This is a genomic window from Methylobacterium sp. J-092 (assembly GCF_022829325.1).
Taxonomy (GTDB): domain Bacteria; phylum Pseudomonadota; class Alphaproteobacteria; order Rhizobiales; family Beijerinckiaceae; genus Methylobacterium.
In genome coordinates this window covers 1-57,522 of record NZ_JAKSXU010000055.1, presented here as the reverse complement: position 1 = coordinate 57,522, position 57,522 = coordinate 1, and the positions used below count along the sequence as shown (strand labels likewise).

Here is a 57,522-nt window from a genome sequence, read left to right as displayed (position 1 = left end):
CGGAGCTTCCGAACGATCCTTGAGGTCAGTCGAGATAGGCGCCGTAGGCGTCGACGTGGTCGGCGAGGCCGATGCCGTGGTCGCGAACCAGCCGCTCGGCGAGCTCGACGTCGCGCGCTTCCAGCGCGTCGATGATCGCGACGTGCTCGCGAATCGACTTCTCCGCCCGGTCGCCCTGGCGCAGGGCGGTGTTGCGGATGCCGCGCACGTGCATCAGCAGGTTGCTCGACAGCTCCGAGATCATCGCGCATTGCCCGAGCGAGATGATCTTCTGATGGAAGCGAATGTTGGCGTCGGAGTACTCGTCGATGTGCTCGGCCGGGCGGCCGTCGTAGAATTCGGGGAAGGCCTCGCGCAGCGAGCGCAGCTCGGCGTCCGAGGCGCGGGTGCAGGCGAGCCGGGCGGCCATGCTCTCGAGCGCCGCCCAGGCATGGATCATCCCGACGATCTCTTTCTTGGTCTTCTTGATCACGAACACGCCGCGCCGGGCCTCGGAGCGGACGAAGCCCTCCTGCTCCAGCACCGTCAGCGCCTCGCGCACCGGCGTCCGGCTGACGCCCAGATCCTGCGACAGCTTGCGCTCGTCGAGACGGACCTCGTCGGGGCGCCCGTAGATGTCCATGTTGGTGATGAACGTCTTCAACGCCTCGTAGGCCAAGGTCCGCAGGCTCGAACTGACCACGATCGGCTTGATGCTGAGCGACTCGGAGTTCGACATGCCGTACCCGTCGGTCCGCGTTCTTCGGTTTGTGTTCGACGCGCGACCGACCGCCGAAGTAACCCAAACCTCGGCGCCAGCCTAGATGGCACCCGTGCGCTCCACACAGGCACCGCTCGGCGCGTCGTGGGCGGGACCAAGGCGGCTCGGCGTCAGGATCGTCAAAGCACCGCCCGACCGCGTGCACGTCCGATCCTTCTCGGTAATCCCGGCGAAATTTCTGTATTTTTATTCCACTCTCGTTGACAGGTTCCGCGAGGATGACGCACGATATTTCTGGCATACCGTAGACCAGAGATCGGCCGGCTGAGGCGCTGACTTTTTCTTGTTGCGGTGCCAAAAGTTTTTCCGAGATGAGCCGTGCAATTGAAGCTGCATCGGAAGCCGGAACGCGGCATCAGGATCATGCCGACATTGCGGTTCGCGCGTGAACGACGGTGTTCGCGCGACGACATCGAGGATTGAAGGGCGTCGGCGTTCCATGGCGCGCCGTCTGACGGCCGGCTCGGACGCCGGCCGCCACACGACGACGCTGCGGTCAACGCAGACGACACGCCACGTGCCGGACAACCGGCCTTACGCGAGACCTCTGGGAGGATGACATGATGCACGAAGAACGGCCGGCGATCGGACGGGTGTCTGACGGATATCGATGGATGCAGCTCGCGCTGGGCGTGATCTGCATGGTGATGATCGCGAACCTCCAGTACGGCTGGACGTTCTTCGTGCCCGACATCCAGAAGAAGTTCGGCTTCGACCGCGCCGCCATCCAGTGGGCGTTCACGCTGTTCGTGCTGTTCGAGACCTGGCTGGTGCCGGTCGAGGGCTGGTTCGTCGACAAGTACGGCCCGCGCGTGGTCGTGCTGTTCGGCGGCCTGCTCTGCGGGATCGGCTGGGTGATCAACTCCTACGCCACCTCGCTCAACATGTTCTATCTCGGCCAGGTCATCGCCGGCATCGGCGCGGGCGCGGTCTACGGCACCTGCGTCGGCAGCGCGCTCAAGTGGTTCCCGGACAAGCGGGGCCTGGCCGCGGGCATCACCGCCGCGGGCTTCGGCGCCGGCTCGGCCTTCACCGTCGCCCCGATCCAGTGGATGATCGCCGAGAACGGTTTCCAGGCCGCCTTCCTGTGGTTCGGCCTCGGCCAGGGCCTCGTCGTCTGCCTGCTGGCGTTCTTCCTGGTCTCGCCGAAGAAGGGCCAGGTGCCGGAGGCCGCCGTGAACGCCAACGTGATCCAGACCCGGCGCAACTACGCGCCCGGCGAGGTCGCGAGGCAGCCGATCTTCTGGCTGATGTACTTCATGTTCGTCATCGTCGGCGCCGGCGGCCTGATGATCACCGCCAACCTGAAGCCGATCGCCGCCGACATCGGCGTCGACAAGATCCCGGTGACGATCCTCGGCGTGACCATGGTGGCGATCACCTTCGCCGCGACCATCGACCGGGTGCTCAACGGGCTGACGCGGCCGTTCTTCGGCTGGGTCTCGGACAAGATCGGCCGCGAGAACACGATGTTCATCGCCTTCGCAATGGAAGGGTTCGGCATCTACATGCTCTACCTCTGGGGCCACGATCCGCTGTGGTTCGTGCTGCTCTCGGGCTTCGTGTTCTTCGCCTGGGGCGAGATCTACTCGCTCTTCCCCTCGACCTGCACCGACACCTTCGGCTCGAAGTTCGCGGCAACCAATGCCGGCCTGCTCTATACCGCCAAGGGCACGGCGGCCCTGCTGGTGCCGGCGGCGAACTACCTGCAGCAGAGCTCCGGCAGCTGGGACGGCGTGTTCCTGATGGCCGCCGGCGCCAACATCCTGGCCTCGATCCTCGCGATCGCGGTGCTGAAGCCCTGGCGCAAGCGCGTGGTCGCCAACGCGATGCTCGCCGCGCCCGAGGCCACCACCACCCGCGGGGTCGTGGCCGCCTGAGGGCACCACCCCACCGACAGGTCCGAACGCGACGAGGCCCGGCACCGTCTTTACGGTGCCGGGCCTTCGCGCATATCGGGGGGAGGGGAACCGGAGGATTGCGGATGGACGCCGACGAGACCAGGACGCGGGCGTCGGTGGTGGAGGCCGCGCGCGGCCTCGATGCGCAGGGCCTCAACCGCGGAACCTCGGGCAACGTCTCGCTGCGCTGGCGCGACGGCCTGCTGATCACGCCGTCGGGCATCCCGAGCGGGCGGATGGCCCCGGAGGACGTGGTCTTCCTCCGCATGGACGGCAGCTTCAACCATCCCCTGAGCCCGTCCTCGGAATGGCGCTTCCATCGCGACATCCTGCAGGACAAGCCGGCGGTGAACGCGGTGGTGCACGCGCATCCCGACCACGGCACCGCCTTCGCCATGTGCCGCCAGACGATCCCGGCGGTGCATTACATGATCGCGGCCGTGGGCGGCCCGACGATCCGCTGCTCGGGCTACGCCACCTTCGGCACCGAGGAGCTCTCGCGCCTGGCGCTCGAAGCGCTGGAGGACCGCAACGGCTGCCTGCTCGCCAACCACGGCATGATCGCCACCGGCCCCGACCTCGCCAAGGCGTTGTGGCTCGCGGTCGAGATCGAGACCCTTTGTCGGCAATACGCGATCGCGCTGCAGGTCGGCACGCCGGTGGTGCTGCCCGACGACGAGATCGCGCGCAACATCGAGAAGTTCAGGAGCTACGGGCCTCGGCCGACGGCCTGACGCGATCGACGCGTCGGCCGATCGCCAGCGCGCTCGGGTCCTCGTTCCGAGGCTCAGCCGCCCAGGATCGTGCCGACGCTCACGCCGCCGCCTTGCGCGAACTCCACCGCCGAGACCTTCTTGCCGCCCTCGGGCTTCACCTTGAAGATCTCGATCTGGCCGCCCTGCGCGGTGACGCGGATCGAGTCGTCGCCGATCGCGATCACCTCGCCGACCTTGCCCTTCACGCCGCCGAGCGTCCGCACCGGGTGCAGGCGGGCATCGAAGATCTGCAGCTTGGCGCCGTTCACCGTGGTCCAGGCGCCGGGCGCGGGGTTGGCGGCGCGGATCAGGTCGTAGATCTGGTTGGCGTGGGCGCCCCAGTTGATCGCCGCCTCGCGGGCGCGGAACCAGCCCTCGTAGCTGGCGGCGTCCTCGTCCTGGTCGATCTCGATGTGCCGGCCGGCGACGACGAGGTCGGCCGCCTCCAGCATCGCCGCGACGCCCATCGGGAAAAGGCTGTTGAAGTAGACGTCGCCGAGGGTGTCGTCGGCGCCGATGTCGCAGGTCTTCTGCAGGAGGATCGGGCCCTCGTCGAGGCCGTCGGTCGGGCGGAAGATCGTCAGCCCGGTCTTCGTGTCGCCCTTCGCGATCGGCCAGTTTATCGAGGACGGCCCGCGATACCGCGGCAGCAGCGAGGGATGGTACTGGATCGTGCCGTGCTTCGGGATGGTGACGAAGTCCTGCGGCGCGAACTGCAGCACGTAGGCCATGACGCCGATCTCCGCGTCGAGCCCGCGCATCGCGGCCTCCGCCTCGGCGCTCTTCAGGCTCGGGAACTGGAACACCTGCAGCCCCTGCTCGAGCGCCGCGGTCTTGAGCACGTCGGGCTTGGCGCCCTCCTTCTCGGGCGCGCAGAACACGCCGGCCACCGTGTCGCCGCGCTTCAGGAAGGCCTCCAGCACCGCCTTGCCGAAATCCTGCTGACCGATGAAGGCGATGCGCATGGGATCCTCGTCGTTTCGGTGGGATGGTCCGCCTCGACCCGTTCGTCCAGGAGGATGCCGAATGCACGGGCGACCTCGGCCGCCCCGGGATGCTCGCCGTCAACCCGGGCTCTGCGACGCAGCCTCGGGGATGACGGGCGGAGGCGGGTTGGCCCGCTTCCGCCGCGATGGTCGGATGCGATCCGCGGGCCTACTCCGCCGCGATCTTCTCGATCCGGCCGACGGCGCCGGAATGGGCGATCTCGTCGACCTCGGCATCGGTGTACTTGAGGACGCTGCGCAGGATCTCGTCAGTGTGCTCGCCCAGCAGCGGCGAGCGCGTCACCTCGCTCGGGCTCGCCGACAGCTTGATCGGGTTTCCGACGGTCAGGTAGGTGCCGCGCGTCGGGTGCTCGACCTCGACGATCGTGCCGGTCTTGCGCAGCGACTCGTCGGCGGCGATCTCCTTCATCGACAGGATCGGGCCGCAGGGGATGTCGTACTCGTTGAGGATGTCCATCGCCTCGAACTTGTCGTGCTTCATCGTCCAGGCTTCGATGCGCGTGAAGATCTCGTTCAGGTGCGGCAGCCGCGCCTTGGGCGTGGCGTAGCCCGGATCGGTCTTCCAGCCCGGCTCTCCGATGATGTCGCAGATCGGCGCCCAGACCGCGGCCTGGGTGATGAAGTACAGGTACGCGTTGGGATCGTGCTCCCAGCCCTTGCACTTGAGGATGCGGCCGGGCTGGCCGCCGCCGGAATCGTTGCCGGCGCGCGGGGTCGAGTCGCCGAACGGGATGCCCTCGCCGAACTGGCTGTACTCGGTGAGCGGGCCGTGATCGAGGCGCTGCTGGTCGCGCAGCTTGACCCGGCAGAGGTTGAGCACGCTGTCCTGCATCGCGCAGTCGACCTTCTGCCCGAGCCCGGTGACCGTTCGGTGGAACAGGGCGGTGACGATGCCCAGCGCGAGATGCAGGCCGGTGCCGGAATCGCCGATCTGGGCGCCGGTCACCATCGGGATGCCGTCGCGGAAGCCGGTGGTGGAGGCCGAGCCGCCGGCGCATTGCGCGACGTTCTCGTAGACCTTGCATTCCTCGTAGCGGCCGGGCCCGAAGCCCTTGACCGAGGCGAGGATCATGCGCGGGTTGGCCTCGTGGATCTTCTCCCAGGTCAGGCCCATGCGGGCGAGCGCGCCGGGGGCGAAGTTCTCGACGAGCACGTCGCACTCCTTCACCAGGCGCCAGAGCACCTCCTTGCCCTTCGGCGTCTTCGAATCGAGCGTGATCGAGCGCTTGTTGTGGTTCAGCATGGTGAAATACAGGCTGTCCACGTCGGGCAGGTCCTGGAGCTGGGCGCGGGTCGCGTCGCCGGCGCCGGGACGCTCGACCTTGATCACGTCGGCGCCGAACCACGCGAGCAGCTGCGTGCAGGTCGGGCCGGACTGGACGTGGGTGAAGTCCAGGATTTTGACGCCTTCCAGGGCCTTGCTCATGGTCTGTCTCTGATCTTCTCGAGTCCGGTGGATCGGGATGCCGGCGATGCCGCCCGGCTTCGAAGGTGTCGCGCCGCGATCCCGTCAGGCCTCATGCCTGGCGGGTGCGCTCGCGCATCGTCAAGTCAATAAAAGTCCGGTGCCGGCCAAGCCCGGCTTGCCGCAGGGTCACGCATGCGCCGACCCGGTGCGGGGCGTCCGAGCGCGCAGGTCCGGCCGCGGCTGCCCGAAGGCCCTCATCACGCCCGAGGGGCATTGCGACGCTCCATCCCTGTTGCCTTGCTCGACGTCGGCCTTGTCGACCGTTGCCGGCAAGATGACCGAAGATGGAATGGCATGCAATATGCCAAACGAAGGCGTCGGTTGCCCCGATTTCCGCTATGCTGGGCCCACCGATCGGGCGAGCCGACCAAATTTACGATCCGCCTCGACTTGTGCAACCGCAAGATGTCGATCCTGAATCCGATCGAATTCCGCATTCACGCGGGCCGATTGTTGTTGTCGGCGCAGGCGGCGCAGGGCATCTTGCGTCGTCCGACGGATCGACACGATGAATGTTCCCGCCGCCTTGGCGATCCAATCGCTCCCGTTCGCCTGGCTGGCGCTGTCGACGCGCCGGGGCAACGGGGATGCGTTCGCGATCCTCTACCTCGTCGGCCTCGGTCTCGTGTTGTCGATGATCGTATGGCTCGGCGATCAGGCGGGCTTCGATCAGGCGATCTCGGCCGCCGGCGAGCTCGATTGATCTGGCGGCCCTCGTCGCAGCATTCATCGCGCGGGCCGACGACGTTCGCGGCCGCCCACCTGTCTTTCCGGCAAGGCACTTGGCACGGGCAGGATACGGGTTCATCCTCCCGGTCAAACGACGCTCGATCAACGAGCGAAGACCAACGGAGGTACGCCCATGCTTTCGAGTTCCCGCCTCATCAAGTCGTCCTGGATCGCCGTCGAGGTCACGCAGGAGCGCGCCGAGCGCGTGCTGGTGGTCGAGACCTACATCGCCGTGAGCCCGCTCGAGCGGAACTACGAGGCGGCACAGTACGAGAAGGTCGTGGACTGCGTCCGGCACGTGCTCGCGGCGCATCCCGAGATCGACCGGGCCTCGATCCTGAGCATGCATCGCGGCTCCGGCTGCGCCAGCCTGTTCCGGGCCCCGGCCGAGGCGGCCTGAGCCGGACCTGCGTCGTGATGCGATGAGCGCTTCGGCGGCACCGGCCGGCTACGCCCTGCCGGACGACGGCCTCGTCGGGCGCGGGCCGTGGAACCCCGGCATCGAATCGACGCTGCCGCGGCGCTTCCTGCCGCTGACGACCCTGTACCGCCCCGAGAACGTCGCGACGCCCCTCGCCGAGGCGATGGAGCTTTCCGCCTTCTCGGGCCTGCCGATGCCGGAGATCGTCGCCTTCCGGCCGGATCGCCTCGTCGTGCACGAGCTGCTGATCCGGGTGATGGCCGACCTCTCGGTCCCCGTCGGCGAGACCTACGGCGATCTCGGCGTCAACTTCCGCGCGATCGTCGCCCACATCCTCGCGACCGCGATCGCGCCGCATGCGGACCGGATCGCCGAGACCCTTCGCGCCGTGGCGGACGAGGCGCGCGCCCGGATCGCCGCGGAACTCGACGCGGCTTTCGCGCCGCCCGCGCCGCCGCCCCCTCCGCCGAGAACCTGGCGGCACGTGCTCGGCCTCGCGGCGCCGCCGGCCCCCGTCGCCGACGACGCGCGATCCCCGGAGGAGCGCGCGCTCGCCCATTGCGCCGCATGGTGCGTCCGCGCCGCGGCCAGCGAAAACGCGCTCGAGCTTGCGGCGAGCGCCGCCCTGCACAAGGTCGCGTCGGGGATCGTCCGGCATCGCGGCAAGCTCGTCGGCGACCGCGCCCTGCTTGCGAACCTCGCGACGACGCTCGTCGCCAACGACGAGGGCAGCCGCCGGATCGGCTGCCTGATCGAGCCGTGGTTCGCCGAGGCCGTGGCGCGGGAGGGCTACGTTCCGGTCCGTGCCCAGGCCGCGCCGATCGTGATGAACGTCAAGGGCGCCTCCGCCTCGGGCAAGAGCACGATGCGTCCGCTCCAGCGGGCGCTGGCCCGGCGGCTCGGCGAATCCTGGTCGGATTTCGCGGTGATCACCCCCGACATCTGGCGCAAGTTCCTGCTCGACTACGATTCGATCGGCGATGCGATCGGCTATGCCGGCACGCTCACGGGCCACGAGGTCGAGATCGTCGACCGCAAGCTCGATCGTTACATGGCGCGCAAGGCCCGCGAGGGGCGGATGTCGCATCTGCTGATCGACCGGTTCCGGTTCGACAGCTTCAACGCCGATTCGCGCACGCAGGACGGCAGCCAATTGCTGACCCGCTTCGGCCACCGCGTCTTCATGCTGTTCATGATCACGCCACCGGACGCCACCGTCGAGCGCGCCTGGATCCGCGGGCGGATCTTCGGCCGCTACAAGGCGGTGGACGATCTTCTCGCCCACAACGTCGAGGCGTTCACCGGGATGCCGGAGCTGTTCTTCACCTGGGCGGCCAAGGCCGACAAGCAGGTGCATTACGAGTTCCTCGACAACAGCGTGCCGCAGGGCGAGCGCCCGCGCACGGTCGCCTTCGGCGAGAACGGCGACCTCACCGTGCTCGATGCCGGCTGCCTCATCGACATCGCGCGCTACACCAAGATCAACATCGACGCGCTCTCGCCGGCGGAGGTCTATCCCGACGCCGCAGCCCTGGCGCCGGAACGGAACACCGGCTTCCTGCGCCAATGCGCCCGGCGGCTGCGCTCGGTCCGCTTCGCCGAGGCCGGCTCGGGCCGGGTCTATGCCCGTTTCGAGGCGGGGCGCCTCGCCTGCCTCGACCGCGCCGCGTTCGACCGCGCCTGCCACGATCCGGAGACCCGCGCGGCGCTCGCGGCCTTCGGCGCCGAACGCCCCGAAGCGGTGCCGGTCTCCGACGTGCCCCCCGAGATCCTGTCACAGGACCGGACCGAGACGCTCGGCGCCTGGGTCGATCCGAGCCGGATGACGGTCCCGGCCTGACACGATCCTTCGCGGCGTCGCAACCGTGGGGTGTTACCGATCGGTCACAACGGCCGCTCGGTTTTCATCGTGAGTTGTGGCGCGGTGCCGCTGGTCTCCTCCATGGAAACGGTGCCGAAACGGGCTGTTCCCCTAGGGGCGTGATGCTGGCCGCCGCCCGACACCCCGTTCCAGCCTGGAACGTTTCGAAGTTACCCTGGAATGTTTCCATAAGATAGAAATTGTGTTGCCGCGAGAACTTACCGATAACCCGATCACGCCGCCGTGATGCGCAAGTCCACGCGGCGGGTCTCTGCTGTTTCGTGTCGCGTCTAGGGTCGGCAAGATGATTCATTACTGTCCGTCCGTCCTGCGGTCCGCGTCCGCACGTCGGTGCCGCAGCGCTCTGATCGTCGCTCTTCTGTCGACGACATGCGCGATTTCGGTCGCGTCCTCCGCCTCGGCCCAGCCCGCGCAGACGACCGACATCGAGCTCGGCGAGCTGAGCGTCACCGGCGAGGGCGCCGGCCGCAGCCTCGGCGGATCGCTCTACGGTCCCGGCGGCGCGTCCGGTGCCGTGCCCGGCTACGTCGCCAGCCGCAGCACCGTCGCCACCAAGACCGACACGCCGATCGTGGAGACGGCGCAGTCGATCTCGGTGATCGGGCGCAAGCAGATCGAGGATCAGAACGCGCTCACCATCAACCAGGCCCTGCGTTACACGCCCGGCGTCACCACCGAGCAGCGCGGCGGCGCCGGCTCGACCCGGCTCGAGCAGTTCCTGATCCGCGGCTTCAACGCGCCGGTCTTCCTCGACGGCATGGCGCTGATCGCCAGCCGCGACGCCAACGCGACGATCGATCCTTACCGCCTCGAGCGGGTCGACGTGATCAAGGGGCCCGCCTCGGTGCTCTACGGGCAGTCGGGGCCGGGCGGCATCGTCAACCTCGTCTCGAAGGTCCCGCAATTCGTCCGCCACGGCGAGGTCTTCGTCCAGGGCGGCGGCTTCAACGAGGTGCGCGGCGGCATCGACGTCGGCGGCCCGATCCAGTCCGAGGTGCCCTGGCTCGCCGACCAGTTCGCCTACCGCCTCGTCGGCGCGGGCTGGAACGGGGACGGCCCGGTGGACACGACGCGGGTCGAGCGCGCCCTGATCAACCCGAGCGTCACCTGGCGGCCCTCCACCGACACCCAGCTGACGATCATCGGCAACTACCAGCGCGATCCGTTCTCCGGCTTCTACGGCGGCTTCCCGGCGGTGGGCACCGTGTTTCCGCGCAACTTCGGCAGCGGCGTGATCGGGCGACTGCCGGTGAACTTCTACGACGGCGACCGCAACATCGAGCGCTCGGACCGGACCCAAGCATCGATCGAGTACCTCTTCGACCACCGCTTCAACGAGAACCTGCGCTTCCACTCGGCCGGGCGCTACCTGCGGACGCAGGGCGATTACCGCAGCGTCTACAGCGCGTTCAGCCCCCGCAACGGCCCGTTCGCCACCGGCCCGCTGCTGCCGCGCGCCGTCATCGGCAACATCGTCGCGGCCGAAGCCTACACGATGGATTCGAACGTCGTGGCCAACTTCGACACCGGCCCGATCGCCCACACGGCGCTCCTCGGCGTCGACCACCGCACCTTCAGCACGCGCGCCAGCGGGACGCCGTTCCCGAACGCGCCGGACCTGAACGCGCTCGCGCCGAACTACGAAATGAACATCCCGTTCCCGGCCATCAACACGACCTCGCGCGTCGACGCGCAGCAGACCGGCGTCTACTTCCAGGATCAGATGAAGGTCGACGGCCTGATCCTGACATTGGGCGGGCGCTACGACGTTGCCCGCCAGACCGGCCCGACCCGGTCGTTCACCGCGACGGGAAGCACGCTGACGCTGCAGGACGCGGCCTCCGACGCCTTCACGGGCCGGGCGAGCCTGCTCTACCTGTTCCAGTCCGGCGTCGCGCCGTACGTGTCCTACAGCCAGGCCTTCGAGCCGATCGTCGCCGGCCGGGTGTTCGACACCGCCTTCGGCACCGTCGGGCGCGTGCCCGACCCGCAACTCAGCGACCAGTACGAGGCCGGCATCAAGTACCAGCCGCCGGGCACCGACATCCTCCTCACCGCCGCATTCTTCGACATCCGCCAGTCGAACCGGACGACGGCCGACACCACGCTCGGCCGCCCCACCGGCTTCGTGCTGCAGACCGGCGAGGTCGGCGTGCAGGGCGTCGAGTTCGAGGCGCGGGCGAACCTCACCGAAGGCGTGACCCTGATCGGCGGCTTCTCGCTCCTCGACATCCGCAACGTCCGCGACGACGGCCGGACCGCCAACGACCTCGCGCCCGGGCAGACGGTGCCGCTGCAGGGGCGCCGCCCGGTGCTGGTGCCGGATTCGACCGCCTCGCTTCTGGCGACCTACCGCTTCCTCGACGGGCCGATGCTCGGCCTCGAGGTCGGCGGCGGCGTCCGCTATCTCGGCCCGTCCTGGGGCGACGCGGCCAACACCTTCAAGGTGCCGGAAAGCGTGCTGGTCGACGCCGTGGTCTCCTACGACCTGAAGAACCTCGACCCGACGTTGGCCGGCTTCTCGATGCAGCTGAACGCCAACAACCTGCTCGACGACACCTACGTCAGCGGCTGCAACGGCTACACCAGCTGCTATTACGGACTGCCGCGCACGGTCTACGCCACGCTCCGCTACCGCTGGTAGGACGCGAAACCATGCGCAACGGCTTCCGGCAATCGATGGCGTGGCTGCACGCCTGGTCCGGCCTCGTCGTCGGCTGGGTGCTGTTCTCCGTCTTCGTCACCGGCACGGCGAGCTACTACCGCTCGGAGATCTCGCAATGGATGCGGCCGGAACTGAGGGCCGGGGCTCCGCTGAGCCCGGCCGCCCTCGGGCACGCCGCCGACCTCGCCCGCGCCCATCTCGAGGCGCAGGCGAAGGGCGCGCGCAGCTGGTTCATCACCCTGCCGAGCCCGGACCGGCCGACCCTCGACCTGTTCTGGCGCCGCAAGCCCGGCACCCCGCCGGGCCAGGCGATGCTCGATCCCGCGACCGGCGCCGCGGTCGCCGTCCGCGACACCCGCGGTGGCGACTTCCTCTACCGCTTCCACTTCGAGCTCAGCATGGCGCCGCTCTGGGGCCGCTGGATCGTCGGAAGCTGCGCGATGATCATGCTCGTCGCGCTGGTCTCCGGGATCGTCACCCACCGGCGGATCTTCGTCGACCTGTTCACCTTCCGCCGTCACGCCAAGTCGGCGCAGCGCGGCTGGCTCGACGCGCACAACGTGACCGGGGTGCTGGCGCTGCCGTTCCACCTGATGATCACCTATACGGGGATCGTGACGCTGGCGCTGATGTACATGCCCTGGGGCGTCACCACCGCCTATCGCGGCGACGCGCAGGCCTTCTTCGCCGAATCCGGCCAGATCACCGCCGCCCGCCCGCCCGCCGGACGCCCCGCGCCGCTCGCCCCGTTCGGCCCGATGGTCGAGCGCGCGCTCGCGATGAACGCCGAGCCGCTGGAGCGGATCACCGTGCAGAACCCGGGCGACGCCAACGCGACGGTCGTGGCGGTGTTCGAGGAGCCGCATGGCCTGAGGCACCGCCATCCGCAGGTGGCGTTCGACGGCACCAGCGGCGCGGTGATCGAGACCTTGGGCGCGATGAAGCCCGCCGCCGGCACCTTCACCGCGATGGTCGGCCTGCACGAGGCGCATTTCGCCGGGCCGGCCCTGCGCGTGCTGTTCTTCCTCAGCGGCGCGATGGGCGCGGCCATGGTGGCGACCGGGCTGATCCTCTGGACGGTGGCGCGGGTGCCCAAGCCCGGCACCGCGACGCGGGCGCATCTTGGGATGCGGCTGGTGCAGGCGCTCAACGTCGGCACCATCGCCGGGCTGCCGATCGCCATCGCCGGCTACTTCCTGGCCAACCGCCTGCTCCCGCTCGGGATGGCGGAGCGCAGGGAGGCCGAGGTGACGGTCTTCTTCGGCGCCTGGATCCTGGCCACGCTGATGCCGCTGGCCCTGCCGCCGCGAACCGGATGGACCGCGATGCTCGCGACCGCGGCCGCGCTGCTCGCCGCCGTGCCGGTCGTCGGCGGGCTCGCCACCGGGCGCCACCTGCTCGCGAGCCTGCGGGCCGGCGACGCGGCGTTCTACGGGTTCGATCTCGCGCTGCTCGGGCTCGGCGCCGCCTTCGCCTTCGCGGCCTGCAAGGCGGCGGGGCTGCGCCGGCGACCGCTCGCCGAGCGACCGCGGCCCGGCGCCGTGGCGGCGCAGCACTGATCGACGGATTACTTGCGGTTGCGCGCCCCGCCGGCCTCGCCGGCCAGGCGGCGGCGCGGCGCTACTGCAGCGTCAGCGGCATCGGGTCGACGCCGATCGACGGGATGCCGCGCCGGTCGAGCGAGGCGCGCAGCGCATCCGTGAGCGTCGCGCCGCCGGTGAAGGCGCCGAGCACCGGGCCCTCGTCCGAGCGCGCATCGCGCGGGGTGCTGCCGAGAAGCTGCGTCACCCGGCGCGCGATGGCGGGCGCCGGATCGATCCAGGTGACGGGCCAGGGCGCGAGCCGCTCGAAGCGGGCGCGCAGCAGCGGGTAATGGGTGCAGGCGAGGCAGACGACGTCGGTGCGCCGGCCGTCCTCGGCCGTGACGAAGCACGGTGCGATCTCGGCGGCGATCGCCGCGTCGTCCACCGGCGTGCCGGCGAGTTCCGCCTCGGCGTAGTTGGCGAGGTTCGCCGAGCCGACCGAGGTCACCGAGCAGGCCTCGGCATAGGTCATGATCAGGTCGCGCGTGTAGGAGCGCGCGACGGTGCCGGGGGTCGCCAGCAGCGTGACGAGGCGTGAGCGGCTGGTCTCGGCCGCCGGCTTGATCGGCGGCACCACGCCGACGAACGGCGTCGGGAAGCGCTGGCGCAGGGCCGGCAGCACCAGCGTCGAGGCGGTGTTGCAGGCGATGACGACGAGGTCGGGCCGGTGCGTCGCGATCAGGCGCGCCATCACGTCGAGCACGCGCTGGACCAGGACCGATTCCGAGAGCCGGCCGTAGGGGAAGGCCGCGTCGTCCGCGGCGTAGACGTAGCGCGCGTCGGGCCGGGCCCGGCGCACCTGCTCCAGCACCGTCAGGCCGCCGAGGCCCGAGTCGAACACCAGGATGGTGGGCTCGGGCGCCGCGCGCAAAGCCGCCGCCGACAGGCTCGCTCCGGCCATCAGATCGATCCGCATCAGAACGCGTACCCCAGCATCAGAGCCCCGCAGTCTTGGACGAGAGGGTTAAGGCCATCTCACTGCGGCTGCAAAAAGGCTCGGGGATCGATCAACCGCGTCGAGCGGCCCCGCTCTACACAGACTTGCGGCGCGTCGGCCGGCATCGGTGAGCCTATTGCGAACTGAATCGTCGCGCTGCCGTTGTCGGCTGCGCCTTCGGCCATATCTCCATCAACCGCGACCGGCGGATCAACGGACGACGGGAGGACCAGCATGGCTGCGACGGCGACACTTCGCGAGACGGACGCGCCCGCTCAGGCCTTCCCGCCGCCGCCCGTCTCCGCCCGGCCGGTGGACCGGGACGCCTGGATCGCCGCCTTCCGCTTCGTCCGTGCCGAGACCGAGCGCCGTGCCGCACCGCTGTCGCCGGAGGATCAGCAGGTCCAGTCGATGGCCGATGCCAGCCCGACCAAGTGGCATCGCGCGCACACGACATGGTTCTTCGAGCAGTTCCTGCTGCGCGAGCACCTGCCGGGCTACCGCATCCACGACGAGCGCCTGCACTACCTGTTCAACTCGTACTATGTCGCCGCCGGCCCACGTCAGCCGCGGGTGATGCGCGGGCTGATCACCCGGCCGACCACCGAGGAGATCGCCGGCTACCGCGCACACATCGACCGCGCGGTCGAGACGTTGCTGGCGCAGGCCGCGCCGGGCGCGCTCGAGGCGATCCTGCCGATCCTCGAGATCGGGCTGTTCCACGAGCAGCAGCACCAGGAGCTGCTGATCACCGACATCCTGCACGCCTTCGCGCAGAACCCGCTGCATCCGGTCTACGACGCCGAATGGCGTTTTCCGAAGGCGGCCAATCGTTCCGGCACGATCGACCTGGCCCACGGCATCCATCAGGTCGGCCATGCCGGCGACGGGTTCTCGTTCGACAACGAGCATCCCCGGCACGACAGCTTGGTCCTGCCCGTGTCGATCGACCGAGCGCTCGTCACGACCGGCGACTGGCTGCGCTTCATGGAGGATGGCGGCTATACCCGCCCCGACCTGTGGTTGTCCGACGGCTGGCTCGCGGCGCAGGCCGAGGGCTGGGAGGCGCCGGGCTACTGGCAGCCGGGCGAGCCGGGCTGGACCTGCATGACGCTCGGCGGCCGGCGCCCGATCGATCCGGCGCAGCCCGTCACCCACATCAGCTACTACGAGGCGGATGCCTATGCCCGCTGGGCCGGGCGCGACCTGCCGACCGAGTTCGAATGGGAGGTCGCCGCCCGCGACGGCGGGCTCGACGACGCGTTCGGCCTCGTCTGGCAATGGACCCGCAGCGCCTACACCGCCTACCCGGGATATCGCCCGCTGCCGGGTGCACTCGGCGAGTACAACGGCAAGTTCATGTCGAACCAGTTCGTGCTGCGCGGCTCGTCGGTGGCGACGCCGGAGGGGCATGCGCGGCTGCCCTACCGCAACTTCTTCTATCCGCATCAGCGCTGGCAATTCACGGGCCTGCGCCTCGCGCAGTCCCGCGCCTGACGTCGCATCCCGGAGTACCGCGCGTGACCATCAAGCCCGTCTTCGCAGACGCGACGCCGCTCGCCCACTTGCCCGACGACCGGGCGTTCCTCGAAGACGTGCTGGCCGGGTTCGCGAAGCCGCAGAAGACCCTGCCGGCGAAGTACTTCTACGACGCCGTCGGGTCCGACCTGTTCGAGCAGATCACGCGGCTGCCGGAATACTACCCGACCCGGACCGAGCTCGGCATCCTCGACATGCGAGGCGCCGAGATCGCCGCCGCCCTGCCGCGCGGCGCCGCGCTGGTGGAGTTCGGCAGCGGCTCGACCGTGAAGGTCCGTCGCCTGCTCCGGCACATGCCGGACCTCGCGGCCTACGTCCCGGTCGACGTGTCGGAGACGTTCCTGCGCAGCGAGGCGGCCGCGCTCCAGGGTGATCATCCCGCCCTGCGCATCGCGCCGATCGCCGCCGACTTCACCCAGCCCTTCGCCCTGCCGCACGACCTCGGCGACGCGCCGCGCGCCGGGTTCTTCCCGGGCTCGACCATCGGCAATTTCGAGCCCGCGGAGGCCGCCCGCCTGCTGCGCCAGTTCGGCGACGTGCTGGGGGAGGGCGCGACGCTCGTCGTCGGCGTCGACCTCGTCAAGGACGCCGCGGTGCTCGAGGCGGCCTACGACGACGCGGCCGGCGTGACCGCTGCGTTCAACCTCAATCTGCTGACCCGGATCGATCGCGACCTGTCCGGCACCTTCGCCGCCGCCGCGTTCGCGCACCGGGCGGTGTTCAACCGCGCGGCCTCGCGGATCGAGATGCATCTCGTGAGCCGCGCCGACCAGACGGTGACGGTGGCCGGACACGCCTTCGCCTTCGCCGAGGGCGAGACGATCCACACCGAAAACAGCTACAAGTACACGCTCGACGGTTTTCGCGCCTTGGCGGCGGAGGCCGGGTGGTCGCCGGTCACGGTGTGGACCGACCCCGAGAGGTTGTTCTCGGTGCATGCGCTGCGCTTGGGATAGGGGGCGGCTCGACGGTTCCCGCGAGAGCGTCGCACGTCACGACCCCCTCTCCCGCATGGGAGGGGGCCTGCACCCCGATCCGCACGCGAGATCCGCGTCCGATCCCCCTCAGCCCAGCATCCGCAGGACGGCCCGCGCGGCGCGTTCGCCGTCGAGGGTTGCGCCGCCGACCGTCATGGCGCCGCCGCCCGCATAGGCTTCGCCGGCGAGGAAGATGCGGTCGCCGATCGCCGCCTGCAGGGCGGTCCGGGCGTCGGCATGGCCGGGATGGGCGATCGCGTAGCTGCCGCGCGCATGCGGATCGGTCCACCAGCCGGCAAGCTTGCCTGCCGTCACGGCGCCGCGCGCCTGCGTGCCGAGGATCGCCACCAGCCGGTCCGTGACCTCTGCGACGGCCGCCGCTTCGCCGAGCTCGCACAGGGCACGGGATCCGTCGCCGCCGATGTTGGCCACCGCGAGCGGTCGGTCGAACGGCGAGACCTCGAAGTAGATCGTCCGGTCCTGGTCGCCGCGGTGTGCCACGGACACTGCGTCCCCCACCACCTTCAGGTCGATCCGGGCGGGATCGAGCCGGAGGCCGACCTTGCTGTAGGCGCCCATGCCGAGGCCGCCGAGCGCATCCCGCGTCGGGGCCGGCAGGTCCGGCGTGAAGCGGATCGTGCCCGCGGCCAGCACGCCGACCGGAACGGTGAGGATCACCGCCGCGGCGTCGAGCGTGCCGCCGGGCGTCGTCACCCGCACGCCCTCGCCGGTCCAATCGATGGCGGTCGCGGCCGTGCCGAGGGAGACCGGCATCGTCGCGAAGCGGCGCCGGACCAAGCTGCCGTAGCCGTCGAGCCACAGGTCGGTGCCGGACCACAGCCGGTCGTAGTCGAGCACCGAGACGCGCTCGGGCTCCTCGCCGAGCGACAGCCGGGCAAGGCCCGCCGCCGCCAGCGCCATGTCCGGCCCGGCCGCGGCCGCGGCTTCGGCAAGCGACCGGTCGGGGCCGTCCACCGGCTTCAGGGCGGCGTCGAGGCCGGAGAAGGCGGCGCGGCGTCGGTTGCGCTCGGTCACGGTCGCCGGGCGCCCGTCGACGAACAGGATCCGCGCCCAGCCTTCCTGCCCGGCGATCCGCACGTTCTCGCGTTCGGCGACGGCGCGCCAGGGATTGCGCTCGGCCCAGTGAACGTACTCGGCACCGGCATCGAAGGGACAGTCCGGCCCGAGCCCGAGCTCGGTATGGGCGCGACCGCCGATGCGGTCGCGCGCCTCGATCACGGTGAAGGGACGCCCGGCCTGGCGCAGGATGTCGGCGGCCGCGAGCCCGGCCGCGCCGGCGCCGACCACGATCACCGGACCGTCGCGACCGGCCGCCCTCACGGCCGGAGCCGCGAGGAGGGCGCCGATCAGCGCGGCGCGACGGGTGAGGGACATGACGGCTCCGTTCGCGCGAGTGCGTGCGGCGACCGGAGCGGCGCGATCAGGCGCGCTTCTCCATCATCGCCTTGACCTGCATCAACTGGTCCCAGACCTGGCCCGGCGAGGTTCCCATGAACTCGAAGACGGCATTGATGCCCCAGTAGATCCCGAGGCAGATCAGCGGCACCAGCACCCAGGCCAGGATCTCCTCGCCGCGGCGGCGGCGGCTCCGGCGGCGGCGGCGCTCCTCGCGTCGGGTGACGGGCTTCGGTCGGGCGGGCGCCGCCGTGGGCTGATCGACGGGCAGGAGGGGGCCCTCATGCAGTTCGCTCATCGTCACGCCCGCTCGATCCTTCGCGGCGGCGGTCGGCCGCCGCGTCCATGGTGCAATCGTCCGCGAACCTGAAAGCCGCATTCGCCGTCATGCGCAAGGCCCCGGAGCGCGAGGCGCGCTCCGGGGCCAGGTCGATCGGGCTCACGTCGCTTCGGCGTCAAGCCCGGACGAGGGGGACTTTCGGCACCGTGCGGACGCCGCCGCCACCCGAATTACCGCCCTTGTCGTCCTTGGGCGTCTTCTTGCGGGCCGCGGCCCGGGGCTTGGCGCGCTTGTGCTTCTTGACCACGTTGGTCACGTCCGCCTCGGGCTTCGGCACCACGGGGCCGGCCGGGAACTCGAAGCCCAGCGTCTCCTTGCCGCCGGCCTTCGCCTCCGCATCCTCGGGCTTGCGCACGATGACGCGGACCGCGCCGCCGTTCTTCAGCTTGCCGAACAGCACCTCGTCGGCGAGCTGCGTCTTGATGCTCGACTGGATCAGCCGCGCCATCGGGCGGGCGCCCATCGCATCGTCGTAGCCGTGCTCGACCAGCCACGCGCGCGCCTCGTCCGACAGCTCGATCGTGACGTTGCGATCGGCGAGCTGCGCCTCGAGCTGGAGCACGAACTTGTCGACGACCTTGGCCACGACCTCCTTCGGCAGGTGGCCGAACGAGATGATCGCATCGAGCCGGTTGCGGAATTCCGGCGCGAACAACTTGTTGATCGCCTCGACGTCGTCGCCCGTGCGCTTGGCCTGGGTGAAGCCGTAGGCCGACTTCGCGAGGTCGGACGCGCCCGCGTTCGTGGTCATGATGATGATCACGTTGCGGAAATCGACCTGCTTGCCGTTGTGATCGGTGAGCTTGCCGTGGTCCATCACCTGCAACAGGATGTTGAACAGGTCCGGATGCGCCTTCTCGATCTCGTCGAGCAGCAGCACGCAGTGCGGGTGCTGGTCGATCCCGTCGGTGAGCAAGCCGCCCTGGTCGAAGCCGACATAGCCGGGCGGTGCGCCGATCAGGCGCGAGACCGTGTGGCGCTCCATGTATTCCGACATGTCGAACCGCAGCATCTCGACGCCGAGCGACGACGCCAGCTGCTTGGCGGCCTCGGTCTTGCCGACGCCGGTCGGTCCCGCGAACAGGTAGGAGCCGATCGGCTTGTCCGGGTCGCGCAGGCCGGCGCGCGCCAGCTTGATCGCCGAGGTCAGCGCATCGATGGCGTTGGGCTGGCCGTAGACGACGCGCTTCAGGTTCTCGGTGAGATGCTGGAGCACCACCGCGTCGTCCTTCGACACGGTCTTCGGGGGGATGCGCGCCATCGTGGCGATCGTCGCCTCGATCTCCTTGATGCCGATCACGCGCTTGCGGCGCGCCTCCGGCACCAGCATCTGCGACGCGCCGGTCTCGTCGATCACGTCGATCGCCTTGTCGGGCAGCTTGCGGTCGTTGATGTAGCGCGCCGACAGCTCGACCGCGGCCTTCACGGCCTCGGTGGTGAACTTGAGCTTGTGGAACTCCTCGTAATAGGGCCGCAGGCCCTTTACGATCTCAATCGCGTCCGGGATCGACGGCTCGGCGACGTCGATCTTCTGGAAGCGACGCACCAGGGCGCGGTCCTTCTCGAAGTACTGGCGGTACTCCTTGTAGGTGGTTGAGCCGATGCAGCGCAGGGTCCCGGCGGCGAGCGCGGGCTTGAGCAGGTTCGAGGCGTCCATCGCGCCGCCGGAGGTGGCGCCGGCGCCGATCACGGTGTGGATCTCGTCGATGAAGAGCACCGCGTTCGGGTGCGCCTCGATCTCCTTCATCACCTGCTTCAGGCGCTCCTCGAAGTCGCCGCGGTAGCGCGTGCCGGCGAGCAGCGTGCCCATGTCGAGCGAGAACACGGTGGCGTCGGCCAGGACCTCCGGCACCTCCTTCTGCACGATCTTGCGGGCGAGCCCTTCCGCGATCGCGGTCTTGCCGACGCCGGGATCGCCGACCAGCAGCGGGTTGTTCTTCTGCCGGCGGCACAGCACCTGGATCGTGCGCTGGACCTCGCTCTCGCGGCCGATCAGCGGGTCGACCTTGCCGTCGCGGGCCTTCTTGTTGAGGTTGACGCAGTAGGCGTCGAGGGCGTCGCCCTTCTTCTTCGTGCGGTTCTCGCCGTCGTCGCTCGGGCGCTCGTTCGAGCCCTCGTCGTCGGCCCCGCGCACCGGCTTCGCCTCGGAGGCGCTGGCGCGCTTGGCGATGCCGTGACTGATGTAGTTGACCGCGTCGTAACGGGTCATGTCCTGCTCCTGCAGGAAGTAGGCGGCGTGGCTCTCGCGCTCGGCGAAGATCGCCACCAGCACGTTGGCGCCGGTGACCTCCTCGCGGCCCGAGGACTGCACGTGGATCACCGCGCGCTGGATCACGCGCTGGAAGCCGGCCGTGGGCTTGGCGTCCTGGCGTCCGTCGCCGGTGAGGTTGGAAAGCTCGGTGTCGACGTACTCGACGAGGCTGCGCTTCAGCGTGTCGATCTCGACGTTGCAGGCCCGCATGACGGCGGCGGCGTCCTGGTCGTCGACCAACGCCAGGAGCAGATGCTCCAGCGTGGCGTATTCGTGCCGGCGCTCGCCGGCCAGCGCCAGGGCGCGGTGGAGAGCTTGTTCAAGGCTGCGTGAGAAGCTGGGCAATGCTCGAGCCTTTGTGCTGCGTGAGCCTACTTTTTTTCCATAACGCACTGCAGAGGATGTTGGTGTTTGCGCGCAAAGTCCATGACCTGCGTCACCTTGGTCTCCGCGACCTCGTAGGTGAACACCCCGCATTCTCCGACGCCGTTATGATGCACGTGCATCATGATCTGGTAGGCGTCTTCGTGGGTCTTGTTGAAGAAACGCTCGACCACCAGCACGACGAAATCCTGCGGCGTGTAGTCGTCGTTGAGCAATAGCACCCGATACAGGCTCGGCCGCTTGGTCTTCGGCTTGGTACGGGTGATGATCGCCGTATTCGAGCGATCGTCGCCGCCCGGGTCCCCGGGGTCCGAGGCGGTCGTCGTGAATCGCACCGCCTCGAGCGAAGGCCGGCCTGTCGAGTCGTGGGGATGAGCGGTGCCCCGCATCGGGACGTCTGTCATCGTGATGGAACCGGCTCCTTCGTGCCGGCCGGGGCTTGTCGCGTCGCTGCGACGGGCCCGGCCGCGTCTGAGCCAATCTAGGCGGCGGGATTCGGTTTCGCCAGTCGTCTGCGCGCAACTGTCCGGGAGCGGGCCGCCGCACCCGCAAACGGATCAGGCGGCGGTCCGCGCCGCCACCGCCGTGGCGGACCGGCCGGCCAGCGTCGTGAACGGCTTCGCCATGTCCTGAGCCAGCGTGGCGTAGAGGTCGCGGAAGGTCGCCGCGCGCGCCATCCAGAGCTCGCCGGAGGTCTTCACGAACGCGCTCTGGATCTCGATCGCCTTGGCCGGGCTGCCAGCCTTCACGACCTTCTCCGTGGTCGCGGTGACCTCGGCGCTGACCTGCTTGAGGAAGTCCATCCACTCGATGCCGATGGCCTGGCTGGTGCGGGCGGCGGCGCCGACGCTCTGGCTCAGCGCCGCGGCGCCGGCCTTCGCGCCGTCGAGGCCGTTGCGGACCGCGTCGGCGGCCGGAGCGTAAGATGGGGTCATGAAGGATCTCCTGCGGCGCCACGGCCTCGACCGCGCGCCCCCAAACAATCGGGTTGCCACCATCGTCCCGCCCGAACAGCTACGGCCCGCCACATTTGTGCACTGCAGCATCCGCCGTCAATCCGTGTTGCGATGCAAAAGTGATGCGTCGAATGTCGTCGGCTCCATTAACCGCGCCGTAACTGCATCGCCGTAGCGTGTTTGACAGACGTGATCGGGCCACGCCGCAGGGCATGTCCGAGCTGAATGGTGCGATGCAAACCGGCCGTGGCCGGTCTGTCGAGGGCAATGAGTCGTGATGCGTAGCGTTTCCCGTCGCTCCCGGACCGTGCCCACGATCTCGGCCGCGCTCGCCGCCGCCGCGGTCCTGACCGCGCTGGCGTCTCCCGCCGAGGCGCGCCGCCACGGGCGCCACGTCCGCCCCGGCGGCGGCTACAATCCGCCCTACGCGGCGATGGTGGTCGACGTGAAGTCCGGCCGCACGCTGCACGCGGTGAACGAGGACGCGATCCGGCACCCGGCCTCGATCACCAAGGTGATGACCCTCTACATGCTGTTCGAGCAGATGGAGAAGGGGCGCTTCGCCCTCGATTCCGAGCTGACGATCTCGGCTCATGCCGCAGCCCAGGCACCGTCGAAGCTCGGCCTGCGGCCCGGCCAGACCATCGCCGTCGAGGACGCGATCAAGGCGATCGTCACCAAGTCGGCCAACGACGTGGCCTGCGCCATCGGCGAGAACATCGCCGGCTCCGAGGAGCGGTTCGCTGAGCTGATGACCGCCAAGGCGCACGCGCTCGGCATGAGCCGCACGCACTACGCCAACGCCTCGGGCCTTCCCGATTCCGAGCAGGTGACGACGGCCCGCGACCTCACCGTGCTGGCGCGCGCGATCCAGGACCGCTTCCCGCGCTACTACCGCTACTTCCAGACCCGGTCCTTCGCCTTCCGCGGCCGGACGATCGGCAATCACAACCACCTGCTCGGCAACGTCGAGGGCGTCGACGGCATCAAGACCGGCTACACCCGCGATTCCGGCTTCAACCTGATGACGGCGGCCAAGTCCGACGACCGCCAGATCGTCGCGATCGTGCTCGGCGGCAAGTCGGGCGCCAGCCGCGACCGGATCATGGCCGACCTCGTCCGCGCCAGCCTGCCGCGTGCCTATGCCGGCGCCCGCCAGGCGCCGCCGACCGTCGAGGTCGCCGAGCGCGCCCGGCCGGCGGTCGTCGCCGACGCGGTCTCGCGGACCCGGACGCAGCTGGCTTCGGCCGAGGACGACGAGGTCGAGACCACGAACTCGACCGATGCCGGCCAGCCCCTCGACATCGCGCCGCGGCGCTCGACCGCGACCCCCGGCAGCGCCGGCGCCTTCAAGGCCGGCGCGCAACCCCTGCCGAAGGCGGCGCAGGCCTACGCCGCGCCCGCGACGGCACAGGCCGCGTTCCCGGGCGGCGCACGCAAATCCGATCAGCGCATCGCGTCGGCCGACGGCCCGATCGCCCGCGCCGAGGCGCCGAAGCCCATCGCCGGCCCGAAGATCGTGCCGACGGCCTGGGTGATCCAGCTCGGCGCCATGGACGACGAGGGCAAGGCCAAGGCGATGCTGGCCGACGCCAAGGCGAAGGGCGGCGGCAGCCTCTCGAAGGCCGCGCCCTACACGGTGAAGGTCGAGCACAGCGGCGCCACCCTCTACCGCGCACGCTTCTCCGGCTTCCAGGAGCAGGACGCGGCGCAGGATGCCTGCTCCGCCCTGAAGCGCAGCGGCTTCAGCTGCTTCGCCACCCGCAGCTGATCCCCCTCACGTCGCGCCGCGGTCCGTTCGACCGTGGCGTTCAGCGACCGGCGGCCTTCGCCGTCCCGGTCGCCATCAACGCCGACGGCGGACGCCGCCCTCGGCGAACGTCGTCCTGCACCCCTGGCAACGCGCGTGGAGTCTCAGCGATGTCGGTTCGTCAGCCTGTCGCGGGCCGCGTTGACGCGGGCCGCCCCTTCGGCGCTTCCCCCCTGGTCGGGGTGGGCGCGCTTCATCAAGGTCCGGTGAGCCGTGCGGACGGCCTCTGGGGTCGCCCCGCGCTCAAGCCCCAGGATCTGATAGGCCTCGTCCTGCGTCATCGTCCCTGGCTGCGCCGGACGGCGCGGCCCCGCGTCGCGATCGCGCTCAGCGTCTACACGCCAGCCGGCGTGCCGGCGGTCGAGATACGCCTCTAGCGGCACCACCGCCGCGGGATCCTGCGTCCGGCAGACCGCCAGCACCGCGCGGAGGTCGGCGAGCCCGAGGCTCTCGAGACGCCGGCCGCCGAGCGGGCCGCCGCGCAGGATGCCGTCGCCGACGCTGCCGTCGTCGCGCAGGACGAAATCCACCCGCGCCGTCCGGTGCCGTCTCGGCGACGGCTTCATCGACGCCAGCAGCCGCTTGAGCCGGGAACCCAGCGTCTCCGGCCCTTCGAGCAGCCAGACGCCGCCGAGCCCGACGACCAGGGCCGGGCCGAGCTGGCCGCGCAGCAGCAGGATGGCGGCGAGCCCGATCGCGATCCAGGCGCCGGCACGCCGGATCGACCGCGGGGTGAGCCTGGGCCCGAGCCGGCCGCCGTTCCGGCCGAGCCACCACAGGCCGAAACACGTCGCGAAGCCGAGGACGAGCAGCATCCGCCTAGCGCCGCATGTCGAAGCTGGAACTCGCGCGCCCGCTGATGCGGATGCCCGTGCCCGGAAGGATCTCGTGGAACCCGGAATCGCGCCGCGGCGCCGGGATCCCGCGCGATCCGCAGCCCGGCTGCGGCGGCAGGCGCACGCCTTCCGGCGCGTCCTCGGGACAGAGCCGCGGGCGCGCCGGCTTCTCGGCGGCTGGCGCGGGGAGGGGGGCGGCGATCGAGAGGCCGGCGGCGAGGCCGATCAGCACGGCGAGGGTGGGGATCATGGCCGGTTCTCCGCGACGTCCGCCGTCGTGATGCGCACGCGGCGGGTGCGCCCGTCCCGCTCGACCGCGAGGTCGATGGGCTGGCCGAGACCCGCCGCCTCGAGCGCCGCGGTGAGGTCGGCCAGGCGGTGGACCGGGCGGTCGCCGACGCCGCCGACGACGTCGCCGATCGCCCCCGTCTGCGGGTCGACCCCGCGCAGGCCCGCGCCGGCGGCCGGCGATCCGCGCAGGACGCGGAGCACCACGACGCCGTCGATGCCGAGCCGGGCGGCGGTCGCCTCCTGGCCGGCGATGATGCCGATGCCGGGGTTGCGCACGCGCCCGTTGCGGATGAGATCGGGCACCACGCGGTTGACCACGTCCACCGGCACCGCGAAGCCGATGCCGGCGCTCGCCCCGGACGGCGAGAAGATCGCGGTGTTGACGCCGATCAGCCGGCCGGCGGAATCGAGCAGCGGCCCGCCGGAATTGCCGGGGTTGATCGCCGCATCGGTCTGGATCACGCCGGACAATTCGCGGCCCTCGCTCGTCGGCAGGCGCCGCTGGAGCGCGCTGATCACGCCGGTGGTGAGGGTGTGGTCGAGCCCGAACGGGTTGCCGATGGCGAAGGTGGACTGCCCGACCTTCAGGTCGGCCGAGGTGCCGATGGCGAGCGGCGGCGGCGCCTTCGCCACCCGGCCGAGCCGCAGCACCGCAAGGTCGTAGGCCGGCGCGGCGCCGACCACGGTCGCGGAGACCACCTCGCCCGAGGACAGGCGCACCGAGATCGACCCGCCCGACTGGATCGCCGCCTGGACGACGTGGTTGTTGGTGACGACGTGGCCGCCGGCATCCCAGACGAAGCCGGTCCCGGTCTGGGTGTTGCCCGACCGGCCGCCCTCCTGGCCCTGCTCGGATTCGTCGTCGAGGCTCATCAGGTCAGCGCCGCGCGCCGCGCCTTGCGCGAAGACGTGCACCACCGAAGGGCTCGCCCGCTCGAACAGCGCGACGGTGGTCGCCTCCGCCGGTGCGAGGTCGCCGCGGGCGGTCACCGCGCGCGGGACCTCCCGCGAGAACAGGAACGCGGTGACGTAGGGCTGTGCGACGAACAGCGCCAGCAGCACCAGGATGGCGGCCAGCACGAGGCGCGCGAAACGATCCGGCACGATGACGCGATCTCCGACCGACGGGCACGACGACGCGGCCGACCCGCGATCCGTCGACCCTTAACGTGGCATTCAGCCTGCCCGCTTCAACGTTCTCGCACGGGAATGGTCAAGGTGCGGCGCCGCACCGTCGCGCTGCGGCGGAGACGCTAACGGAATGGTCATTCCTCAAGACCACAGTTTCGACAAGACGAAACGAAGTCCTGAGGTGTTCGCGCCCGATCTGCCACCGGTGGTCGGCAATCCGACGCGGGCGATTTGCGACGCAATCATGACCGGTTCCTGACGAGGGTGCCGCAATGATCGTGAAGCTGCCTTAGAGATGCTTCGATGTCTGGGCAAATACGCTGCGTTCCTGATCGGCCAGCCCTGGTGCCGGCCGTGGACGCCTGAACGGACGATACCGTTTCGGAAGGAAAAGAGTGAGATGGAAACCGAGGCCCTCGAACGACCCGCCGATCTGACGATCTGGCGCACCCTGCCGGCAAGCTCGCCGCTGGCGCAGCCCAAGCGCTACGGCACCCTGCGCGAGGCGATCGCCGCCGCCGCCGGCGCGCTGACCGACCCGGCCAAGCAGCCCTGGATCATCACGGACGAGGGCGAGATCCTGTCCCCGAACTGGATCCGCACCTACCTGAACTGAGACGTCGCGCCGGCCCCCCGGACGGGCGGCGCTTCCGCGACGCGACCGCGCCCGGCCCGATGCGGCGGCGCGGTCGCGCTGCCGACCGCCGGCCGCCCACAATGCGCGACGGTGCATAAGTCCAACGCGCCGGAGTTTTGTCGTCGGCACTTTCACAAATGTGAATGGCGATCGGCCGAGCAAACCCTAGGGTGTAATCGGCTCGATGAGTTCCCCCCTCTCGTCTGGCTGGCACCGCTGGCCGGACGTTCTCCCGATCGTTCTCGCGCCGGCGGTGCCTAATTGCGATCGCGCAGCCTACTCGGCCGCATCGCGATCGTCGTCGTACCGCTCCGGATTGATCGCGTGCAGCGCACGCTTGGCCGCCTCCAGCGGGTGCTCGGACTCGATCCGCACCGAGGCGAGATCCGGGCTCTTGTAGACGGTGACGATGGTGTCCATCACCTCGGTCAGCGTGGTGCGCTTGTCCTCCGGGGCGGCGATGAGCAGCTGCAGCCCCCACGCCGCGTAGAGATCGACCAGCGCCTGGCTGTTGCGCACGTCGAGCTTCGAGAACGCCTCGTCTAGCAGGCACAGGCCGAAGCCCGGATTCTCGTCGCCCGGCCGGTCGCCCGGATAGTAGGCGCTGGCAAGCGAGGCCGCGATCGCCACGTAGAACGGTGCCTGCGCCTCGCCGCCCGATCCACGCAGCGCCCGGCTCGACATCGTGGTGCGGTTTCCCGCCCCGTCCCGCATCCCGATCTCGTAGACGAAGTAGTTGCGGTAGTCGGCCAGGCGTGCCGCGTCCTCGGCGCCGGAGATCAGGGCGGTGACCTCGGCAAGCGCAGCGGCCATCGGGCCCTCGCCGTCGTCCGGCAGCAGCGCCTGGGCCGCGTCGGGCGAGCGCGCCACCTCGGTCGCCAGCGCGTGGACGGCGGCGTAGCGGCGGTCGACCACGGCCTCGAAGGCGTAGGTCTGGCCGGTGAAGCGCTGGGTCGAGAGCCGCTCGTTGAGCGCGTCGAGCCGCGCGCGCACCCGCTCGAACTTGTCGGCGAGCCGCGTCAGCAGGTCCTCCGTCATCAGGCGGCGCATCTCGTCCGTCGCCCGCTCGGCCTGGGCGCGGTAGCGGCGCAGCTCGTGCCCCTCGACCTCGTCGTGCTCGCGCCGGACCCAGGCATAGCCCAAGGTCGCCGGCTGGTCGCCGCGGTTGCCGTCGCCGCGGCCGAGCGGGTTGTCGATCCGCCACTGGGCGCAATACTCGGCGAGGTCGCGCTCGGCCGCGCGGCCGTGCGAGCGCGCGCTCTCGGCCGCCTCCTGCGCGAGGCTGCGCTCGGCCGATGCCGCAGCCGAGATCGCCTTCGCCTCCAGCCCGGCCAATTCCGCGCGGATCGCGTGGACGGGGGCGGCCGAGAACACCTGCCCGCGCACCATGCGGATGCGCAGGCAATCCCCGCTGGCGAGCCTATGCAGGGCGCTGCGGCGGGCGGCGAAGGCGGCGCGCGCCGCCTCGCGCCCGGCCCCGAGCCGCGCCTTGAGCCCGGCCTCCTCGGCGAGCAGGCCGTCGAGCTTCGGTTCCAGCACCTCGGAGAGCTCGCGCAGATAGGCGATGCGCTCGGCGGTGAGCGCCTTGATCTCCTCGGCGAGGCCGGCGGTGTCGCGCTTCTCGATCGCCTCGCGCTCGGTGGCGAGCGTGCGCTTGCGGCCCTCGATCCCGTCGATCTCCTCGCGCAGGGCGTCGCAATCCTCGACGCCGCGGGCGATGCGCGCGCGGATCGCCGCCGCCGTCCGCGCGGCCTCGCGCAGGACCACGGCCTCGCCGCGCAGGCGCTTGGCCTCCGCCACCGCGACCTCGTGGTTGCGCCGGCCTTCGGCGGTGGGGCCGCGCTGGCCGCGCGTCATCAGCAGGTCGACCGAGCGGGTCACCGAGTAGGCCATGCCGGCGGTGGTGCGCCCGCTCGGCGCCACGGCGCGGCTCATCCGGCGCAGCTCGGCGTCGTCGCGGGCGAGATCGTAGCCGCCGAGCCGCACGCCGAGGAAGGCGGCGGCGTGCGGGTCGTCGGTCTCGATCACCGAGAGCGGGCCGTCGTCGAAGCGGCGCGCCCGCTGGCCGGCGGTGTCGGTCGTCTTCACCAGGATGCAGCGGCTGAAGCGGTCGCGGTTGCCCTGGAGCACGCCGAGCGCCTCCTCGAGCCGGTCGGGCGCGACCACGAGGGCTTCGCGCGCCCGGCCGAGCAGGCCCTCGAGCGCCGGCCCCCAATGCGGATCGACGATCTCCGCGAGCTCGCAGACCGGCACGGCATCGATGTTGCGCCGGGCCAGCTCGGCGCGGAAGGCGACCGTGTCGGAGGAGAGCCGCGCGCCGTGCCCTGCGGCCGGGGCGGGGGCCGAGCGCTCGGCCTCGCTCTCCTGCGCGCGGGCCTTCAGCGCCGTGTCCTCGGCGGCCCGGTCCAGGGCCTCGTCGAACTCGGGCAGCCGCAGCAGGCCCTCGATCAGGTCGGGGAGGGGCCCGTCGTGGCGCAGGGTCTCCTCCGGCGGGGCCTCGCGGCGCAGCCCCGAGCGGGCGCAGGCCTCGGCGAGCCGCGCGGCCTGCGGCGCCACCTGGCGCAGCACCGGCGCGACCGCCTGGAGCTTGCCCATCTGCCCGACGAGGCCGACGAGGTCGGCGACCCGGGCCGCCAGGTCCCGCCGGTCGCGCTCCAGCATCGACAGGCCGATGGTCGAGGCGGCCAGGCGCCCGTCCGTGGCGCCGCCGACGACGAGGGCCTTCTTCTCGGCGATCTCCCCGTCGATGTCGCGCACGAAGCCGCGGCTCGTGGCGACGCTCTCGCGGGCGATCCGCAGCGGCTCGGCGCCGGCGCGGAGCTTGGCCCGCACCGCCACGAGATCGTGGCAGCGGCGGCGCAGCTCGGCGCTGGCCGCCCGGGCCTCGTGGATGCCGGAGGCGAGCACCGCATCGGCCCAGGATTCGTAGCGCCCGGCGAGACGCTTCAGCCGCGCGAGCTTGACCTCCAGCTCCTCGATCGTCTCCAGCAGCCGGCGCCAATTCTCGACCGATTGCCGGACGCGGGCGACGTCGAGCGGCTCGGGGTCGAGGACGAAGCTGCGCACGAAGGCGCTCGAATCGAAGATCGGTTTGAACGCGACCGCGTTCGAGAAGGTGCGCAGGAAGTGGCGCGGGTCCGGCGCCGGCGCACCCTCGCGCAGGGTCGCCAGCACTTCCGCCGTGAAGCGCTCTCCGGAGGAGCGGAACTCCTCGAAGCGCTCGGCCCGCACCCGCAGGTCCTTGGCGATCTCGGTCCACGGCGCGGTGAAGCTGCCCTCGGCATTGGTGCGCAGGTAGTCGCCGATCTCGAAGCGGTGCCCGGTGGCGATGAAGCGGGAAAGCACCTCCTCCTTCTGGTCGGTCGCCCGCGCGGCGAGCGCCAGCCCGAAGGAGACCGTGCGCCCGCTCTCCGCGTTCTCGAACACTAGGGCGATGACGGTCTCGCAGGCCTCGCGCGTCGGGCGCCCGCCCTCGGCCGGGTCGCTGATCCAGCCGAGGCAGTAGTCGCGCACGGTGCGTGCGCTGCGGCCCGAGGCCGAGGCGTTCAGCGCCAGCCGGCTGGCATTGTTGCCGGCCAGCACGGTGCCGACCGCATCGAAGATCGTCGACTTGCCGGCCCCCGTCGGCCCGACGAGCGCCGCCGCGCCCCGAATCCGAATCTGCTCGCGCCGGATGAGGTACCAATTCGAAAGGGCGATGTCGGTGAGGCGGTACACCGGGGGCGGGTCCGATCCGGGTGAGGCGGGGGCGCCCAGTTGGCCAACCGCGCGGGCAGACGCAAGGGCGCGCAGAGCACGGACGGCGGCGGCGCCGCGGGTTTTCGGTGTAGAGGGGGGCCGGAAGCCCCTCGATCCCGGGGGCGCGGGCACGGCAGCCATGATCTTGAGAACGCAGCGCACGGGTCCTCGCCGGGCCAGGAGGCTCGGCGTTTCGGCCCTCGTCGGCCTCGCGCTGGCGTCGCCCGCGACGGCGGGGGTTTGCACGCCGACCGATCGGGGGCGGGGCACCGACGTGGTGCTGCTCGCCGGGCAGTCGAACATGGTCGGGTTCGGCCTGGGCTTCGACGCCGCGCTCGACGGGACGCCCGATCCGCGCATCGGGCAGTGGAGCCAGGCCGGCGGCCGTGGCCGGATCGTGGCCGCGATCGATCCGCTCCTGCATCCGGGGGCCGCCGCGGGGCGGGTCGGCCTCGGCTTGAGCTTCGCCCGCGCCTACATCGCCGCGCGGCCGCCGGGCCGCCGGATCCTGCTCGTGCCCGCGGCCGTCGGCGGCACCGGCTTCGCCAACGGCCGCTGGAACCCCGGCGACGACCTGTTCGAGGCTGCGGTGATGCGCACCAACGCGGCGCTCGCCGCCGCGCCGAACGCCTGCCTCGCCGCGATCCTCTGGCACCAGGGCGAGGCCGACGTCGGCGCGCTGTCCGGCCCGGACTACGCCGCGCGGCTCACGCGCACCGTCGCCGCGTTCCGCGCCCGCATCGGCGGCGCGCGGAACGCGCCGTTCGTGACGGGGCGCTTTGAGCCGGAATGGGTGAAGCCGACGCCCGCGCAGACCGCGATCCTCGACGCGCTCGCGCACCTCGCCGACACGGTGCCGCGGACGGTCGACGTCTCGGCCGACGGGCTGACCGGAAACCCCGGCGACAAGATCCATTTCGACGCGGCCTCGCAGCGCATCCTCGGTCGGCGCTACTTCGAGGCTTTGCGCACGCTGCTGCCCACGCCACGGGCGGCGAAGCCCTGACTCAGCCCTCGGCCGCCTCGGACCACGCCCGCAGGCGGTCGAGCCACGCGTCCGAGGCGAGCACCAGGATGCCGGGCAGCACGCTCACCGGGGTGACGCGCTCAGCCCTGTCGCGCTCGCCGAGCCGCAGCCCGCCGCGGCGGGCGATCAGGCGCAGGATCTCGATCAGCCGCGTCTCCTCGGGCGGATCGCTGCGGGCGGCGGTGCGGATGCGCTCGGTGACGTCGTCGGTGGTGCACTCGACGAGCCCGTCGGTGGAGACGCGGTGATCGCGCAAGCCTTCCTCGTAGATCAGGCGGAGCGCCAGCAGCACCAGGGTCTCGTCCTTGCGCAGGCGCTCGGCGACGATGTCGTGACGCGGGCCGTCCTGGGCCAGCGTGAGCGAGACCATCTGGTCGCGGTGCGACACGGTCAGCGCGTAGCCGAGGCAGGCGAAGTAGTCGGTGAAGAACGGGGCGTAGTGGCGCGCGATCTCGTAGCTGCGGCCGATGCCGGGGGTGTTCGCGTAGATCACCTGGCCCTTCAGCAGCACCGCGAGCGCGCGGGTCAGCTCCTCCACGTCGGGCGCGCGGGCGCCGGGCGGGGGCGGCTCCTCGCCGTCGACGATGGTGCGGAACGGCTCAAGCATGCCGGTCGCCCGAGATGCGGCGGATGACGAAGTCCGGGCAGTCGAGCCACCCGTTCGCGAGCCGGCCCTCCACGCGGGCGATCGTGTAGCGCGTGCCGAGCGCGCCCTCGAACAGCACGTCGATCTCGCGCAGGCGCTGGAACACGACGAAGGCGTCGACGTCGGCGACCGCGATCGCCGAGCCGCGCAGGGTGCCGTCGGGCCCGAGGTGGCGGTCGAGGAAGGCGGTCATCGTCTCCGCCGTCACGGTGGTGCGCCGGCGATAGGCCGCCTTCGCCTCGACGAAGGCCTCGATCGCGGGATCGATCTCGAAATCCGGCAGCGCCTCGGTTTCGATCGGGACTTTTCGCCCGCGCGGGATCGCGAGGTGCGGCGTCCCGATCGGCGGGCGCAGCAGCGAGATCGCCGGTGCCACGTCCGGTGCGGCCGCCGCGGCGCCGACCGCGCGCAGGGCCGCCGCCGTGCGCTCGATCCCGGCCGAATCCGGCCGGTCCATGTAGCGGACGGCGGCCGCGATCCGGCGCTCCATCCGCGCGACCACGTCGTCGACGGCGTCGAGGTGCCGGTCGAGCCCTTCGAAGATCGACAGGATCTGGGTGAGGTCGGCGCGCACGCCGCGCTCGGCGATGCGGAGTTCCGCCGCTCTTCCCTCGCGCAGGATCGCCTCGGCGAGCGCGCGGATCAGCAGCGGGTCGCGCAGCGCGCGGCCCGCCTCGCGCACGATCGCCGAGCGGAAGCGGAACGGGTTGTAGCGCGTGTGCAGCGTCCGGTAGTCGCTGATCAGGTGGCGCTCGACGAAGTCCTCGAAGTAGAGGCGGAAGGCGGCGCGCATATCCTCCTCGTGCAGAATGCGCTCCTCGATCTTGCGCATCGCGCCGGCCAGCCCGCGGACGTGCCCGAGGAAGGCCTGCGCCGCGCGGGCCGCGTTGCCGAGCGCCTCGGAGCGGTCGGCCGGGTTGGCGATCGCGCTCTCCAGGCTGCCGAGCACGTCGAGGATCGCGGCACCGTAGGAGCGGGTCTCGCCGCGCTCCATCCGCGACAGCTCCTCGAGCAGCAGCCGCGCCTCGGGGTCGAAATCGACCACCGGCACGTAGCGCTCGCGCCGCTCGATCAGCCAGCCGGTCTCGAGAAAGCGCCGGAACAGCGCCGAGCGCCGCTCGATCGGATCGACCGGCACCGGCTCGTCGTCGGATTGCTGGTCGAGCGCCCAGTCGGCGGAGAAGTCGCCGATGGCGGCCAGCAGCTCCGCCTTGCGCACCGGGTCGGGGCTGGTGCCCATCACCTTGCGGTGCAGGTGCAGCAGCAGCGCGGCGTTGAAGGCCCGGCTCGGCGAGGCCAGCGGCCGGAACAGGTCGTCGGGAAGCTGCGCGAACAGCATCGTCTCGAACTCCCGCGTTCGCGCAGCCGTCCGCGTTACTTCGCGCCGAGAAGCTCGACGTCGAAGATCAGCGTCGCGCCGGGCGGGATGATGCCGCCGGCGCCGCGGGCGCCGTAGCCGAGCTCGGCCGGGATCACCAGGGTGCGCTTGCCGCCCTGCTTCATCGTGGCGACGCCGAGGTCCCAGCCCTGGATGACCTGGCCGGCGCCGAGGGTGAAGGTGAAGGGCTGGTTGCGATCCCGCGAGGAATCGAACTTCTTGCCCTTCTTGCCGGCGTCGTCGAGCCAGCCGGTGTACTGCACGGTCACCTTCTGGCCGGCCTTCGGCTCGGGCCCGGTGCCGACGACTTCGTCCTGATACTTCAGGCCGGAGGGCAGGGTGGTGTAGTCGGCGTTGGCGGCAGCGGTCATGGCGATCAGCACGGCTCCGGCGATGGGGAGAATAAAGCGAGGCATCGTTCCTCCGTCGGGCCGAGCCTCTTTCGGGCCGCCCGTCGAGGGGCCTCTTAACAGCAGGGCCGGGGCCGAGGCCAGCCGGCGGGGCTTTTCGCCGTCGGCGGACGCCGCGATCGGGCACGGAACGCAGCTTGCGGGGCGGGAGGCGGCCCTTCGCGATTTTCGCCCGGCGCCGGTTGACGCGGCGCCGACCTTGGCGGCCCATTCCACCGCCCGGGCCGTGAGCGCGGCCTCACCAACTTTCCTCGGAGCGACGATGCGCCTGGATCGAACGGACGGCAGCCCTGGCCCGACGCGGACGGCTGGGTCGCACCGCAGGCCGGCCCGGGCCGTCGCGGCGATGCTCGCGATCCTCGCCCTCGCGATGCCGGCCCGAGCGGCCTCGATCGCGCCCGCGGTGGCCGAGCACGGCATGGTCGTGACCGCGCAGCACCTCGCGACCCAGGTCGGCGTCGACGTGCTGAAGCGCGGCGGCAATGCCGTCGATGCGGCGGTGGCCGTCGGCTACGCGCTGGCGGTGGTCTACCCGGCCGCGGGCAACCTCGGCGGCGGCGGCTTCATGACCGTCCAGCTCGCCGACGGGCGCCGGACCTTCCTCGATTTTCGCGAGAAGGCGCCCCTGGCCGCGACCCGCGACATGTACCTCGACAGGGATGGGAACGTCATCAAGGGCCTGAGCGTCAGCGGCCCCCTCGCCGTGGCGGTGCCGGGCACCGTCTCCGGCCTGGAGACGGCGCGCGAGACCTACGGGACGATGGCCCGCGCCGAGCTGATCGCCCCGGCCATCGCCTACGCCGAGGGCGGCTTCGTCCTCGAGCAGGGCGACGCCGACATGTTCGCCATCGCCACCCCGGACCTGCGCAGGGATCCGGCCTCCGCCGCGATCTTCGTCGACGGCGATGCGCCGTTCCGGGCCGGCCGGACGCTCAAGCAGAAGGATCTCGCGGGAACGCTCCGGACGATCGCCGAGCACGGCGCGGCCGGCTTCTACGGCGGCCCGGTCGGCAGCGCGATCGTCGCCTCCAGCCAGGCCGGCAAGGGCCTGATCGTCCAGGCCGACCTCGACCGCTACCGCACCCGCGAGCTGAAGCCGGTCGAGTGCGTCTATCGCGGCTACCGCGTGATCTCGGCCCCGCCGCCGAGTTCGGGCGGCGTCGTCATCTGCGAGATGTTGAACATCCTCGAAGGCTACCCCCTCGGCGATCTCGGCTGGGGTTCGGCGCAGGCGATCCACTACGAGATCGAGGCGATGCGGCACGCCTACGTCGACCGCAACAGCTACCTGGGCGATCCCGACTTCGTCAACAACCCGACCGCGCGCCTGACCGACAAGGCCTACGCGGCGACCATCCGGAGCGCGATCGATCCGGGCAAGGCCGGCGTGTCGAGCCGGCTCAAGCCGGGGGTGCCGCCGCACGAGGGCAGCAACACGACGCATTATTCCATCGTCGACGGCGCCGGCAACGCGGTCTCGGTGACCTACACCTTGAACGACTGGTTCGGCGCGCGCATCACCGTGCCCGGCACCGGCGTGCTGCTCAACGACGAGATGGACGACTTCACCGCCAAGGTCGGGGTCCCGAACATCTACGGGTTGGTGCAGGGCGAGGCCAACGCCATCGCGCCGGGCAAGACGCCGCTGAGCTCGATGAGCCCGACCATCGTGACCAAGGACGGCAAGCCCGTCCTCGTCACCGGCACGCCGGGCGGCAGCCGCATCCTCACCGTGGTGCTGCACAGCATCCTGAACGTCGTCGATTACGGCATGAACGTGCAGGAGGCGGCCGACGCGCCCCGCATCCACAACCAGTGGCTGCCCGACGTCACCAACGTCGAGCGGTTCGCGCTCTCGCCCGACACCCGCAGGATCCTCGAGGGCATGGGCCACCATTTCGCCGGGCCGCAGCCGGCCAACCACCTCGCCGCGATCCTGATCGGCGCGCCGGTGCTCGGCGGCAAGGCGGTCGGGGCGAACCGGTTCTACGGGGCGAACGACCCGCGCCGGAACACCGGCTTGGCGCTGGGCTACTGAGCGGCGCCCGACGCTGCCCCGTCCGCACACCGGGACCGAGAAAATCCGGCGACGTTTTCGTCGCTGGTGCGTTCCTGGAGGATGAACCCGACACCCGACGATTGGGATCAGCGCGTCGCGCACCTCTCCCAAAAGCTGCCCGCGCCGCTGCAGCGCGCCGTCGGCTGGCTGCGCGAGCCGTCGCGCCTGTGGCTGCGGGTGGGGGCCGCGCTGCTGCTCATCCTCGGCGGGATCTTCTCGATCCTGCCGGTGCTCGGCCTGTGGATGCTGCCGCTCGGCCTCGCGCTTCTGGCGCAGGACGTGCCCTGGCTGAAGGTGCCGCTGGAGAAGGCCGCCCGCTGGATCGAGAGGACCTGGGCCGCCCTCGTCGCGTGGTGGCGGCGTCAGAAGCGGTAGGTCAGGTTGCCCTTGGCGCCGTGGTCCTGGGCGCGGGCGCCGATCTGCCCGGCATAGGACAGGCCGACGGTGGTCGAGGGTAGGACGATCCAGCTCAACCCGGTCTCGAGCAGCACGGCGCTGCGGTCGACCGGCGCGCCGCGGGTCAGCGCCGAGACGCCGCCGGCATTGAAGGCAAGCAGCGCGTTCGGGGTGACGTCGCCGAAGGCGCCGCGATACCCGACGAGGCCGCGCAGCAGCATTGGCAGGCCGCCGACGAAGCCGTCGATCCGCGCCTCGGCCCGCACGCCCGCGGTCGCGGTGGACACGGTGGCGTCGCGCGCCGCGCCGGTGAGCGCCGCTGCGCCGCCGGTCTCGGAAAAGGCGTCCTGCCCGACGCGGATCACCGCACCGCCGGCGAAGGGCTCCAGCGTCAGGCCGGCGAGGTCCATGCGGTAGCCGATTTCGCCGAAGCCCTGCGCGACGCTGCCGCCGTAAGAGGCGCGGGCGCTGTCGCGAAAGCCGGCGAACGCGATATCGCGCCGGGTCTCGGTGTCGCTGATGCCGTAGAGGCCGCCGATCCGCAGGTCGAGCGCGCCGAGGCCGATGCCGGCATAGACCGACCCGAACCCGGTCTGGACGTTGCCGCTCGACATGCGCAGCGGGATGTCGAGGGCGGTGTCGGTGTAGCCGGCGGCGGCGCCGACGCGGATCAGGTCGCTCGCGGCGACGTCGCCGCCGATCACGAGGCCGCCGGTGTTGCGCTGGAGGGCGGCGGCGTTGCCGTCCGAGCCGGTGCGCCCGAAGCTGCCGAAGCCCTGGCCCCACAAGCCGACGATCCGCTGGTCGAGGCCGCCGGGGCCGAGGCCCGTGCCGCATTCGGGCATGGAGTTCAGCGGCACCCGGGCGATCGGTGCACGCTCTATCGGCAGGCCGGGCGCGGCCGGCGTGCAGGTGAGGCCGGCGCCGTCCGACCAGCGCATCCGATCGAGGATCGCCTCGCGCACCAGCCCGCCGGACTCGACGAGCGCGGTGACCGCGCTCGCGTGGACCTCGCCCGAGAGCGCGTCGAAGGCCTGCCGGGCCTGGGCGGCGGAAAGCGGGCCGACCGCGTCGTAGACCGCCTGGCCGGCACCGAGCGACTGCGCGCGCCGGCCGGCGGCGACGCCGTTCACCGTCGCGCCGGCGGTGTCGAAGCCGAGGTCGTTGCGGGTCAGGTGCAGCTGCACCGCGTCGTCCGCGTAGGTCAGCGACGGCGTCAGGAAGGCGAAGTTGGAGGTGACGGCGGCGAACTGCCCCTGCACGCCGCCCGCTGCCTTGAGGATCGTGTAGGTGGTGTTGGCGCTGTAGGCGCCCGCCTGCGCCTGCACGTCGACGAGGCCGCCGCGCAGGGTCGCGACGCCGCCCGCCGCGATCCGGTCGCTGTTGCCGGCCGCATCCGCCTTCACCTGGAAGATCGAGCCTGCCTCGAACAGCACGTTGCCGTTGGCCGACAGCGTGCCGATCCCGTCGTAGCCCGGCGCCGCGCGGCCGCCGCTGCGGACGCTGAGGCCGCCGAGCGTGCCGATGCCCTCGATCGTCGCGCCGGAGGCGACGCCGACATCGGCTGCGCCGAGGTCGCCGCCGACCCGCAGGCGGCCTTCCGCCACCGTCACGCCGCCGGCGAACGGGCTGTCGCCGGTGAGGTCGAGGCGGCCGGCGCCGGTCTTCACGACGGTGCCGGTGCCGTCGATCGTGCCGGAAAACAGCGCGTCGGTGCCGTTCGAGCCGGCGGTGAGGGTGGCTCCGCCCAGCGAGACCCGACCGTCGCCGTTCAGCGCGGCGACGCTCTGGTCGTAGCCGGCGAGGTCGAAGGTCCCGGCACCGGCGACGAGGAGCGCGCTGCCCGCGGGGAGGGCGCCCGCGATGCCGGCGCGCAGGGTCCCGTTGGTGACCGAGGTGGTTCCGGCGTAGCTGTTGGCCTGGGTCAGCAGGACGGTGCCGTCGCCGCTCTTGGCGAGCGTCCCGGGGCCCGACAGCACCGCGTCCACGGTGCCGCTCTGCAGGCTATAGATCGCGCCGCGCAGCATGCCGTTGCGGATCGTGCCGGCGGTGAGCACCACCGGGCCGGCGCTGGAGGCGGTGCCGCCGAGATCGAGCGTTCCGCCCCCGACCACGAGGGCCGCGTCCGCCGCGCCGAGACGACCGCTCCCGGTCAGCTGCAGCGTGCCGCCATCGACGCGGGTGCCGCCGGAGAAGTCGTTGGCGCCGGACAGCGTCACGGTGCCGGCGCCGGTCTTCACCAGCGGCCCGGGGCCGGTCAGCGCGGCCTCGATGCCGCCGGACTGCACGTCGTAGACCGAGCCGCGCAGCGTCCCGTCGGCGATGGTGCCGCCGGTGAGCCGCACCAGCCCGACGGCCTGGGTCGTGCCGCCGAGGTCGAGCCGCCCGCCCGAGACCAGCAAGGCGCCGTCGGTCGCGCCGAGCGTTCCGGGCGCGGAAGTCGCGAGCGTGCCGGCCAAGAGGCTGGTGCCGCCGGCATAGGTGTTGGCGGCCGAGAGCAGGACGCGGCCGGTGCCGGCCTTCGACAGGCCGCCGGGACCGACGACCGGGCTCGCCAGCGTCGCGTCGTCCGGCCCGTCGCAGGCGAGGCCCGTCGCGGTCGCCACGCAGGCCGCACGGGCCGGATCGGGCGCCGCCATCGACGCTGCCCCGAGGATCAGCGGCAGCACCGCCGTCGTGGCGAGGAGGCGACGGCGCGGCGGGCAGGATACGAGGTGCGGCATGCGGCCCATCCGAAGGCGCGAAGAGACGATCCGGCGATCGCGCGACGGCGCGGTCGTCGGTCCGGTGCCGGGAACGACGGCACGGGGCGGCGGTGAAGACAGGGGCCAGGAGGCCGGGAAACGATTAACGCGACCTCAACCATGCCGAAGAAAAAACAATCGAGGGTTGTTTTTCGGGCTTGGCCGGACGATCCGACGGCGGCGAGGCGCGCTTAGACATCGCCGCGGGCGCGGGTTAGGAGGATCGCATCCCCAGCCGAGGCTCCATGAGCAAGCCGAAACCCCTGACCAGCGCGATCCTCGACCCGGAGAAGCGGGCCGACGACGTCGATCAGACCATCCGTCCGCTGAGCCTGTCCGAGTTCATCGGGCAGCGGGCGGCGCGCGCTAACATGGAGATCTTCATCCAGGCGGCGAAGATGACCGGCCAGGCGCTCGACCACGTCCTGTTCGTCGGGCCGCCTGGCCTCGGCAAGACCACCCTGGCGCAGATCGTGGCGCGCGAGCTCGGCGTGAACTTCCGCTCGACCTCCGGGCCGGTGATCGCCAAGGCCGGGGATCTGGCGGCCCAGCTCACCAACCTCGAAGAGCGCGACGTGCTCTTCATCGACGAGATCCACCGCCTCAACCCGGCGGTGGAGGAGATCCTCTATCCGGCGATGGAGGATTACCAGCTCGACCTGATCATCGGCGAGGGGCCGGCGGCGCGCTCGGTCAAGATCGAGCTGCCGAAGTTCACGCTCGTCGGCGCCACCACCCGCGCGGGCCTGCTGACGACGCCGCTGCGCGATCGCTTCGGCATCCCGATCCGGCTCGAATTCTACGACATCGACGAGCTGCAGCTCATCGTCAGCCGCGGCGCGCGGGTGCTCGGGCTCGGCATGTCCGACGACGGCGCGAACGAGATCGCCCGGCGGGCCCGCGGGACCCCGCGCATCGCCGGCCGCCTACTGCGGCGGGTGCGCGACTTCGCCGTCGTCGCCGAGGCGCCGACCGTGACGCGGGCGATCGCCGACCGGGCGCTGAAGCTGCTCGACGTCGATCCCGTCGGCCTCGACGTGATGGACCGAAAGTACCTCACGATGATCGCGAAATCCTTCGGCGGCGGCCCCGTCGGGATCGAGACCATCGCGGCCGCGCTCTCGGAGCCCCGCGACGCGATCGAGGACATCATCGAGCCCTACCTGATCCAGCAAGGTTTCGTGATGCGCACGCCGCGCGGGCGGGTGCTGACGCAGCATGCCTTCAAGCACATGGGTTTCGCGATGCCCAAGCGCGATCCGATCACGCAGATCGGCCTTTTCGTCGAGGACGAGCCCGAGACCTAGTCCGTGTCGTCGCATTGCTGGAACGACCGTTCGAGAACGGGACACGAAGTTGCGTTTCATCGAGTTCCGCTGCGGCGCAACGCCGTCGACGCATGCCGTTCCACCGCTTCAGCTATGCCGCTTGGGCATAGGACGTGGTTCGGAAACTTGTCACATGCCATCGCCATAAAACAACCAAGGCATTGAAAGCAATCAGAAAATCTATGTTCCGCGGACCGCTTCACAACGCCGCGATGTCTTGGTTCGTCGGCTCAGCATGTGCAGGGAGCGTGGCTACGTAGTTCGCACGTGCGGAACGAGCGGCGATCCGACCCGTTGTGCCCGCAATCGCCTGGGGCCTCGACGCACCGGCGAACCACAAAGGATCGTTCTCCTATGAAGCGCACCGCCACCCTCGCCGTTCTCGGTCTCTCGCTCGCCGCGCTGACCGCCCCCGCTTTCGCCCAGGACGCCCTTCCCATCCGCGTCTCGCCGTTCGAGCGCGGCGTCGGCGCCGCCGGCACCGACACTCCCGAGTTCCGCGCCGAGGCCCTTCGCTCGGATGCCGTGAGCATCGAGTCGAGCCGCATCGCCCTGGAGCGTTCGCGCAACCCGCAGGTCCGGAACTACGCCAACCGCGTGATCACCGAGCGTGAGGCCACCACCAAGGCGCTCCTGCCCGAGGGTACGTCGCTGTCCTCCGGCGGCACCGTCGTCTCGGATCGCCAGGGCTTCGACACCCGCATCGACAACCCGGTGGGCCTCGTGCTCGCCCCGGTGACCATCGCCGCCAACCTTGGCACCAGCATCGTCGGCGGCGTCCTCGGCGGCGTCGGCATCATCGACAACAGCCCGACCGAGCCCGGCCGCCGCGTCGCGATCGGCCCGAACGGCCAGAACCGGATCGAGCGCCTGAAGTCGGCCCGCAACGGCCGCGACTTCGACCGCACCTACATCGATCAGCAGGCCCGCTCGGACGCCCGCACCCTCGAGCTCTACGAGACCTACTCGCGCAACGGCGACAACGCCGCCGGCCGCCAGTTCGCCAACGAGGCGCTGCCCTACATCGCCAACGAGCACGGCCACTCGGCCTCGCTCGCCAACCGCATCGGCGGCTGATCCCGCTTCGGTATCGTCGAAACGGATTCACTGACGGAAGGGCCGCCCTGCGAGGGGCGGCCTTTTCGCGTTCGCGAGGGCCTCGTCCACTCCCTCCGCCCGCCATGCCGTCGCCATGTCTGCCCGTCATCCCGGAACCGCGCGGCCCCGCGATGACGGGAGGGTGGGGACGGACCCTCGTCCGATCCGTGCTCGACGGGACGTCGGCCCTTGCCACCGTCCCGCACCGCCCTCGGCAGCAGAAGGACCATCGAACCCGTGACGTCATCGATCGATGCCCACGCGCTGCCGGTGCGCGTCTACTACGAGGACACCGACTTCTCGGGCTTCGTCTACCACGCGAGCTACCTGCGCTTCATGGAGCGCGGGCGCACCGAGCTGCTGCGCGGGCTCGCGGGCGACCAGTCCGAGCTGCACCGGGAGGCGGACGGCCTCGTCTTCGTCGTGCGCCGCATGGAGATCGATTACCTGAAGCCGGCGCGGATGGACGACGTGCTCTCCATCGTCACCAGCACGCGCGAATTGCGCGGCGCCTCGATGCACCTGCACCAGGAGGTCTGCCGGGACGGCGTGGTCCTCGTCCGCGCCGAGGTGGTGGTCGCCTGCGTCCGCGCGGGCCGGGCGATCCGGCTGCCCGACGCCCTGCGCCGCGCTCTGGCCCCGGCAACCCTTCCTTAACCAACCCGCCCGCTTATGCGGTGGGAAAGCGACGCCCCGCGTGCACCGCACCCGGCCCTTACTTTCGACAGATTCGAACGCGATTCCCTTTGAATTCGCTCGATGATTTCGGATGGAGCGCGCTGGCCCGCCGGGTCGTCGCGCCGCCGCCGTCGAGACGTCCGAGGACCAAAGCCCATGAACCCCGCAGATGTGATGCAGGCCGCGCCCGTCGCCGACATGACGCTGCTCGGGCTGTTCCTCCAGGCCCACATCGTCGTCAAGTTCGTGATGATCGGGCTGCTCGGCTCCTCGATCTGGTGCTGGGCGATCATCGTCGACAAGACGCTGCTGTTCCGGCGCACCAAGGACGAGATGGATGCGTTCGAGGACGCGTTCTGGTCCGGCCGGTCCCTCGAGGAGCTGTATCGCTCGTTCAACGACCGCCCGGCCACCGGCCTCGCCGCGCTGTTCGTCGCCGCCATGCGCGAGTGGAAGCGCTCGTTCGAGGGCACCGGCCGGCAGATCCAGTCGCTGTCGCAGCGCATCGACAAGGTGCTGGACGTGACCATCCAGCGCGAGGTCGAGCGCCTCGAGGGCCGCCTGCTGTTCCTCGCCTCGATCGGCTCGGCCGGCCCCTATATCGGCCTGTTCGGCACGGTCTGGGGCATCATGACCGCTTTCACCTCGATCGCGGCCTCGAAGAACACCTCGCTCGCCGTCGTGGCGCCGGGCATCGCCGAGGCGCTGTTCGCCACCGCCATCGGCCTGTTCGCGGCGATCCCCGCCGTGCTCGCCTACAACAAGCTCCAGGCCACGGTCGCCAAGCAGCAGTCGCGCCTGGAAGGCTTCGCCGACGAGTTCTCCGCCATCCTGTCGCGCCAGATCGACGAGCGCCTGTCGCTCGCCGCCTGACCGAAATCCGCGAAGGGATCGACACATGAGCATGGCGGCGGGCGCGCAGGGCGGCGGCAAGCGGCGGCGGCGGGGACGCCGCGGCGGCGGCCCGATCAACGAGATCAACATGACGCCGTTCATCGACGTCGTGCTGGTGCTGCTGATCATCTTCATGGTGGCGGCCCCCATGATGACGGTGGGCGTGCCCCTCGACCTGCCGCAATCCAAGGCCTCGCCGCTGAACTCGGACACCAAGCCGGTCACGCTGTCGATCCGCCAATCGGGACAAGTCTTCCTCGGCGAGGACGAGCTGACCGACGACACCATCATCCCGAAGCTGACCCAGGAGGCCAAGTCCGGCTTCGAGGAGCGCGTCTTCGTGCGCGGCGACAAGCGGGTCGATTACGGCCGCGTCGCCCAGGTGATGGCGATCGTCACCGGCGGCGGCTTCAAGAAGGTGGCGCTCGTCACCGAGCCCGAGCAGCGGTAGCAGACCTGTGAGGCTTCCCTCCTTCCGCAGCGAACCGGGCTTCTGGGTCTCGGCCGGCACCCATGTCGGGCTGCTGGTCTTCGCCCTGTTCAGCGTCGCCGCGCCCGCGCTTCCCGAGGCGCAGGAGGGCGTGCCCGTCGAGGTGATCACCGAGAACCAGTTCTCGGAGCTGACCAAGGGCGAGCGCAACGCCGAGAAGCCGCTGTCGGACGCCAAGCCGCGGGCCGACAAGAAGGCCGAGAAGTTCGAGGAGAAGGAGCCGGAGAACGCCAAGGTCGATTCTCCGACCGCGCCGACGCGCACCAGCGACATGAAGCTCGCCAACGCCGACGAGATGCCGCTGCGCGTCAACGAGCCCGATCCCGCCGCCGAGACGGCGAAGGCCGCCAAGATGGCCAAGGAGAAGGCGGACGCCGAGAAGGCCGAAGCCGCCAAGGCCGAGGCCAAGGCGGAAGCGGCCAAGGCCGCGGCCGCGGAGAAGGCCGCCGCCGCGAAGGCCGAAGCGAAGGCCGCCGCCGAGGCCGCCAAAGCCGAAGCCGTGAAGCGCGAGCAGCTCGCCAAGCTGGTCGAGCGCGAGGAGGCCGAGGCGGCGGCCGCGGAAGCCAAGGCGAAGGCCGAAGCGAAGGCCAAGGCGGACGCGGCCAAGGAAGCCGCGAAGGCCGCCGAGAAGGCGGCGGCCGCCAAGGCCGAAGCCAAGGCGAAGGCGGAAGCCGAGGCCGAGCGCCAGAAGGAGATCGCCGAGGCGAAGGCCGAGGAGGCCAAGGAGAAGGCGGAGGCCGCCGCCGCGGCGAAGGCCGAGGCCGCCGCCAAGGCGAAGGCGAAGGCGGTCGCCGACGCGAAGGCCAAGGCCGACGCCGAGGCGAAGGCGCGCAAGCAGGCCGAGCTGGCCGCCAAGTTCAATGCCGGCGACATCAAGTCGATCCTGGCCTCGAAGGCGCCGTCGCAATCGACCGGCGCCACCGGCCACGAGGTCCAGCGCACGGCCTCGCTCGGCGCCGCCACCGGCACCGCCCAGCGCCTGTCGCCGTCGCTGCGCGACGCGCTCGTCGGCATGCTGCAGCAGCAGATCGAGCGCTGCTACTCGGCGCCTCCGGGCGCCGCCCAGGGGGTGGTGCTGCCGGTGCTCGACATCCGCCTGAACGCCGACGGCTCGCTCTCGACCGAGCCGCGGATCATGCGCGGCGGATCGAGCTCGGTCGACCAGTCGATCGCGCAGGCGGCGTTGCGTGCGGTGCGCCGCTGCGCGCCCTACAAGATCCCGGCGCAGTACCAGCCCTATTACAACGACTGGAAGGCGATCAACGCGGAGTTCGAGTTCACCGCGACCTGACCGCCGACGCCGCCTTGACGACCTGACGCCAGGACCTCGCCGGCACCCGTTCCAACGCTCCCGGACCAGACCCATGCTGCATCGATCGCTCACCCGGGCCCGGCACGTGCCCGCCGCCCTCTATGGCCTCGCGCTGCTGCTGCTGGCGACGCTCGGCCTCGCCGCGCCGGCGCAGGCCCAGCTTCAGCTCCGCATCGGCGGCGGCGCGTTCCAGCCGATGCCGATCGCGGTGACCGACTTCTCGGGCGACCCGAACCTCGGCGGCCTCGTCTCGAGCGTGGTGACGAACGATCTGCGCCGCTCGGGCTACTTCGTGCCGCTGGAGAAGGGCCGCTTCCCGGAATCGCCGAACTTCGATGCCGCCCCCGGCTTCGAGAAGTGGCGCGCCGCGGGCGTGCAGGGCCTCGTTACCGGCCGCGTCTCGCGCGACGGCTCCGGCCGGCTGAAGGTTGAGTTCCGCCTGTGGGACGTCACTTCCGGCCAGCAGATCACCGGCCAGCAATACGGCACCGACGCCGCCAACGCGCGCCGCGCCGGCCACCTGATCTCGGACAGCGTCTACACCAAGATCACCGGCCTCGGTCCGTGGTTCGACAGCCGCATCGCCTTCGTCGACGAGTCCGGCCCGAAGGAGAACCGCCGCAAGCGCCTGATGGTGATGGACCAGGACGGCGCCAACGTCCGCGCGCTCACCACCGGCGAGAACGCCATCGTCGCGCCGCGCTACTCGCCCGCGACGCAGGACATCGCCTTCATGGCCCAGGCCACCGGCCACCAGCCGCGGGTGCAGGTGATCAACCTCGAGACCGGCAGCCGGACGGCGATGGGCAACTTCGACTCGATGAGCGCGAGCCCGCGCTTCTCGCCCGACGGCCGCCGCCTCGTGATGAGCGTGCAGCAGGGCGGCAACGCCGACATCGTCACCATGGACATCGCCTCGAAGGCGCAGCATTCGATCACCAACGGCAACGCCATCGACACCTCGCCGACCTACTCGCCGGACGGCGGCCAGATCGTGTTCGAATCCGACCGCGGCGGCTCGCAGCAGGTCTACGTGATGGGCGCCGACGGCTCGAACCCGCACCGGATCTCGTTCGGCGAAGGCTCGGCCTCGCAGCCGGCCTGGTCGCCGCGCGGGGACCTGATCGCCTTCACCCGCCAGCGCAAGGGCGGCTTCGCGATCTGCGTGATGAAGCCCGACGGCTCGGGCGAGCGCGTGCTCACCGAGGGCTTTCACAACGAGGGCCCGACCTTCGCGCCGAACGGGCAGTACGTGCTGTTCTTCCGCGACCCCGGCGGCCAGGGCGGCGGCAAGCTCTACATGGTCGACATCACCGGCAAGGTGGAGGCGCCGGTCCCGACGCCGTCCTACGCCTCGGACCCGACCTGGTCGCCGCTGCTCTCGGGGAAGTAGGCCTCGGCCCCGGGGCCACCTACCGGACGGGCTCGACCGCATCGCCCCGACCCTCCGTCGCGAGGGCGTCCCGGGCAAGCGCGGCTGCGCGATCGCGCAGCGCGGCGCGTTCGGCCTGGCCGGCATCCCGCCGCGACGGGACCGGATCGGAAGTCAGCGGCGTCGCTCGCTAGGCGAGGCCGATCGGTTCGCAGCTGACCGTCCGACGGGCTCGATCGACGGCCGAATGCCTGATCAACCTGCCATTATCCCTTCGCGGCGCCTGAACGCATGCAGAAGGGATAATCGGTCGCGCAGCAGCGTTGAGGACGCCACGTGACGGGCGTCGTCCGTTCCAGGCCCCCGATCCGTCGACGGCCGCACGACGGGTCCGCCTCAGCCCCGCTTCTGCGCCTTCGTGTAGCTGCCGATCGCGGCCTGGCAGTTCGGCGACAGGCTGGCGCGGTTCTGCTTGAAGCAGGCATGCACCTCGGGGCTGTCCGGGGCGAACTCGCTGCACAGGGCGAGGTAGTCGCCGGTGCAGTTCTGCTTCAGCGCGGCGCGGTCGGGCACGGCCGACGCGTTCGGCGCGGCGAGCGCGGCGGTGGTGGTGAGGGCGAACGCAACAACGGTACGGACGAGCAAAATCTTCTTCCTCCACGAACCCGGACCAGCCGGGCGGCCGTCCGTAGAGCAGCGCATCCTGGCCGGAATGGGTTAGCTTGGCCGTTTGCCGTCGGTCGCCGGCCTCACCCCTCGCGCAGCAGGCGGTCGCGGGCCCGCAGGGCCGGGAAGATCCGGCCCCACAGCACCGCGACGAGCACCGTCGCGGCGCCGCCGACGACCACCGCCGGCACCGCGCCGATGAGCGCCGCGACCGAGCCGGACTCGAACTCGCCGAGCTCGTTCGAGGCGCCGATGAAGACGGTGTTCACGGCCGAGACCCGGCCGCGCATCGCGTCCGGCGTCTCGCCCTGCACGAAGGTCTGGCGGACGTAGACGCTGATCATGTCGGCCGCGCCCGTGACGAACAGGCAGGCCATCGACAGCGGCAGCGAGGTCGAGAGCCCGAACACGATGATGGCGAGGCCGAACACCGCCACGGCGCGCAGCATCCGCACGCCCGCATGGCGCCGCAGCGGCCGGTAGGCGAGCACGATCGCCATCAGCACGGCGCCGGCGGCCGGCATGCTGCGCAGCGCGCCGAGGCCGAGCGGGCCGACATGCAACACTTCGGCGGCGAAGATCGGCAGCAGGGCGGTGGCGCCGCCGAGCAGCACCGCGAACAGGTCGAGGCTGATCGCGCCGAGCACCACCGGGTGCGCGCGGATGTAGCCGATCCCGGCCGACAGCGTTGCCCAGGTCACCGGCGGCCGCTCCGTGACCGCCGCCGGCCGATAGCGGATCGCCGTGGTCGCGAGCGCCGCCAGCGCGAAGCTGGCCGACGCCGATCCGAACACGACCATCGGCCCGAGCGCGTAGAGGAAGCCCCCGAAAGCCGGCCCGAGCACCGACGCGCTCTGCCAGAGCGAGGCGTTCCAGGCGATCGCGGCGCCGAAGAGGTCGCGCGGCACCAGCGTCGGCAGCAGCGCCTGCAGGGCGGGGTTGGCGAAGGCGCGCGCCGTCCCGATCAGCACGACGAGCCCGTAGACCGGCCACACCGCGCTCGCGCCGCTCCAGGCATAGGCGAGAAGCGCCGCGCTCGTCGCCGCCTGCACCGCGAAGGCCGCCGCCGCCACGAGGCGGCGGTCGTAGGTGTCGGCGACGTGCCCGGTGATCAGCGCGGCGAGCATCGCCGGCAGGAAGCCCGCCAGGCCGACGAGCCCGAGCGCCCAGGCCGAGCGGGTCAGGTCGTAGACGAACCAGCCGACGGCCACGGCCTGCATCTGGTAGGCGAGACCGGTCAGGAAACGGGAGATCCCGAACAGGCGGAAATCGCCGTTGCGGAAGACGGTCCAGCCGGATTGCGCGTGCTCGGGCATCGCCAGCGTCGTGGCGGCCGAACGAGGCCCGGTCAAGCTGCGGCCGGACCGAGCGCAGGGCGTTCGCCGGCGCCGCGCGATCGGTCGGATGCGTCCGGAACGCCCGATTCCGATATTCCGGCTGAGCTTGCAGCCTGAAACAACCGGAACGTGTTGCCGACAAGAAAGACCGCAACGCGCTCGACGACCTCGATGCGTCCCGAAGTTCGTCAATGGGCGGCGCGAGCAAGCAGTCGTGTCCTGCTAAAAGTCGCGGTGGATCAAATTTTAAGCCTCGCCTGCCAAGCTAATAGTCATGTCGCGCGCCGCGGGGTACTGACGATGACGATTTTCAACCAGAAGATGAGCGCCCTGATCGATTCGATCGATCGGTCTCAGGCGCGGATCGTTTTCGGCCTCGACGGGCGGATCATCGACGCGAACGCGAACTTCCTGACCCTGTTCGGGTATACGCTTTCGGAGATCCGAGGCGCGCATCACGGGATCTTGATGGAGCGCAGCGAGCGCGAGAGCGCGGCCTACCGCGCCTTCTGGGAAGCCCTGGCCCGCGGCGAGACCCAGGCCCGCTCGTTCAAGCGCGTGGCGAAGGACGGTCGCGAGATCTGGCTGCAGGCATCCTACAATCCCGTGCTCGATCGGCGGGGCCAGCCGGTGCAGATCGTGAAGCTCGCCACCGACATCACCGCCGAGACCATGGCCGCCGCGACCAGCCAGGGCCAGATCGACGCGATCAACCGCTCCCAGGCCGTGATCCACTTCACCCTCGACGGGACCGTCACCGACGCGAACGCGAACTTCCTCACGACGATGGGCTACCGGCTCGACGAGATCAAAGGCCGCCACCATCGGATCTTCGTCGACGCGGCCGAGGCCGATTTCCCGGCCTACGCCGCGTTCTGGAAGGCGCTGGCCGGAGGCACCTTCCAGGCGGGCGAGTTCCGCCGCATGGGCAAGGGCGGCAACGAGGTCTGGATCCACGGCGCCTACAACCCGATCCTCGATCGCGACGGCCGCCCCTTCGCGGTCGTGAAGTTCGCCACCGACGTGACCGCCCAGGTGCACGAGCGCCGCCGCCGCGCCGAAGGCCAGCGCCTGATCGAGGTCGACCTCGGCCACATCATGCAGGAGATGTCGGGGGTGAGCCGGCAGTCGACGGAGACCGCGCGCGCGGCCGCCGAGACCTCCGGCAACGTCCAGGCGGTCGCCGCCGGCGCCGAGGAGTTCTCGACCTCGATCGAGGAGCTGACGCGGCACGCGATCGACGCCAAGACGGCCTCCGACGAGGCGGTCGGCCGCTCCGACGAGGCGCGCACCATCATCTCCGGGCTCACCGCCTCGGCCGAGCGGATCGGCAGCGTGATCACCACGATCCGCACCATCGCCGACCAGACCAACCTGCTGGCGCTCAACGCGACGATCGAGGCCGCGCGGGCCGGGCAGGCCGGCCGCGGGTTCGCCGTCGTCGCCGCCGAGGTCAAGGCGCTGGCGACGCAATCCTCGCGCGCGACCGAGGAGATCGGCAAGCAGGTCACGGCCGTCCAGGAGGCGACCGCGGAGGCGGTGCGGGCGATCGAGCTGGTCGGGCAGACGATCGGGCAGGTCAGCCACATCTCGCTCAGCGTCTCCTCCGCGGTGACGCAGCAGGCGGCGGTGACGCGCGACATGTCGGTCAACATGCAGAACGCGGCCGAGAGCGTCCAGCGCGTCCGGCTGAACATGGACGGGATCGCGGAAGCCTCGCGGACGGTGGACGGCCGCGTCCAGGCGGTGGCGGAGGCGGCGCGGGCCCTCGGCTGACGGAAAGCGGCCTACTCGGCCGCCTCGGAGTCGCGCGCCGACGGCATCGTCGGCGCGACGATCGGGAAGCTGCAGCTGACGCAGGTGCCGGCCCCGGGCCGCGAATCGAGCGACACTCGGCCGCCGTGCAGCTCGACGAAGGAGCGCACGATCGACAGGCCGAGGCCGACGCCGCGGTGGCGGGTGCCCAGCGTGTGGCTCTCGAAGCGGTCGAACACGTGGGCGGCGATCTCCGGCGGCATGCCGCGGCCCTGGTCGCGCACGCTGAGCACGAGGTCGCCCGCATTCCGCCGCGCCCGAACGGTGATGCTCTGGCCGGCGCTGGAGAAGCCGACCGCGTTCGACATCAGGTTGAACAGGATCTGGCGCACGCGCTTGCCGTCAACGAACACGCTGCCGATGTCGTCGGGCACGTCGAGGACGAGGTTCAGATCGGATTCCGCGAGGCGGTCCTCGATGCCGAGTAGGGCTGCCTCGACGGTCGCCTGGACGTCGACGGTCTCGCGCTGAAGCTCGAGCGAGCCGGCATCGATCGAGGCGAGGTCGAGGATGTCGTTGATGATCACCAGCAGCGCCCCCGACGAGCGCATGATGTGCTCGGAATACTCGCGCTGGCGCGCGTTGAGGGCGCCGACCGTCTCGTCGCCGAGCAGCTGGGTGAAGCCGATGATGTTGGTCAGCGGCGAGCGCAGCTCGTAGGAGACGTGGTGGACGAAGGTGTCGCGCAGCTGCGCCGCCTTCTCCAGCGCGTCGTTCTTCTCGGTCAGCGCCCGCTCGACGTTCACGCTCGCGGTCACGTCGATCAGGGTGATCAGCGTCGCGCCCTCGGGCAGGGGCTGGGCGGCGCAGTCGAGCACGGTGCCGTCGACCATCTCGAGCTTGCAGGCGAGGCCGGTGCGGGACTCGAGCCCGACCACCGCGTCGCGGATGTCGAGCCAGGGCTCGTCGGCCGGCGCCAGCACGCGGCACGCCTCGATCACCGCCTCGACGTGCGGACGCGCCTCCAGCGTCTCGGGGTCGAGGCGCCAGGCGGTGGCGAAGGCGCGGTTGGCGAAGGTGAGGCGGCCGTCGGCGCCGAAGACCGCCACCGGCTCCTTGAGGGTGTCCAGCGTCTCGGCCTGCACCCGCATCAGCGCGTTGTAGCGGGATTCGAGCTTCATCCGGTCCGAGACGTCGTCGAACAGGTAGGTGAGGCCGCCCTGCGGGTTCGGCTCGGCCAGCACGCGCAGCGTGCGGCCGTCGGGCAGGTACCACCAGGCGGGGTTCGCCTCGGCCGAGCGGTAGGCCGCGAGCACGCCCTGCTTCCAGCTGCGGAAGTCGGCATGCTCCTCCAGCTTCCGCTGGGCGCGGAGATGGTCGAGGATCTCGCCGTCGAGCGGGCGCCCGTCGAGGAAGCCCTGGTCGAGCTCCCAGAGCTGGCGGTAGGCGGCGTTGTGGAAGATCAGGCGCTGCCCGGCATCGAACATCGCCACCGCGGTCGGCAGCTGGTCGAGGGTGCGCACGTTCGCATCCATCTGGCGCTGCAGGTCGGCGCGGACGCTCTCGAGCTCGGAGACGTCGACCGCGATCCCGACCCGCCCGCCCTCCAGGGCGGTCTCGGTGACGTCGAGGATGCGGCGGCCGCCGGCCACCACCGCCGACAGGCGCAACGCGGCGCGCTGGCCGGCGGGGCGGCGCTGGCCGTCCTCGCGGGCGATCATCTCGCGGGCCGGGCGGTCGAGCAGCTCGATCCCGGCCTGGATCGCGGATTCGCGGTTCGTGGCCTCGACCGCGGCGACGTAGGCGGTGTTGACCCAGGCGAGGCCGCCCTCGCGGTTGCGCCGCCAGACCGGCTGCGGGATCGCGTCGAGCAGGCCGGCCAGCGCCGACAGGCCGCGGCGGGCATCCTCGAGGGTCTCGCGCAGCTCCGAGATCTGGCGGCGATCCTCCGTGGTCTCGCGCAGGCGCAGCAGGACGCGCCCGGCCACCGCCTGGCCCTGCGCCTCGATGCTGCGGCCGGACTGGCTGCGCAGGGTGGTGCGGAAGCTCGTGCCCCGGATGCGCAGGGCCTCGACCGCGGTCTCGATCGCCTCGGCGTCGGTCGGCACCAGCCACGTGCCGAAGGCGAGGATGCGGCGGGCGGAGCCGATCGCGGGGCGCGTGCCGTCGAAGGCCAGCCCGACGTCGCCCTCGACCACCGGCTCGCTGCGCCCGTCCCAGGTCACGATGATCTGGCGCTCGGCGGCGAGCAGCATCTCGGCGCGGTCGTGGGCGCCGCTGAGCGCGTCGAGGGCCGCGGCCTGCTCGCGCTCCCGCCGGGTCCAGCGCGAGCGCTCGCTCAAATAGAGCAGGGCGACGATGGTCGCGAAGGCGACGAGGCCGCCGAAGATCGCGGCGGCCGCGACGTTGTGCATGTGCGAGCCGAATCCCCAGGCCGGAAGGTCGGCGCCCGCCGCGAGGGACGGAGCCGGGAGGCCGGTCGCGGCGGCGAAGAGAGCGCCGGCCCCGGCGATGCGCCGTGCCGCCCGATCGACCTCCATGATCCGTCCCGTCTCCCAAAACCGCCGGTCGGACCGACGCGAACGAATGCGTGGCGCATGCGGCGCCGGTTCCCCGCGCCCCGTTTCGGGGGGAGGGGAGACGCGACGACCTGACGACCTGCCGAACCGGGGGCAGTCTAACGCGTCGGGGATTTGCGCCGGAAGCGGAATTAGCTTGGCCGTAACCGTGGGTCGGCAGGTCGCGTGCGAACGACACACAGAAGACACAGTCCGGCCGGGCGGTGGTGCCTTGACAAACGAAGAGGGCCCGGCGCAACCGCCGGGCCCTCCTGTCTCGCATCGGTTCTGCCCGGCGCGTCCCCGCGCCGAGGGTCTCAGTAGCGGTAGTGGTCGGGCTTGAACGGGCCGTTCTCGGAAACGCCGATATAGGCGGCCTGGTCGGGGCGGAGCTTCGAGAGCTTCACGCCGATCTTCTCGAGGTGGAGCAGCGCGACCTTCTCGTCGAGCGCCTTCGGCAGGGTGTAGACCTGCTTCTCGTACTTGCCCGGGTTGGTCCAGAGCTCGATCTGCGCCAGCGTCTGGTTGGTGAACGAGGCCGACATCACGAAGGACGGGTGGCCGGTGGCGTTGCCGAGGTTCACCAGGCGGCCTTCCGACAGCAGGATGATGCGGTGGCCGTCGGCGAAGGTGATCTCGTCGACCTGCGGCTTGATGTTCGACCACTTGAGGTTCTTCAGGCCGGCGACCTGGATCTCGTTGTCGAAGTGGCCGATGTTGCAGACGATCGCCCGGTCCTTCATCGCCCGCATGTGGTCGAGGGTAATGATGTCCTTGTTGCCGGTGGCGGTGACGAAGATGTCGGCGCGGGGCGCCGCGTCTTCCATCGTCACGACCTCGTAGCCTTCCATCGCGGCCTGGAGCGCGCAGATCGGATCGACCTCCGAGACCAGCACACGGCAGCCGGCATGGCGCAGCGAGGAGGCCGAACCCTTGCCGACGTCGCCGAAGCCGGCGACCATCGCGACCTTGCCGGCCATCATCACGTCGGTGCCGCGGCGGATGCCGTCCACCAGCGACTCGCGGCAACCGTAGAGGTTGTCGAACTTCGACTTGGTGACCGCGTCGTTCACGTTGATCGCCGGGAAGAGCAGCTTGCCCTCCTTGGCGAGGTTGTAGAGGCGATGGACGCCGGTGGTGGTCTCCTCCGAGACGCCCTTGATCGCGTCGGCGAGACCGGCAAACCAGCCCTTCGGCTTCTCGGCGAGCTTCTTCTTCAGGAGCGCGAAGAAGATCTCCTCCTCCTCCGACTCGGGCTTGTCGAGGAAGGCGGTGTCGCCGTTCTCGGCGCGAAGGCCCAGGTGGACGAACATGGTGGCGTCGCCGCCGTCGTCGAGGATCATGTTCGGCGTTCCGCCGCCATGCCAGTCGAACAGCTTCGAGGTGTAGTCCCAGTACTCCTCAAGGGTCTCGCCCTTGATGGCGAAGACCGGGATGCCGGCGGCGGCGATCGCGGCGGCGGCGTGGTCCTGGGTCGAGTAGATATTGCACGAGACCCAGCGGATGTCGGCGCCGAGAGCCTTGAGCGTCTCGATCAGCACCGCGGTCTGGATCGTCATGTGCAGCGAGCCGGCGATCTTGGCGCCCTTGAGCGGCTGCGACGGGCCGTATTCCTCGCGGGTGGCCATCAGGCCCGGCATCTCGGTCTCGGCGATCGAGATCTCCTTGCGGCCGTACTCGGCCAGGCCGATGTCCTTGACGATGTAATCCTGGGCCATGTCGCTTCGCTCCGTGTCGCGGGTTGCCTCTCGCCGAGGCATCTAGCAGAGCGCCGGATACGAAGCAATCAAGACATAAAGATGTCTTTATGCGTTTTCGAACGGCTCCAGGCAGCCGGGCCGGCGGCTCAGCTCTTGAGGCGGTAGCCGGTGCGGAAGATCCAGGCGACGAGCCCGAGGCAGACCGCCAGGAACAGGCCGGTCATCGCCAGGCTGATGCCGATGGCGACGTCGGCCGTGCCGAAGAAGGCCCAGCGAAACCCGCTGATCAGGTAGACCACCGGGTTCGCCAGGCTGACGGTGCGCCAGAACGGCGGCAGCATCTCGATCGCGTAGAAGCTGCCACCGAGGAAGGTCAGCGGCGTCACGACGAGGAGCGGCACCAGCTGCAGCTTCTCGAAGCCGTCGGCCCACAGGCCGATGACGAAGCCGAACAGGCTGAACGTCACCGCCGTCAGCACCAGGAAGGCCATCATCCACACCGGGTGCTCGATGTGCAGCGGCACGAACAGCGCGGCGGTCGCGAGGATGATCAGCCCGATCAGGATCGACTTCGTGGCCGCCGCCCCGACATAGCCGAGCACCACCTCGACCGGCGAGATCGGCGCCGAGAGGATCTCGTAGATCGTGCCGGCGAAGCGCGGGAAGTAGATGCCGAACGAGGCGTTGGCGATGCTCTGGGTCAGCAGCGCGAGCATCACCAGTCCCGGCACGATGAACAGGCCGTAGGGCACGCCGTCCACGGTGCTCATCCGCGAGCCGATCGCCGCGCCGAACACCACGAAGTAGAGCGAGGTGGAGATCACCGGCGCCAGGATGCTCTGCATCGCCGTGCGCCAGAAGCGGCTCATCTCGAACCGGTAGATCGCGCGGATGGCCGGCCAGTTCATCGGTTTGCCTCTCGATGCCGACGCCCCGGGCGGCGACGCGCGTTCGCGCCTGCCGGCAGCCGGGGGATAAATGGTTCGGACCTCGCGGCGGCCGCGGTCATGCGCGTTCCCTGACGAGATCGACGAAGATGTCCTCGAGCGACGACTGGCTGGTGCGCAGGTCGCTGAACCGGATGCCGGCCGCGCCGAGATCGGTGAGCAGGCCGGTGATGCCGGTGCGCTCGCCCTTGGCATCGTAGGTGTAGACCAGATCCTGCCCGCCGGGGCCGAGCTCGAGGCCGCGGTCGGCGAGATCCGCCGGCAGCGCGGCGAGGGGGGCCAGCAACTGGAGGGTGAGCTGCTTGCGCCCGAGCTTGCGCATCAGCTCGGCCTTCTCCTCCACGAGGATGATCTCGCCCTTGCGGATCACGCCGATCCGGTCGGCCATCTCCTCGGCCTCCTCGATGTAGTGCGTGGTCAGGATCACGGTGACGCCCTGCTCGCGCAGGCGCCGCACCATGCGCCACATGTCCTGGCGCAGCTCCACGTCGACGCCCGCCGAGGGCTCGTCGAGGAACAGGACCTTGGGCTCGTGCGACAGCGCCTTGGCGATGAGTACCCGGCGCTTCATGCCGCCCGACAGGGTCATCAGCCGTGAATCGCGCTTCTCCCACAGGGAGAGGTCGCGCAGCACCCGCTCGATATGGCCGGGATCCTTCTTCAGGCCGAACAGGCCGCGGGTGAAGCTCACCGTGTTCCACACGCTCTCGAACGCGTCGGTGGTGAGTTCCTGCGGCACCAGCCCGATCGCCTTGCGCGCCCCGCGATAGCCTGAGGCGATGTCGTGCCCGTCGACCATCACGGTGCCGGTGCTCGGCGTGACGATGCCGCAGACGATGTTGATCAGGGTCGACTTGCCGGCGCCGTTCGGCCCGAGCAGCGCGAAGATCTCGCCGCGCGCGATCGCGAGGTTCACGGTCTTCAGCGCCGACAGGCCCGAGGCGTAGGTCTTCGACAGATTGTCGATGGAGATGATCGGCGACATCGCAGTCCGTGGAGGATGGCCCGCCCGGCAAGGCGAGGACGGTGTGCCCTATAGCATCTGTCGGTTGAGCAGCAGGCCGACCACCGGGCGGCCGACGCGCGCGGTGTCGAATGGCACCTCCTGCAGCTCCGATTCTCGAGGCGACGACATCGAGCGAGCGGCGATCCGCGTCACTCCCGTTTCGTGGACCGGATCCATCTTTTGGGCAGCGTCGCCCACCGTGCCTTCCCCCCGCAGAGGGGGGAGGGGAGGCGCACGCCTTCCCCGACATTCTTGCAAATTAGATCGACGCAGTCGTTGGGCGGAAGAGGGCACCAGCGCCATCATCGGCACTGGACCGCTTCGGTCTCTGGCACGTGAGCGAGGCGAGCGAAGGCACGCGCACGAAAAAGCCGCCCGGAGGCGGCTTGATCGGGCGGTCCTGCCCGGAAGGGTCAGGCCCGCATGCGGGTGCGGATCTCGCCGAGGCTCGAACGCACCAGCGCCTGGGCGGCCTCGCCCTGCATGCGCTCGCGCAGGATCGTCTCGGAGACCTTCACCGCGGCGTCGGCCGCTGCGGCACGGACCTCGGCCTGGGCCTTGGCCTCGGCCTGGGCGATCTTGGTCTCGGCCGACTTGGTGCGGCGGGCGATGAAGTCGTCGAGGCGCTGGCGGCCCTCGGCGGCGGCACGCTCGGCCTCGTCGCGGGCACTCGCGATGATGGTCTCGGCCTCGCGCTCCGCTTCCGCGCGGCGGCGCTTGTAGTCGGCCAGCACGGCGGCCGCCTCCTCGCGCAGGCGCTTGGCCTCGTCGAGCTCGTGGCGCACGCGGACGGCGCGGCCGTCGAGGCCCTTGGTCATGATCCCGAAGCCGCCGACCTTCCAGACGATCGCCATGAAGACGAGGAAGGCGACCGCGACCCAGAATTCCGCTGTCATCAACATGGTCGGTTCTTCCGTCTCAGTGCGCGGTCGCGGTGGAATCGAGGGCGCGGTCGAGGCTGGCCTGGTCCGGCGCCTGGCCCGTCAGCCGCTCGACGATCGCGGAGGCGGTCTCGCTGGCGATGGCGCGGACGTTGCCCATGGCTTCCTGCGTCCGGCTCTGGATCGTCGCCTCGGAGGCTGCGATCTTCTGGGTGAGCTCGGCCTCGAGCGCCTTGCGCTTGGTCTCGGCGGCGGCGGCGAGCTCGGTGCGGGTGCCCTGCGCGATCTCGCGGGCCTTGCCCTGCGCGTCGCGCAGCGACTTGGCGTAGGCCTCGCCGGCGGCGTCGGCTTCCGTCTTCATCGCCTGCGCCTGGTCGAGGTCGGCGGCGAGGCGCGCGGAGCGGTCGTGGAGAATGCCCTGGATGC

General features: G+C 70.7%; 48 protein-coding genes. 22 read left to right on the top strand and 26 right to left on the bottom strand.

Features of this window, described 5'->3' with window-relative positions; translation table 11 throughout:
* Nucleotides 1-25: 25 nt before the first annotated feature.
* Nucleotides 26-718, bottom strand: coding sequence for a GntR family transcriptional regulator (locus MKK60_RS04680; RefSeq protein WP_147726394.1), 693 nt, complete (start codon nt 716-718; stop codon nt 26-28).
* A 656-nt stretch (nt 719-1,374) separates the two neighbouring features.
* On the opposite strand from MKK60_RS04680, the gene oxlT reads away from it, so the two are divergent.
* Both oxlT and MKK60_RS04670 read left to right on the top strand, forming a co-directional pair.
* Complete coding sequence (gene oxlT, locus MKK60_RS04675; protein ID WP_243933060.1) at nt 1,375-2,640, top strand: oxalate/formate MFS antiporter; 1,266 nt, start codon at nt 1,375-1,377, stop codon at nt 2,638-2,640.
* Between the two features lie 104 nt (nt 2,641-2,744).
* On the top strand, nt 2,745-3,395 hold the full coding sequence (locus MKK60_RS04670; RefSeq protein WP_243984088.1) for a class II aldolase/adducin family protein: 651 nt from the start codon (nt 2,745-2,747) through the stop codon (nt 3,393-3,395).
* A 53-nt stretch (nt 3,396-3,448) separates the two neighbouring features.
* On the opposite strand, the gene MKK60_RS04665 is transcribed toward MKK60_RS04670, so the two are convergent.
* A complete protein-coding gene (locus tag MKK60_RS04665) occupies nt 3,449-4,381 on the bottom strand; it encodes a methionyl-tRNA formyltransferase (RefSeq protein WP_147726391.1) in 933 nt (310 codons plus the stop codon).
* A gap of 190 nt (nt 4,382-4,571) precedes the next feature.
* Nucleotides 4,572-5,849, bottom strand: a complete 1,278-nt coding sequence (gene frc / locus MKK60_RS04660; RefSeq protein ID WP_147726390.1) for a formyl-CoA transferase — start codon at nt 5,847-5,849, stop codon at nt 4,572-4,574.
* A gap of 550 nt (nt 5,850-6,399) precedes the next feature.
* On the opposite strand from frc, the gene MKK60_RS04655 reads away from it, so the two are divergent.
* The 5 genes from MKK60_RS04655 to MKK60_RS04635 all read left to right on the top strand — a co-directional run bounded on the left by MKK60_RS04655 (nt 6,400) and on the right by MKK60_RS04635 (nt 13,147).
* Nucleotides 6,400-6,594 (top strand): hypothetical protein, encoded by a 195-nt coding sequence (locus MKK60_RS04655; protein WP_147726389.1) that lies wholly within the window; start codon nt 6,400-6,402, stop codon nt 6,592-6,594.
* Nucleotides 6,595-6,753: 159 nt separating this feature from the next.
* A complete protein-coding gene (locus MKK60_RS04650; protein WP_147726388.1) occupies nt 6,754-7,020 on the top strand; it encodes a hypothetical protein in 267 nt (88 codons plus the stop codon).
* Between the two features lie 22 nt (nt 7,021-7,042).
* Nucleotides 7,043-8,881 carry a zeta toxin family protein gene (locus MKK60_RS04645; RefSeq protein WP_243984087.1) on the top strand — a complete coding sequence of 613 codons (1,839 nt, stop codon included), beginning with the start codon at nt 7,043-7,045 and terminating at the stop codon, nt 8,879-8,881.
* 325 nt (nt 8,882-9,206) lie between these two features.
* Nucleotides 9,207-11,567 (top strand): TonB-dependent siderophore receptor, encoded by a 2,361-nt coding sequence (locus MKK60_RS04640; RefSeq protein ID WP_243984086.1) that lies wholly within the window; start codon nt 9,207-9,209, stop codon nt 11,565-11,567.
* A gap of 11 nt (nt 11,568-11,578) precedes the next feature.
* The gene (locus MKK60_RS04635; RefSeq protein ID WP_243984085.1) at nt 11,579-13,147 is read left to right on the top strand and encodes a PepSY-associated TM helix domain-containing protein; all 1,569 of its coding nucleotides are present in this window, start codon (nt 11,579-11,581) and stop codon (nt 13,145-13,147) included.
* 61 nt (nt 13,148-13,208) lie between these two features.
* Here the strand turns inward: MKK60_RS04635 and murI are convergent, their stop codons facing one another.
* Entirely contained in the window at nt 13,209-14,087 is an 879-nt protein-coding gene (gene murI, locus MKK60_RS04630) for a glutamate racemase (protein WP_147842770.1), read from the bottom strand.
* 255 nt (nt 14,088-14,342) lie between these two features.
* On the opposite strand from murI, the gene egtB reads away from it, so the two are divergent.
* Nucleotides 14,343-15,605, top strand: coding sequence for an ergothioneine biosynthesis protein EgtB (egtB, locus tag MKK60_RS04625; RefSeq protein ID WP_243984084.1), 1,263 nt, complete (start codon nt 14,343-14,345; stop codon nt 15,603-15,605).
* A gap of 23 nt (nt 15,606-15,628) precedes the next feature.
* Complete coding sequence (gene egtD, locus MKK60_RS04620; RefSeq protein WP_147858613.1) at nt 15,629-16,603, top strand: L-histidine N(alpha)-methyltransferase; 975 nt, start codon at nt 15,629-15,631, stop codon at nt 16,601-16,603.
* A 108-nt stretch (nt 16,604-16,711) separates the two neighbouring features.
* On the opposite strand, the gene MKK60_RS04615 is transcribed toward egtD, so the two are convergent.
* The 5 genes from MKK60_RS04615 to MKK60_RS04595 form a co-directional block, all read right to left on the bottom strand.
* Complete coding sequence (locus MKK60_RS04615; RefSeq protein ID WP_243984083.1) at nt 16,712-18,019, bottom strand: flavin monoamine oxidase family protein; 1,308 nt, start codon at nt 18,017-18,019, stop codon at nt 16,712-16,714.
* 46 nt (nt 18,020-18,065) lie between these two features.
* Entirely contained in the window at nt 18,066-18,338 is a 273-nt protein-coding gene (locus MKK60_RS04610; protein WP_243984082.1) for a hypothetical protein, read from the bottom strand.
* A 157-nt stretch (nt 18,339-18,495) separates the two neighbouring features.
* A complete protein-coding gene (clpA, locus tag MKK60_RS04605) occupies nt 18,496-20,976 on the bottom strand; it encodes an ATP-dependent Clp protease ATP-binding subunit ClpA (RefSeq protein WP_243984081.1) in 2,481 nt (826 codons plus the stop codon).
* A 26-nt stretch (nt 20,977-21,002) separates the two neighbouring features.
* A complete protein-coding gene (gene clpS / locus MKK60_RS04600) occupies nt 21,003-21,419 on the bottom strand; it encodes an ATP-dependent Clp protease adapter ClpS (RefSeq protein WP_243933045.1) in 417 nt (138 codons plus the stop codon).
* Between the two features lie 153 nt (nt 21,420-21,572).
* A complete protein-coding gene (locus MKK60_RS04595) occupies nt 21,573-21,950 on the bottom strand; it encodes a phasin family protein (protein ID WP_243984080.1) in 378 nt (125 codons plus the stop codon).
* A 298-nt stretch (nt 21,951-22,248) separates the two neighbouring features.
* Here MKK60_RS04595 and MKK60_RS04590 point away from each other — a divergent pair, with 298 nt between their 5' ends.
* Nucleotides 22,249-23,742: a D-alanyl-D-alanine carboxypeptidase gene (locus MKK60_RS04590; protein ID WP_243946429.1), complete on the top strand. Its 1,494-nt coding sequence runs from the start codon at nt 22,249-22,251 to the stop codon at nt 23,740-23,742.
* A gap of 143 nt (nt 23,743-23,885) precedes the next feature.
* Here the strand turns inward: MKK60_RS04590 and MKK60_RS04585 are convergent, their stop codons facing one another.
* Genes MKK60_RS04585 through MKK60_RS04575 form a run of 3 tightly spaced genes read right to left on the bottom strand, consistent with a single transcriptional unit; the run spans nt 23,886 to nt 26,012 of the window.
* A complete protein-coding gene (locus MKK60_RS04585) occupies nt 23,886-24,596 on the bottom strand; it encodes a J domain-containing protein (RefSeq protein WP_243984079.1) in 711 nt (236 codons plus the stop codon).
* A 4-nt stretch (nt 24,597-24,600) separates the two neighbouring features.
* The gene (locus tag MKK60_RS04580) at nt 24,601-24,867 is read right to left on the bottom strand and encodes a hypothetical protein (RefSeq protein ID WP_243984078.1); all 267 of its coding nucleotides are present in this window, start codon (nt 24,865-24,867) and stop codon (nt 24,601-24,603) included.
* A complete protein-coding gene (locus MKK60_RS04575) occupies nt 24,864-26,012 on the bottom strand; it encodes a S1C family serine protease (protein WP_243984077.1) in 1,149 nt (382 codons plus the stop codon). Before MKK60_RS04575 ends, MKK60_RS04580 begins: the two co-directional genes overlap by 4 nt.
* A 427-nt stretch (nt 26,013-26,439) precedes the next feature.
* Between MKK60_RS04575 and MKK60_RS04570 the strand changes: the two genes are divergently transcribed.
* A complete protein-coding gene (locus MKK60_RS04570) occupies nt 26,440-26,655 on the top strand; it encodes a hypothetical protein (protein ID WP_147729791.1) in 216 nt (71 codons plus the stop codon).
* Between the two features lie 297 nt (nt 26,656-26,952).
* Here the strand turns inward: MKK60_RS04570 and MKK60_RS04565 are convergent, their stop codons facing one another.
* The gene (locus tag MKK60_RS04565; protein WP_243984076.1) at nt 26,953-30,393 is read right to left on the bottom strand and encodes an SbcC/MukB-like Walker B domain-containing protein; all 3,441 of its coding nucleotides are present in this window, start codon (nt 30,391-30,393) and stop codon (nt 26,953-26,955) included.
* A 160-nt stretch (nt 30,394-30,553) separates the two neighbouring features.
* Here MKK60_RS04565 and MKK60_RS04560 point away from each other — a divergent pair, with 160 nt between their 5' ends.
* Nucleotides 30,554-31,420 (top strand): sialate O-acetylesterase, encoded by an 867-nt coding sequence (locus MKK60_RS04560; RefSeq protein ID WP_243984075.1) that lies wholly within the window; start codon nt 30,554-30,556, stop codon nt 31,418-31,420.
* A 1-nt stretch (nt 31,421) separates the two neighbouring features.
* Here the strand turns inward: MKK60_RS04560 and MKK60_RS04555 are convergent, their stop codons facing one another.
* Genes MKK60_RS04555 through MKK60_RS04545 form a run of 3 tightly spaced genes read right to left on the bottom strand, consistent with a single transcriptional unit; the run spans nt 31,422 to nt 33,881 of the window.
* Nucleotides 31,422-32,048 carry a DUF4194 domain-containing protein gene (locus MKK60_RS04555; RefSeq protein ID WP_243984074.1) on the bottom strand — a complete coding sequence of 209 codons (627 nt, stop codon included), beginning with the start codon at nt 32,046-32,048 and terminating at the stop codon, nt 31,422-31,424.
* Entirely contained in the window at nt 32,041-33,426 is a 1,386-nt protein-coding gene (locus MKK60_RS04550) for a Wadjet anti-phage system protein JetA family protein (RefSeq protein ID WP_243984073.1), read from the bottom strand. The genes MKK60_RS04555 and MKK60_RS04550 overlap by 8 nt, the downstream gene beginning before the upstream one ends.
* Nucleotides 33,427-33,461: 35 nt before the next feature.
* Nucleotides 33,462-33,881: an FKBP-type peptidyl-prolyl cis-trans isomerase gene (locus MKK60_RS04545; protein ID WP_147728502.1), complete on the bottom strand. Its 420-nt coding sequence runs from the start codon at nt 33,879-33,881 to the stop codon at nt 33,462-33,464.
* Between the two features lie 340 nt (nt 33,882-34,221).
* Here MKK60_RS04545 and ggt point away from each other — a divergent pair, with 340 nt between their 5' ends.
* Nucleotides 34,222-35,913, top strand: a complete 1,692-nt coding sequence (gene ggt, locus MKK60_RS04540; RefSeq protein WP_409567366.1) for a gamma-glutamyltransferase — start codon at nt 34,222-34,224, stop codon at nt 35,911-35,913.
* Between the two features lie 81 nt (nt 35,914-35,994).
* Nucleotides 35,995-36,309, top strand: a complete 315-nt coding sequence (locus tag MKK60_RS04535; RefSeq protein WP_147728504.1) for a hypothetical protein — start codon at nt 35,995-35,997, stop codon at nt 36,307-36,309.
* Here MKK60_RS04535 and MKK60_RS04530 read toward each other — a convergent pair.
* Complete coding sequence (locus MKK60_RS04530) at nt 36,297-39,053, bottom strand: autotransporter domain-containing protein (protein ID WP_243984072.1); 2,757 nt, start codon at nt 39,051-39,053, stop codon at nt 36,297-36,299. The genes MKK60_RS04535 and MKK60_RS04530 overlap by 13 nt on opposite strands.
* Nucleotides 39,054-39,319: 266 nt before the next feature.
* Between MKK60_RS04530 and ruvB the strand changes: the two genes are divergently transcribed.
* From ruvB to tolB, 7 genes are all read left to right on the top strand, one after another.
* A complete protein-coding gene (gene ruvB / locus MKK60_RS04525; RefSeq protein WP_147843182.1) occupies nt 39,320-40,381 on the top strand; it encodes a Holliday junction branch migration DNA helicase RuvB in 1,062 nt (353 codons plus the stop codon).
* A 375-nt stretch (nt 40,382-40,756) separates the two neighbouring features.
* Complete coding sequence (locus MKK60_RS04520; protein WP_147843183.1) at nt 40,757-41,479, top strand: DUF4142 domain-containing protein; 723 nt, start codon at nt 40,757-40,759, stop codon at nt 41,477-41,479.
* Between the two features lie 258 nt (nt 41,480-41,737).
* Nucleotides 41,738-42,157, top strand: a complete 420-nt coding sequence (gene ybgC, locus MKK60_RS04515) for a tol-pal system-associated acyl-CoA thioesterase (RefSeq protein ID WP_409567364.1) — start codon at nt 41,738-41,740, stop codon at nt 42,155-42,157.
* 177 nt (nt 42,158-42,334) lie between these two features.
* Nucleotides 42,335-43,051, top strand: coding sequence for a protein TolQ (gene tolQ, locus MKK60_RS04510; protein WP_243984071.1), 717 nt, complete (start codon nt 42,335-42,337; stop codon nt 43,049-43,051).
* A 25-nt stretch (nt 43,052-43,076) separates the two neighbouring features.
* Nucleotides 43,077-43,523 carry an ExbD/TolR family protein gene (locus tag MKK60_RS04505; RefSeq protein WP_187274707.1) on the top strand — a complete coding sequence of 149 codons (447 nt, stop codon included), beginning with the start codon at nt 43,077-43,079 and terminating at the stop codon, nt 43,521-43,523.
* 7 nt (nt 43,524-43,530) lie between these two features.
* Nucleotides 43,531-44,853 (top strand): cell envelope integrity protein TolA, encoded by a 1,323-nt coding sequence (gene tolA / locus MKK60_RS04500; RefSeq protein WP_147726883.1) that lies wholly within the window; start codon nt 43,531-43,533, stop codon nt 44,851-44,853.
* Between the two features lie 73 nt (nt 44,854-44,926).
* The gene (gene tolB / locus MKK60_RS04495; protein WP_243984070.1) at nt 44,927-46,267 is read left to right on the top strand and encodes a Tol-Pal system beta propeller repeat protein TolB; all 1,341 of its coding nucleotides are present in this window, start codon (nt 44,927-44,929) and stop codon (nt 46,265-46,267) included.
* Nucleotides 46,268-46,642: 375 nt separating this feature from the next.
* Here tolB and MKK60_RS04490 read toward each other — a convergent pair whose 3' ends face one another.
* Together MKK60_RS04490 and MKK60_RS04485 are read right to left on the bottom strand one after the other, a co-directional pair.
* A complete protein-coding gene (locus MKK60_RS04490) occupies nt 46,643-46,891 on the bottom strand; it encodes a hypothetical protein (RefSeq protein WP_147726879.1) in 249 nt (82 codons plus the stop codon).
* 104 nt (nt 46,892-46,995) lie between these two features.
* A complete protein-coding gene (locus MKK60_RS04485) occupies nt 46,996-48,228 on the bottom strand; it encodes an MFS transporter (RefSeq protein WP_243934016.1) in 1,233 nt (410 codons plus the stop codon).
* Between the two features lie 321 nt (nt 48,229-48,549).
* Between MKK60_RS04485 and MKK60_RS04480 the strand changes: the two genes are divergently transcribed.
* Nucleotides 48,550-50,025 carry a PAS domain S-box protein gene (locus tag MKK60_RS04480; protein ID WP_243984069.1) on the top strand — a complete coding sequence of 492 codons (1,476 nt, stop codon included), beginning with the start codon at nt 48,550-48,552 and terminating at the stop codon, nt 50,023-50,025.
* Between the two features lie 11 nt (nt 50,026-50,036).
* Here the strand turns inward: MKK60_RS04480 and MKK60_RS04475 are convergent, their stop codons facing one another.
* From MKK60_RS04475 to MKK60_RS04445, 7 genes are all read right to left on the bottom strand, one after another.
* Nucleotides 50,037-52,544 (bottom strand): PAS domain-containing sensor histidine kinase, encoded by a 2,508-nt coding sequence (locus tag MKK60_RS04475; protein WP_243984068.1) that lies wholly within the window; start codon nt 52,542-52,544, stop codon nt 50,037-50,039.
* 335 nt (nt 52,545-52,879) lie between these two features.
* Nucleotides 52,880-54,280, bottom strand: a complete 1,401-nt coding sequence (gene ahcY, locus MKK60_RS04470) for an adenosylhomocysteinase (protein ID WP_147727175.1) — start codon at nt 54,278-54,280, stop codon at nt 52,880-52,882.
* A 128-nt stretch (nt 54,281-54,408) separates the two neighbouring features.
* Nucleotides 54,409-55,170, bottom strand: coding sequence for an ABC transporter permease (locus MKK60_RS04465; RefSeq protein ID WP_243984067.1), 762 nt, complete (start codon nt 55,168-55,170; stop codon nt 54,409-54,411).
* Between the two features lie 97 nt (nt 55,171-55,267).
* Nucleotides 55,268-56,194, bottom strand: a complete 927-nt coding sequence (locus MKK60_RS04460) for an ABC transporter ATP-binding protein (RefSeq protein WP_243984066.1) — start codon at nt 56,192-56,194, stop codon at nt 55,268-55,270.
* 48 nt (nt 56,195-56,242) lie between these two features.
* Nucleotides 56,243-56,413 carry a hypothetical protein gene (locus MKK60_RS04455; protein WP_243984065.1) on the bottom strand — a complete coding sequence of 57 codons (171 nt, stop codon included), beginning with the start codon at nt 56,411-56,413 and terminating at the stop codon, nt 56,243-56,245.
* A 215-nt stretch (nt 56,414-56,628) separates the two neighbouring features.
* Nucleotides 56,629-57,114, bottom strand: coding sequence for an ATP F0F1 synthase subunit B (locus MKK60_RS04450; RefSeq protein ID WP_187274714.1), 486 nt, complete (start codon nt 57,112-57,114; stop codon nt 56,629-56,631).
* 19 nt (nt 57,115-57,133) lie between these two features.
* Nucleotides 57,134-57,522, bottom strand: a 389-nt coding sequence (locus MKK60_RS04445) for a F0F1 ATP synthase subunit B' (protein WP_243984064.1), incomplete at its 5' end; no start/stop codon positions are given.

Coding starts and splice junctions, on each gene's coding strand:
- MKK60_RS04535 (WP_147728504.1), top strand. CDS start 35,995: ATGAACCCGACACCCGACGATTGGGATCAGCGCGTCGCGCACCTCTCC.
- MKK60_RS04475 (WP_243984068.1), bottom strand. CDS start 52,544: ATGGAGGTCGATCGGGCGGCACGGCGCATCGCCGGGGCCGGCGCTCTC.
- MKK60_RS04585 (WP_243984079.1), bottom strand. CDS start 24,596: ATGCTGCTCGTCCTCGGCTTCGCGACGTGTTTCGGCCTGTGGTGGCTC.
- MKK60_RS04615 (WP_243984083.1), bottom strand. CDS start 18,019: ATGTCCCTCACCCGTCGCGCCGCGCTGATCGGCGCCCTCCTCGCGGCT.
- MKK60_RS04485 (WP_243934016.1), bottom strand. CDS start 48,228: ATGCCCGAGCACGCGCAATCCGGCTGGACCGTCTTCCGCAACGGCGAT.
- egtB (WP_243984084.1), top strand. CDS start 14,343: ATGGCTGCGACGGCGACACTTCGCGAGACGGACGCGCCCGCTCAGGCC.
- MKK60_RS04555 (WP_243984074.1), bottom strand. CDS start 32,048: ATGCTTGAGCCGTTCCGCACCATCGTCGACGGCGAGGAGCCGCCCCCG.
- murI (WP_147842770.1), bottom strand. CDS start 14,087: ATGCGGATCGATCTGATGGCCGGAGCGAGCCTGTCGGCGGCGGCTTTG.
- MKK60_RS04580 (WP_243984078.1), bottom strand. CDS start 24,867: ATGATCCCCACCCTCGCCGTGCTGATCGGCCTCGCCGCCGGCCTCTCG.
- MKK60_RS04680 (WP_147726394.1), bottom strand. CDS start 718: ATGTCGAACTCCGAGTCGCTCAGCATCAAGCCGATCGTGGTCAGTTCG.
- MKK60_RS04665 (WP_147726391.1), bottom strand. CDS start 4,381: ATGCGCATCGCCTTCATCGGTCAGCAGGATTTCGGCAAGGCGGTGCTG.
- MKK60_RS04595 (WP_243984080.1), bottom strand. CDS start 21,950: ATGACCCCATCTTACGCTCCGGCCGCCGACGCGGTCCGCAACGGCCTC.
- MKK60_RS04590 (WP_243946429.1), top strand. CDS start 22,249: ATGCGTAGCGTTTCCCGTCGCTCCCGGACCGTGCCCACGATCTCGGCC.
- ruvB (WP_147843182.1), top strand. CDS start 39,320: ATGAGCAAGCCGAAACCCCTGACCAGCGCGATCCTCGACCCGGAGAAG.
- ggt (WP_409567366.1), top strand. CDS start 34,222: ATGCTCGCGATCCTCGCCCTCGCGATGCCGGCCCGAGCGGCCTCGATC.
- MKK60_RS04550 (WP_243984073.1), bottom strand. CDS start 33,426: ATGCTGTTCGCGCAGCTTCCCGACGACCTGTTCCGGCCGCTGGCCTCG.
- MKK60_RS04640 (WP_243984086.1), top strand. CDS start 9,207: ATGATTCATTACTGTCCGTCCGTCCTGCGGTCCGCGTCCGCACGTCGG.
- MKK60_RS04480 (WP_243984069.1), top strand. CDS start 48,550: ATGACGATTTTCAACCAGAAGATGAGCGCCCTGATCGATTCGATCGAT.
- MKK60_RS04610 (WP_243984082.1), bottom strand. CDS start 18,338: ATGAGCGAACTGCATGAGGGCCCCCTCCTGCCCGTCGATCAGCCCACG.
- tolQ (WP_243984071.1), top strand. CDS start 42,335: ATGAACCCCGCAGATGTGATGCAGGCCGCGCCCGTCGCCGACATGACG.
- MKK60_RS04635 (WP_243984085.1), top strand. CDS start 11,579: ATGCGCAACGGCTTCCGGCAATCGATGGCGTGGCTGCACGCCTGGTCC.
- ahcY (WP_147727175.1), bottom strand. CDS start 54,280: ATGGCCCAGGATTACATCGTCAAGGACATCGGCCTGGCCGAGTACGGC.
- MKK60_RS04650 (WP_147726388.1), top strand. CDS start 6,754: ATGCTTTCGAGTTCCCGCCTCATCAAGTCGTCCTGGATCGCCGTCGAG.
- MKK60_RS04460 (WP_243984066.1), bottom strand. CDS start 56,194: ATGTCGCCGATCATCTCCATCGACAATCTGTCGAAGACCTACGCCTCG.
- MKK60_RS04545 (WP_147728502.1), bottom strand. CDS start 33,881: ATGCCTCGCTTTATTCTCCCCATCGCCGGAGCCGTGCTGATCGCCATG.
- MKK60_RS04520 (WP_147843183.1), top strand. CDS start 40,757: ATGAAGCGCACCGCCACCCTCGCCGTTCTCGGTCTCTCGCTCGCCGCG.
- oxlT (WP_243933060.1), top strand. CDS start 1,375: ATGCAGCTCGCGCTGGGCGTGATCTGCATGGTGATGATCGCGAACCTC.
- tolB (WP_243984070.1), top strand. CDS start 44,927: ATGCTGCATCGATCGCTCACCCGGGCCCGGCACGTGCCCGCCGCCCTC.
- MKK60_RS04530 (WP_243984072.1), bottom strand. CDS start 39,053: ATGCCGCACCTCGTATCCTGCCCGCCGCGCCGTCGCCTCCTCGCCACG.
- MKK60_RS04670 (WP_243984088.1), top strand. CDS start 2,745: ATGGACGCCGACGAGACCAGGACGCGGGCGTCGGTGGTGGAGGCCGCG.
- MKK60_RS04655 (WP_147726389.1), top strand. CDS start 6,400: ATGAATGTTCCCGCCGCCTTGGCGATCCAATCGCTCCCGTTCGCCTGG.
- frc (WP_147726390.1), bottom strand. CDS start 5,849: ATGAGCAAGGCCCTGGAAGGCGTCAAAATCCTGGACTTCACCCACGTC.
- MKK60_RS04505 (WP_187274707.1), top strand. CDS start 43,077: ATGAGCATGGCGGCGGGCGCGCAGGGCGGCGGCAAGCGGCGGCGGCGG.
- MKK60_RS04570 (WP_147729791.1), top strand. CDS start 26,440: ATGGAAACCGAGGCCCTCGAACGACCCGCCGATCTGACGATCTGGCGC.
- MKK60_RS04645 (WP_243984087.1), top strand. CDS start 7,043: ATGAGCGCTTCGGCGGCACCGGCCGGCTACGCCCTGCCGGACGACGGC.
- MKK60_RS04560 (WP_243984075.1), top strand. CDS start 30,554: ATGATCTTGAGAACGCAGCGCACGGGTCCTCGCCGGGCCAGGAGGCTC.
- clpS (WP_243933045.1), bottom strand. CDS start 21,419: ATGACAGACGTCCCGATGCGGGGCACCGCTCATCCCCACGACTCGACA.
- MKK60_RS04465 (WP_243984067.1), bottom strand. CDS start 55,170: ATGAACTGGCCGGCCATCCGCGCGATCTACCGGTTCGAGATGAGCCGC.